52 protein-coding genes and 1 rRNA gene (1 of these 53 only partly in view) are annotated in these 57,084 nt (G+C 53.7%); 33 read left to right on the top strand and 20 right to left on the bottom strand.

The window, feature by feature from the left end; genetic code table 11:
• The 4 genes from ACPXSQ_RS22355 to ACPXSQ_RS22340 all read right to left on the bottom strand — a co-directional run.
• Window positions 1-249 carry the start of a metallo-dependent hydrolase gene (locus ACPXSQ_RS22355; RefSeq protein WP_019106125.1) on the bottom strand. 915 nt of this gene lie to the left of the window's left edge, so the window shows 249 of its 1,164 coding nt (coding positions 1-249); its start codon is at window positions 247-249; its stop codon lies beyond the left edge, outside the window.
• A gap of 13 nt (window positions 250-262) precedes the next feature.
• Window positions 263-1,657, bottom strand: a complete 1,395-nt coding sequence (locus ACPXSQ_RS22350) for a DASS family sodium-coupled anion symporter (protein WP_024471346.1) — start codon at window positions 1,655-1,657, stop codon at window positions 263-265.
• A 75-nt stretch (window positions 1,658-1,732) separates the two neighbouring features.
• Window positions 1,733-2,431: an RraA family protein gene (locus ACPXSQ_RS22345; RefSeq protein ID WP_014605219.1), complete on the bottom strand. Its 699-nt coding sequence runs from the start codon at window positions 2,429-2,431 to the stop codon at window positions 1,733-1,735.
• A gap of 1 nt (window position 2,432) precedes the next feature.
• A complete protein-coding gene (locus tag ACPXSQ_RS22340) occupies window positions 2,433-3,392 on the bottom strand; it encodes a hydroxyacid dehydrogenase (RefSeq protein WP_014594384.1) in 960 nt (319 codons plus the stop codon).
• A gap of 821 nt (window positions 3,393-4,213) precedes the next feature.
• On the opposite strand from ACPXSQ_RS22340, the gene ompC reads away from it, so the two are divergent.
• Entirely contained in the window at window positions 4,214-5,317 is a 1,104-nt protein-coding gene (gene ompC / locus ACPXSQ_RS22335; protein ID WP_013026835.1) for a porin OmpC, read from the top strand.
• 85 nt (window positions 5,318-5,402) lie between these two features.
• Window positions 5,403-5,831 carry a GFA family protein gene (locus tag ACPXSQ_RS22330; RefSeq protein WP_426144410.1) on the top strand — a complete coding sequence of 143 codons (429 nt, stop codon included), beginning with the start codon at window positions 5,403-5,405 and terminating at the stop codon, window positions 5,829-5,831.
• Window positions 5,832-5,998: 167 nt separating this feature from the next.
• Here ACPXSQ_RS22330 and ACPXSQ_RS22325 read toward each other — a convergent pair whose 3' ends face one another.
• Window positions 5,999-9,100 carry a multidrug efflux RND transporter permease subunit gene (locus tag ACPXSQ_RS22325; RefSeq protein WP_426144409.1) on the bottom strand — a complete coding sequence of 1,034 codons (3,102 nt, stop codon included), beginning with the start codon at window positions 9,098-9,100 and terminating at the stop codon, window positions 5,999-6,001.
• Between the two features lie 147 nt (window positions 9,101-9,247).
• Entirely contained in the window at window positions 9,248-9,535 is a 288-nt protein-coding gene (locus ACPXSQ_RS22320) for a hypothetical protein (RefSeq protein ID WP_019106128.1), read from the bottom strand.
• Between the two features lie 248 nt (window positions 9,536-9,783).
• On the opposite strand from ACPXSQ_RS22320, the gene ACPXSQ_RS22315 reads away from it, so the two are divergent.
• From ACPXSQ_RS22315 to ACPXSQ_RS22305, 3 genes are all read left to right on the top strand, one after another.
• Entirely contained in the window at window positions 9,784-10,323 is a 540-nt protein-coding gene (locus tag ACPXSQ_RS22315) for a GNAT family N-acetyltransferase (protein ID WP_426144408.1), read from the top strand.
• Between the two features lie 200 nt (window positions 10,324-10,523).
• Window positions 10,524-11,222, top strand: a complete 699-nt coding sequence (locus ACPXSQ_RS22310) for a response regulator (protein WP_014594389.1) — start codon at window positions 10,524-10,526, stop codon at window positions 11,220-11,222.
• Window positions 11,219-12,286 carry an ATP-binding protein gene (locus tag ACPXSQ_RS22305; RefSeq protein WP_112900690.1) on the top strand — a complete coding sequence of 356 codons (1,068 nt, stop codon included), beginning with the start codon at window positions 11,219-11,221 and terminating at the stop codon, window positions 12,284-12,286. The genes ACPXSQ_RS22310 and ACPXSQ_RS22305 overlap by 4 nt, the downstream gene beginning before the upstream one ends.
• Here ACPXSQ_RS22305 and ACPXSQ_RS22300 read toward each other — a convergent pair.
• Window positions 12,283-13,227: an ATP-grasp fold amidoligase family protein gene (locus ACPXSQ_RS22300; protein WP_013026842.1), complete on the bottom strand. Its 945-nt coding sequence runs from the start codon at window positions 13,225-13,227 to the stop codon at window positions 12,283-12,285. The genes ACPXSQ_RS22305 and ACPXSQ_RS22300 overlap by 4 nt on opposite strands.
• Before the next feature lie 55 nt (window positions 13,228-13,282).
• Between ACPXSQ_RS22300 and ACPXSQ_RS22295 the strand changes: the two genes are divergently transcribed.
• From ACPXSQ_RS22295 to ACPXSQ_RS22280, 4 genes are all read left to right on the top strand, one after another.
• A complete protein-coding gene (locus ACPXSQ_RS22295; RefSeq protein WP_426144407.1) occupies window positions 13,283-13,504 on the top strand; it encodes a hypothetical protein in 222 nt (73 codons plus the stop codon).
• A gap of 300 nt (window positions 13,505-13,804) precedes the next feature.
• On the top strand, window positions 13,805-14,803 hold the full coding sequence (locus ACPXSQ_RS22290; RefSeq protein ID WP_013026843.1) for an ABC transporter substrate-binding protein: 999 nt from the start codon (window positions 13,805-13,807) through the stop codon (window positions 14,801-14,803).
• Entirely contained in the window at window positions 14,803-15,840 is a 1,038-nt protein-coding gene (locus tag ACPXSQ_RS22285) for a FecCD family ABC transporter permease (protein WP_013026844.1), read from the top strand. Before ACPXSQ_RS22290 ends, ACPXSQ_RS22285 begins: the two co-directional genes overlap by 1 nt.
• Complete coding sequence (locus ACPXSQ_RS22280; protein ID WP_013026845.1) at window positions 15,840-16,601, top strand: ABC transporter ATP-binding protein; 762 nt, start codon at window positions 15,840-15,842, stop codon at window positions 16,599-16,601. The genes ACPXSQ_RS22285 and ACPXSQ_RS22280 overlap by 1 nt, the downstream gene beginning before the upstream one ends.
• Window positions 16,602-17,007: 406 nt before the next feature.
• Here the strand turns inward: ACPXSQ_RS22280 and ACPXSQ_RS22275 are convergent, their stop codons facing one another.
• The 4 genes from ACPXSQ_RS22275 to mgtA all read right to left on the bottom strand — a co-directional run bounded on the left by ACPXSQ_RS22275 (window position 17,008) and on the right by mgtA (window position 21,975).
• Window positions 17,008-17,349, bottom strand: a complete 342-nt coding sequence (locus ACPXSQ_RS22275; RefSeq protein ID WP_227022906.1) for a FaeA/PapI family transcriptional regulator — start codon at window positions 17,347-17,349, stop codon at window positions 17,008-17,010.
• A gap of 205 nt (window positions 17,350-17,554) precedes the next feature.
• On the bottom strand, window positions 17,555-18,028 hold the full coding sequence (locus tag ACPXSQ_RS22270) for a hypothetical protein (RefSeq protein WP_089517116.1): 474 nt from the start codon (window positions 18,026-18,028) through the stop codon (window positions 17,555-17,557).
• Window positions 18,015-18,800, bottom strand: a complete 786-nt coding sequence (locus ACPXSQ_RS22265) for a winged helix-turn-helix domain-containing protein (RefSeq protein WP_015699664.1) — start codon at window positions 18,798-18,800, stop codon at window positions 18,015-18,017. Before ACPXSQ_RS22265 ends, ACPXSQ_RS22270 begins: the two co-directional genes overlap by 14 nt.
• 472 nt (window positions 18,801-19,272) lie before the next feature.
• Complete coding sequence (gene mgtA, locus ACPXSQ_RS22260; protein WP_426144406.1) at window positions 19,273-21,975, bottom strand: magnesium-translocating P-type ATPase; 2,703 nt, start codon at window positions 21,973-21,975, stop codon at window positions 19,273-19,275.
• A 648-nt stretch (window positions 21,976-22,623) separates the two neighbouring features.
• Between mgtA and ACPXSQ_RS22255 the strand changes: the two genes are divergently transcribed.
• From ACPXSQ_RS22255 to speG, 6 genes are read left to right on the top strand one after another with little or no spacing between them, the layout of a single operon-like run.
• Complete coding sequence (locus ACPXSQ_RS22255; protein WP_426144405.1) at window positions 22,624-24,198, top strand: ABC transporter substrate-binding protein; 1,575 nt, start codon at window positions 22,624-22,626, stop codon at window positions 24,196-24,198.
• Window positions 24,198-25,250, top strand: coding sequence for an ABC transporter permease (locus ACPXSQ_RS22250; protein WP_013026851.1), 1,053 nt, complete (start codon window positions 24,198-24,200; stop codon window positions 25,248-25,250). The genes ACPXSQ_RS22255 and ACPXSQ_RS22250 overlap by 1 nt, the downstream gene beginning before the upstream one ends.
• Window positions 25,247-26,104 carry an ABC transporter permease gene (locus tag ACPXSQ_RS22245; protein WP_013026852.1) on the top strand — a complete coding sequence of 286 codons (858 nt, stop codon included), beginning with the start codon at window positions 25,247-25,249 and terminating at the stop codon, window positions 26,102-26,104. The genes ACPXSQ_RS22250 and ACPXSQ_RS22245 overlap by 4 nt, the downstream gene beginning before the upstream one ends.
• Window positions 26,094-26,924, top strand: a complete 831-nt coding sequence (locus ACPXSQ_RS22240; protein ID WP_022623562.1) for an ABC transporter ATP-binding protein — start codon at window positions 26,094-26,096, stop codon at window positions 26,922-26,924. The genes ACPXSQ_RS22245 and ACPXSQ_RS22240 overlap by 11 nt, the downstream gene beginning before the upstream one ends.
• Window positions 26,917-27,600 carry an ABC transporter ATP-binding protein gene (locus ACPXSQ_RS22235; RefSeq protein WP_426144404.1) on the top strand — a complete coding sequence of 228 codons (684 nt, stop codon included), beginning with the start codon at window positions 26,917-26,919 and terminating at the stop codon, window positions 27,598-27,600. Before ACPXSQ_RS22240 ends, ACPXSQ_RS22235 begins: the two co-directional genes overlap by 8 nt.
• Before the next feature lie 13 nt (window positions 27,601-27,613).
• On the top strand, window positions 27,614-28,159 hold the full coding sequence (gene speG / locus ACPXSQ_RS22230; protein WP_029570534.1) for a spermidine N1-acetyltransferase: 546 nt from the start codon (window positions 27,614-27,616) through the stop codon (window positions 28,157-28,159).
• Here the strand turns inward: speG and ACPXSQ_RS22225 are convergent, their stop codons facing one another.
• The 4 genes from ACPXSQ_RS22225 to ACPXSQ_RS22210 all read right to left on the bottom strand — a co-directional run bounded on the left by ACPXSQ_RS22225 (window position 28,160) and on the right by ACPXSQ_RS22210 (window position 31,479).
• The gene (locus tag ACPXSQ_RS22225) at window positions 28,160-28,579 is read right to left on the bottom strand and encodes a hypothetical protein (RefSeq protein WP_015699658.1); all 420 of its coding nucleotides are present in this window, start codon (window positions 28,577-28,579) and stop codon (window positions 28,160-28,162) included.
• A 96-nt stretch (window positions 28,580-28,675) separates the two neighbouring features.
• Entirely contained in the window at window positions 28,676-29,611 is a 936-nt protein-coding gene (gene mmuM / locus ACPXSQ_RS22220; RefSeq protein WP_015699657.1) for a homocysteine S-methyltransferase, read from the bottom strand.
• Window positions 29,601-31,007: an S-methylmethionine permease gene (gene mmuP / locus ACPXSQ_RS22215; RefSeq protein ID WP_014605203.1), complete on the bottom strand. Its 1,407-nt coding sequence runs from the start codon at window positions 31,005-31,007 to the stop codon at window positions 29,601-29,603. Before mmuP ends, mmuM begins: the two co-directional genes overlap by 11 nt.
• A 136-nt stretch (window positions 31,008-31,143) precedes the next feature.
• Complete coding sequence (locus ACPXSQ_RS22210) at window positions 31,144-31,479, bottom strand: DUF2002 family protein (protein ID WP_014605202.1); 336 nt, start codon at window positions 31,477-31,479, stop codon at window positions 31,144-31,146.
• 151 nt (window positions 31,480-31,630) lie between these two features.
• On the opposite strand from ACPXSQ_RS22210, the gene ACPXSQ_RS22205 reads away from it, so the two are divergent.
• From ACPXSQ_RS22205 to emrB, 12 genes are all read left to right on the top strand, one after another.
• Entirely contained in the window at window positions 31,631-31,948 is a 318-nt protein-coding gene (locus ACPXSQ_RS22205; protein ID WP_014605201.1) for a DUF883 family protein, read from the top strand.
• A 292-nt stretch (window positions 31,949-32,240) separates the two neighbouring features.
• Window positions 32,241-32,483 carry a redoxin NrdH gene (locus tag ACPXSQ_RS22200; RefSeq protein ID WP_014605200.1) on the top strand — a complete coding sequence of 81 codons (243 nt, stop codon included), beginning with the start codon at window positions 32,241-32,243 and terminating at the stop codon, window positions 32,481-32,483.
• Between the two features lie 4 nt (window positions 32,484-32,487).
• On the top strand, window positions 32,488-32,901 hold the full coding sequence (nrdI, locus tag ACPXSQ_RS22195; RefSeq protein ID WP_013026862.1) for a class Ib ribonucleoside-diphosphate reductase assembly flavoprotein NrdI: 414 nt from the start codon (window positions 32,488-32,490) through the stop codon (window positions 32,899-32,901).
• The gene (gene nrdE, locus ACPXSQ_RS22190; RefSeq protein ID WP_081098031.1) at window positions 32,871-35,009 is read left to right on the top strand and encodes a class 1b ribonucleoside-diphosphate reductase subunit alpha; all 2,139 of its coding nucleotides are present in this window, start codon (window positions 32,871-32,873) and stop codon (window positions 35,007-35,009) included. The genes nrdI and nrdE overlap by 31 nt, the downstream gene beginning before the upstream one ends.
• Before the next feature lie 9 nt (window positions 35,010-35,018).
• Window positions 35,019-35,978 (top strand): class 1b ribonucleoside-diphosphate reductase subunit beta, encoded by a 960-nt coding sequence (gene nrdF, locus ACPXSQ_RS22185; RefSeq protein ID WP_013026864.1) that lies wholly within the window; start codon window positions 35,019-35,021, stop codon window positions 35,976-35,978.
• Window positions 35,979-36,346: 368 nt separating this feature from the next.
• Window positions 36,347-37,546, top strand: a complete 1,200-nt coding sequence (proV, locus tag ACPXSQ_RS22180) for a glycine betaine/L-proline ABC transporter ATP-binding protein ProV (RefSeq protein ID WP_019106308.1) — start codon at window positions 36,347-36,349, stop codon at window positions 37,544-37,546.
• Window positions 37,539-38,690: a glycine betaine/L-proline ABC transporter permease ProW gene (gene proW, locus ACPXSQ_RS22175; RefSeq protein WP_426144403.1), complete on the top strand. Its 1,152-nt coding sequence runs from the start codon at window positions 37,539-37,541 to the stop codon at window positions 38,688-38,690. Before proV ends, proW begins: the two co-directional genes overlap by 8 nt.
• 59 nt (window positions 38,691-38,749) lie before the next feature.
• The gene (gene proX, locus ACPXSQ_RS22170) at window positions 38,750-39,748 is read left to right on the top strand and encodes a glycine betaine/L-proline ABC transporter substrate-binding protein ProX (protein ID WP_426144401.1); all 999 of its coding nucleotides are present in this window, start codon (window positions 38,750-38,752) and stop codon (window positions 39,746-39,748) included.
• 145 nt (window positions 39,749-39,893) lie between these two features.
• Window positions 39,894-41,093, top strand: a complete 1,200-nt coding sequence (locus tag ACPXSQ_RS22165) for an MFS transporter (protein WP_426144400.1) — start codon at window positions 39,894-39,896, stop codon at window positions 41,091-41,093.
• 270 nt (window positions 41,094-41,363) lie between these two features.
• Complete coding sequence (gene mprA, locus ACPXSQ_RS22160) at window positions 41,364-41,894, top strand: transcriptional repressor MprA (RefSeq protein WP_014594402.1); 531 nt, start codon at window positions 41,364-41,366, stop codon at window positions 41,892-41,894.
• Between the two features lie 148 nt (window positions 41,895-42,042).
• Entirely contained in the window at window positions 42,043-43,215 is a 1,173-nt protein-coding gene (emrA, locus tag ACPXSQ_RS22155) for a multidrug efflux MFS transporter periplasmic adaptor subunit EmrA (RefSeq protein ID WP_013026870.1), read from the top strand.
• Between the two features lie 16 nt (window positions 43,216-43,231).
• Window positions 43,232-44,767 carry a multidrug efflux MFS transporter permease subunit EmrB gene (gene emrB / locus ACPXSQ_RS22150; RefSeq protein WP_013026871.1) on the top strand — a complete coding sequence of 512 codons (1,536 nt, stop codon included), beginning with the start codon at window positions 43,232-43,234 and terminating at the stop codon, window positions 44,765-44,767.
• Between the two features lie 51 nt (window positions 44,768-44,818).
• Here the strand turns inward: emrB and ACPXSQ_RS22145 are convergent, their stop codons facing one another.
• Entirely contained in the window at window positions 44,819-45,871 is a 1,053-nt protein-coding gene (locus tag ACPXSQ_RS22145) for an NAD(P)-dependent alcohol dehydrogenase (protein ID WP_015699651.1), read from the bottom strand.
• Window positions 45,872-45,983: 112 nt separating this feature from the next.
• Here ACPXSQ_RS22145 and ACPXSQ_RS22140 point away from each other — a divergent pair, with 112 nt between their 5' ends.
• Entirely contained in the window at window positions 45,984-46,391 is a 408-nt protein-coding gene (locus tag ACPXSQ_RS22140) for a winged helix-turn-helix transcriptional regulator (protein ID WP_024471363.1), read from the top strand.
• An 83-nt stretch (window positions 46,392-46,474) separates the two neighbouring features.
• Here the strand turns inward: ACPXSQ_RS22140 and ACPXSQ_RS22135 are convergent, their stop codons facing one another.
• On the bottom strand, window positions 46,475-47,593 hold the full coding sequence (locus ACPXSQ_RS22135; RefSeq protein ID WP_426144399.1) for a tRNA/rRNA methyltransferase: 1,119 nt from the start codon (window positions 47,591-47,593) through the stop codon (window positions 46,475-46,477).
• Window positions 47,594-47,752: 159 nt separating this feature from the next.
• On the opposite strand from ACPXSQ_RS22135, the gene trxC reads away from it, so the two are divergent.
• From trxC to pssA, 4 genes are all read left to right on the top strand, one after another.
• On the top strand, window positions 47,753-48,172 hold the full coding sequence (trxC, locus tag ACPXSQ_RS22130) for a thioredoxin TrxC (protein ID WP_013026875.1): 420 nt from the start codon (window positions 47,753-47,755) through the stop codon (window positions 48,170-48,172).
• Window positions 48,173-48,254: 82 nt separating this feature from the next.
• Window positions 48,255-48,935 (top strand): tRNA-uridine aminocarboxypropyltransferase, encoded by a 681-nt coding sequence (locus tag ACPXSQ_RS22125; RefSeq protein WP_426144398.1) that lies wholly within the window; start codon window positions 48,255-48,257, stop codon window positions 48,933-48,935.
• 108 nt (window positions 48,936-49,043) lie between these two features.
• Entirely contained in the window at window positions 49,044-51,719 is a 2,676-nt protein-coding gene (locus tag ACPXSQ_RS22120) for a bifunctional acetate--CoA ligase family protein/GNAT family N-acetyltransferase (RefSeq protein WP_044042294.1), read from the top strand.
• Between the two features lie 99 nt (window positions 51,720-51,818).
• Window positions 51,819-53,174 carry a CDP-diacylglycerol--serine O-phosphatidyltransferase gene (gene pssA, locus ACPXSQ_RS22115; RefSeq protein ID WP_042678092.1) on the top strand — a complete coding sequence of 452 codons (1,356 nt, stop codon included), beginning with the start codon at window positions 51,819-51,821 and terminating at the stop codon, window positions 53,172-53,174.
• Window positions 53,175-53,218: 44 nt separating this feature from the next.
• On the opposite strand, the gene ACPXSQ_RS22110 is transcribed toward pssA, so the two are convergent.
• Both ACPXSQ_RS22110 and ACPXSQ_RS22105 read right to left on the bottom strand, forming a co-directional pair.
• A complete protein-coding gene (locus tag ACPXSQ_RS22110) occupies window positions 53,219-54,514 on the bottom strand; it encodes an MFS family transporter (protein WP_426144397.1) in 1,296 nt (431 codons plus the stop codon).
• 236 nt (window positions 54,515-54,750) lie between these two features.
• Window positions 54,751-55,818: a zinc-dependent alcohol dehydrogenase family protein gene (locus ACPXSQ_RS22105; RefSeq protein WP_426144396.1), complete on the bottom strand. Its 1,068-nt coding sequence runs from the start codon at window positions 55,816-55,818 to the stop codon at window positions 54,751-54,753.
• Window positions 55,819-55,924: 106 nt separating this feature from the next.
• Between ACPXSQ_RS22105 and ACPXSQ_RS22100 the strand changes: the two genes are divergently transcribed.
• Window positions 55,925-56,386, top strand: coding sequence for an Lrp/AsnC family transcriptional regulator (locus ACPXSQ_RS22100; RefSeq protein WP_014605185.1), 462 nt, complete (start codon window positions 55,925-55,927; stop codon window positions 56,384-56,386).
• 598 nt (window positions 56,387-56,984) lie between these two features.
• On the opposite strand, the gene rrf is transcribed toward ACPXSQ_RS22100, so the two are convergent.
• Window positions 56,985-57,084 (bottom strand): 5S ribosomal RNA (gene rrf / locus ACPXSQ_RS22095); the annotation flags it as partial.

Genomic DNA, 57,084 nt, shown 5'->3' with positions numbered 1-57,084 from the left:
GTTGGGTAAACAAACCACATCCGGGTTAACGCCTATCGCCGTCCCGCCGTGGAAAACATGCGCATGAAAGTCGATCAATCCGGGGAGAACAAGGCAACCCGCTGCATCAATCACCGTTTCCGCCTCGGTGCTGTCAACGTTTTCAAGGTCAACAATACGGTTGCCGATGATGCCAATATCCCGCCTGAGGTAATCTTGTTTGTCACTGTCCACCGTCAGGCCATTTCTGATAAGCAAATCCAGTTTCATCTTTATCCTCCGGTTAAATACCTATCAATTTCCAGTAAGGGAGACCAATCAGGAAATAAACGATGACGTTAATCAGCACCATCATGGTGCCCAACAGCCAGAAGGTTTTTTGCGGCACGTAGCCACTGGAGAAGGTAAATACGCCAGCGCCGTTACCGTAATGCGTCAGAAGTGCGCCGTAACCCGCCGAGAATGCCAGAGATAAGGCAACATACATTGGTTCTGCCTGGGTGGTCATACCGAGGGTGAACAGCACGGGATAGAAGGAGACAACAAATGCGCTGTTGGACACAAAGAAGTAACGCACAGCAAGACTGATAAAGATCAGCACGCCGATTGCGCTAAATTCGCTGAGATGAGACAGGTCAAGGTAGTTTTTAATGACGCCGACCAGGAAGACGTAGAATCCCCCTTTTGACAGCGCAACGGCGCATCCGTAAAACGCACCGTACCAGACAAATGTCTGCCAGGCCGCTTTCTCGCTGACGACATGTTCCCAACTAAGGACTTTAAATAACAACAGACAGGCGAGAAAGGCAAATCCGACCGGGATAAAAGGAATACCGGTAATTGATCCCGTCATCCATCCCAAAACGCCCATGATGAAGAAGGCGATCAGCAGCCTCTCTTCACGTTTGACCGGCCCCAGTTCACGCAGCCCCTGCTCAGCAATCTCATTAACGTTATCGATCTTTTTCAGTTCTGGCGCATAGACTTTGTAAAGGAGCCATGGACACAGCAGCAGGATAAATCCGGCAGGAATGATGGCAGCCTTAAACCAGGTCATCCAGTCCAGATTAACCTTCATGATTTCGTTAGCCAGTGAAACAGTAATGGCGTTGGTTGCCATACCGGTTAAAAACAGGCTCGACGTCCCCATCGACACCACATACATCAGGATAGTGAGATAGGCGCCGATCCGGCGGCTACCCTCGTCTGGTTTCGAGCCCAGTGCCTCAGCTATATTTCTGAAAATGGGATAAACGATACCGCCAGAACGCGACATATTCGATCCGGTTGCCGGGGCCAGCACCGTATCCGTTACCATCATCAGATAACCCAGCGTCAGCGTATTTTTACCGTAGCGTTTTAACAGAACGTAAGCGATACGCTTACCGAGCCCGGTAATGACAAATGCCTTACATATAATAAAGGCACTGATAATAAACCAGACCATTGAGGTGCCGTAACCCGCGAAAAGAATATGCGGATCGATGAAGATCGATGCGATGCCCAAAATGATCAGCATAATAATCGCATCAGTGAAAGGCCGAAATACCAGTCCGCACAGCATCGCCAGATAAATGCCGACCATATGCCAGGTCGTGGCGGAAATCTCTTCAGGATTCGGTATTATCCAAAATAAAACCGGAAAGAATACGATCGGGAAAAGTTTTAAATAGAACATATTTTATTACCTTTGCTTTATCACCACGGAAGCATGGCTTCCGTGGCTTGAGCTAATCGATGTTAGCCAGGCAGACTAACGAAATACGTCGTCAATGAACTCAACGCGCTTCTCGTCCAGTGTTTTTCTGACCCAGGCACGGTTGGCGGTTCCGTTTTTGGCCGCCTCGACTTTGCTCGCGTCAAATTTTGAATAGGCTTTTGCTTTTTCAAGCAAGGCTTCCGCATCACCCAAGGGAACAACAATCACGCCATCCGCATCACCGACAATGAGATCGCCGGGCGATACCGCAACCCCGCCAACGGCAATCGGCGTATTGACCTCGCCGGGGCCTTCTTTAAACGGGCCAGCCGGGTTTGACCCCGTGGCAAACAGAGGAAAGTCCAGTACCGATAAGGCATCAATATCGCGGATGGGCCCATCCAGAACGATACCGGCGATTTTCTTGCAGTGATGGGCGTAAGCCACCATGATTTCGCCCATCAACGCCCGAGAACGGTCGCCTTCGTTGGATACCACGATGACGTCGTTTTCCGTGGCCATATCCAGTGCTGCGTGAAGCATCAGGTTGTCGCCAGCCCGGGCTTTAACGGTAATGGCATAACCCGCCATGACCGGTTTTTGTGGTGAAGAAATACGCTGAATACCGTTGCCCAGTACGGCAATACGATTCATGGTGTCCGCAATATTCGCAGCGGGCAGTTGCGCGTACGCTTTGAGTAATTCAGGGTTGCCTTCAGGACGTTTTAAATAAATACGATTGCCAATAGTCATCTTATTCTCCAAAGCCAGGAACGGGCCAGGTGGGTTTTTTACCAGACAAAACCTCATCGATACCGATTGCGGTATGCAGTGAAGCTCTGTCAGTGGCTTCTTTTGTAGCGGCACCAATATGCGGACCAATCACGACATTACTGAGTGAGAAAACAGGATCGTTCGGGTCGAAGGGTTCTTTCTTTAAGACGTCCAGACCGGCACCGGCGATAAGATGGTTAGCGAGCGCGTGATAAAGCGCTTTTTCATCCACAAGCTTGCCGCGTGCGGTATTAATGAAATATGCAGTGGGCTTCATCATGGCAAATTGCTTTTCGCCGACGAAATCCTGGGTTTCCGAGGTGGTTGGACAATGGAGAGAGACAAAGTCACTTTCCTGAAAAATGCGGTCAAAGTCCTCGGTACGCTCCACGCCTTCTGGCATTTCCGCCTGGGTTTTATAGGGATCGTAAGCAATGACTTTCATGTTGAAACCGTGCAGCGCTTTGAGTGCGACGCGCGAGCCAATATTACCGACGCCCACTAAGCCAAGCGTTTTGCCATCCAGTTCGACCTTTGGCGTGCGCAATTTAGCCCAGTAGTAATCCTCCAGCATTTTCTCTTCAACCAGCCTGAAGTTACGCGAGCAGTGCAACATGTAGAAAATAGCCAGTTCTGCTACGGACATGCTGTTAGCAACGGGCGCGTTCAGAACAACAACGCCATGACGTTTGGCCGACTCAAGGTCAACAGTGTCGTAGCCCGCGCCGTGCCGGGCGACGACTTTCAGTTTCTTTGCTGCCTCAAAAACGCGGTCAGACATTTTTGATAGCCGCACAATAATGCCGTCGCAGTCAGGAATATCACGAATAATGTCGTCTTCTTCCATACCTGAACCAGTAATCAGCTCATAACCGCGACTTTCTAAATAAGCGCGCCCTTCTGCCATTATTTCCTGAGGGAGCAAAATTTTATATGCCATGTAAACTTCTCCTGTGTTGAATACGCAGAATGTATTGCAGCGTGCGTGCCAACACCGAAAGAATAACAATCAAAAAATATAATCATTTGATTTTATGATATTTCATAGCCTCAATGTCCCAGACATGTGGTCGCATAAGAGTGATGATTATCACGCATAAAAAACGGGAGCTTTTCAAAAAGAAAAGAGAGATTGATTAACCATTTCATTCTGAAAGTGAAGATGTGAGGCAGTTAACGGTGAATGGATGTTGAGAAACTCAACAGTTTTGCTGAGGACGTAGATCCGGGAAGATAAACACGGTTAACAAATACTTGTGATAAACATATCCACTTTTTCAAACACCTCGTTCTTATTAAACACTATTTTAACAAAGCGCAAATAAACGCTGTACATTATTAATCCGTCTCTCAGGGTAAGATCTCACCTTCAGTGTCAATAAATGCAAAACCTTTAATTACGTAAAAACACTTCCCTCATCTTTATTCTTTTATTAATGAAGTTATAAAAACCAGAGAATGCCAGAAAAACAATTAACAAAAAAGTCATAATAAGAACAAAACAAATAACCCATAAAAAACAACGGAATATTAAAAGAATAGCAACAACGACAATATAAAAACAATAATATCAAGACAAACAAAAAACACATCAGACCTTCTATTTAGACGCAGATCATACAAACACAAATAAATCGAAATGGCAGGAAACTTATCATTGAATTCATACCGGATTGTCATTTAAAAATAGTGAGCCATTTAAGCGCGCCTCATCCATCAGTGGCTCTGGTTAATATAAAATAAAACTACAGGATTTCTCTCATGAAACTTAAATTAGTTGCAGTGGCAGTAACTACATTGTTAGCAGCAGGTGTAACAAATGCTGCAGAAATCTATAACAAAGACGGTAATAAATTAGATCTTTACGGTAAAATGCAGGGATTGCACTATTTCAGCAGTGATAAAGGTGAGCGTGGTGATAATTCATATGCTCGCCTCGGTGTAAAAGGGGAAACGCAGATCACCGACCAACTGACCGGGTTCGGTCAGTGGGAATACAACATGCAGGCGAACCGCGATGAAAAATCTGAGAGCCAGTCATGGACGCGCTTAGGCTTCGCGGGGCTCAAATACGGTGACTATGGTTCGTTTAACTACGGCCGTAACTACGGCGTGGTTTACGATGTTACCTCCTGGACCGACGTGTTGCCGGAGTTTGGCGGCGACACCTATGGCTCCGATAATTTTATGCAACAACGTGCCAATGGCCTGGCGACCTACCGTAATACCGACTTCTTTGGCCTGGTATCCGGACTTAACTTTGCCTTACAGTATCAAGGCAGAAACGGCGGTGCTGATGGTGAAGGCAACAGTGTGACGAATAATAACCGTAATGCTGCGAAGCAAAACGGCGACGGCTACGGTGCAGCAGTGACCTATGCCTCTCCTCTGGGCATCAATGCCGGTGTGGCCTATTCTCATTCCAAACGCACACTGGACCAGAACGGTCTGGCATTGGGTGAGGGTGATAATGCCGAAACGTATTCAGCCGCGCTGAAATACGATGCCAATGCCGTTTATCTGGCGGCACAATATACCCAAACCTACAATGCCACACGCGTTGGTAATGGCAACCCAGGTTTCGCCAACAAAGCACAGAATTTCGAAGTCGTTGCGCAGTATCAGTTCGACTTTGGTCTGCGCCCCAGCATCGCGTATCTGCAATCAAAAGGGAAAGATCTTGAAGGCTTTGGCGACCGGGATTTAGTGAAATATGTTGATTTAGGTGCGGCCTATTACTTCAACAAAAATATGTCAGCCATCATCGATTATAAAATCAACCTGCTGGATGAAACCGACTTCACTCAGGCAGCGGGCATTTCAACTGACAATATTCTGGCCGTCGGCCTGGTTTATCAATTCTAATTCCGACGCACTCGTGTTAAGCCAGCTCTCAGAGCTGGCTTTTTTATCACCCGCATATTTACCGCTCTGGGGTACAAGGATGGTTTTGACAACATTTATCGGGCGTTGCCTTTGTGGTGAGTGTCAGTTCGCCGTCGAGATCGATGAACTGAACGTGCATGCCTGTCATTGCACGTTGTGTCAAAAATGGTCAGGCGGGATTGCCATGTACATGGAAGCGGCCAATGCGCCAGCATTACTCAGGCAGTCAGCCTCGCCCTCATGTTTCACCTCGTCCTTACAGGGTAAACGCCATTTTTGCCCCGGCTGTGGTTCTCCAATGTGGTTGTTGTTGACTGACAGCCAACGGTATTTTATTCCCTGGACACAGCTTGACCTGACTGAAGATGTGCAGCGCCGTCTGGTGCTGGCCGCTGAAATCTACACCGAGACTCAGCCTGCCTTCTGGCGCCTTACAGGGCAATATGCCCGCTTTAGTGGCAAAGCGTTCGAAGCCAGAATGCCGCACCACTAATCGGTTTCCTCAGCCATCCCTCATGCACTGACGCCAGCGGCGCAGTCACGTCACGTCACGTCACAGCAGTAAAGATCATCACGCCATCTTAACGACCTAATACGCTATCTGACCCGACAAGCGGACGAATGGCTATGTTGCCCTCGCCCGGCCTGATTCAGAGGCGCTTAGCGCTGCTTCGGTTTTAGTTTTTCGACCGCCTTCATCACTGAAAAATAGAACAGGGGTACAAAGAATATGGCCAGCAGCGTGCCGCTGATCATGCCACCAAATACGCCACTGCCGATCGCCTGCTGCGTTCTGGCACTTGCTCCGCTAGCCAGCATCAAAGGTACCACGCCCAGGGTAAAGGCCAGCGACGTCATCAGGATCGGGCGTAAACGCATCCGCGAGGCTTCCAGCGTTGCCTCAACCAGCCCTTTGCCGCCTTCGTGCATCTGTTTAGCAAATTCGACAATCAGAATGGCATTTTTTGCCGACAGTCCAATAATCGTAATCATGCCAACTTTGAAGAATACGTCGTTCTGCATATCCATCAGGCTGACGGCAATGACCGCGCCCAGCAGGCCAAGCGGCACGACCAGCATAACGGAGACCGGCACTGACCAGCTTTCATAAAGCGCCGCCAGCACCAGGAACACCACCAGCATGGACAGCACCATCAGCATAGGCGCTTCAGAGGCCGATTGCTGCTCCTGTAACGAGCCACCGGTCCACTCTATTGCAAAGCCTTCTGGCAGCTGTTTCGCCAGCCGGCTCATCTCGTTCAGCGCATCGCCACTTGAATAGCCGTGTGCGGGATTGCCGGTTATCTTGATTGACTGATAACCCTGATAACGAACCAGCTGCAACGGGGAGGTTTCCCACTCCGCATGAACAAATTCAGCGAGCGGTGCCATTCCGCCGGACGCATTGCGCACGTATAACCTGAGAATATCCTCGGGTTGCATACGATATTTCGCATCGGCCTGAATGATGACCTGCTGCATACGATCGCTGTTGGGAAAATCATTGACGTAAAGCGAACCTATCGCGCCGGAAAGCGTCTGGCTGATCTCATCAAAAGCCACGCCCATCGCAAAGGCTTTTTGTCGATCGATATTAAGCCGGATCATCTGCCCATCGGGTAAGCCGTCAACGTACACATCCCGGACGACAGAACTTTTCGCCGCAAGCGCCAGCAACTGCTCTTCCGCCTTTTTCAGCGCCGCATAGCCTTTACCGCCGCGATCCTGCAGGCGCAACGTAAAGCCCGATGAGTTCCCCAGCTCGTCAATAGCCGGGGGGATCAGATTAAAGGTTTCCGCTTCAGGATTCGCTGACATCACTTTCTGCGCGCGCGCGGCTTCAGAAAAGGCGGTGGCCCCCTGACGATCTTCCCATCCTTTTAAGGTGGTGAAAGCCATGGCGGAGTTAGGCCCGGAACCCGCAAAGCTGAACCCCATTATCGCGATAGTTGACTGCATCGCCGGGCTTGAAAGCACCTGCTGTTCAAAAGCTTTTACCACGTTCAGCGTGCGTTCGCTGGTCGCGTCCGAGGGGAGCTGAATGGAGGTCATAAAGTAGCCCTGATCCTCCTCCGGCAGAAACGAAGACGGCAGGTTTTTTATCGCCAGGAAGAACAGCAGGCACAGCGCCGCATAAACCGCTAACGCACCGCCTACCCGTTTTAATAAACAGCTTACGCCCTGGCCGTAAAGGTAAGTCATTGCTGCAAACTTATGGTTGAACCAGCCAAAGAAGCCCTTTTTCTGATGAGCATGCCGATCAACAGGTTTTAACAGCGTGGCACACAGCGCCGGCGTCAGGCTGAGCGCCAGGAAGGCGGAGATCAGGATAGAAACCGCCATTGAGAGCGTAAACTGCCGGTATATCGCCCCAACGGAACCACTGGCCATCGCCATCGGGATAAAGACCGCGCTCAGCACCAGCGTAATCCCGATGACCGCACCGGTAATCTCCTTCATCGCCTTTTGCGTTGCCGCTTTCGGGCCCAGCCCCTCTTCCGTCATGATTCGTTCGACGTTTTCCACCACCACTATCGCATCGTCAACGATGATTCCAATCGCCAGCACCATACCGAACATGGTTAATACGTTGACCGAGAATCCCGCCAGCAGCATCACGGTAAAGGTGCCCAGCAGCGCAATCGGCGCAACAATCGCCGGGATAAAGGTATAGCGAACATTCTGTAAGAACAGATACATCACAAGGAAGACCAGTATCATGGCTTCGATAAAGGTATGAATGACCTTCTCAATCGAGATCTTCACGAAGGGCGTCGTATCAAACGGAATGCTGTAAGCCATTCCCTCTGGCATAGCCTGACGCAGCTCGTTCAGACGGAGTTTGATCCGCTCTGCGGTTTTAACCGCATTGGCGCCTGGCGAAAGCTGAATCGCTGCCGCGGTAGAGACGCGTCCGTTTTCACGGGTGGCAAAACTGTAGGTTTGCGATCCGAGCTCAACCCGCGCCACGTCGCTCAGCACCACGCGAGATCCATCCGGATTGGCGCGCAGGGTAATACTAGCGAATTCCTGGGGTGAACCAAGCTGGCCTTTGACCAGTAGCGGATAGCTGACCTGCTGGCCAGCAACCGCCGGTGCGTCACCGGTCCGTCCGGGCGCGATCTGGGTATTTTCCGTGTTGATTGCCCGACTGATATCGCTGACGGTCAGGCGATACTGGCTAAGCTTGACCGGATCGACCCAGACCCGCATCGCTTTCTCTGCGCCAAACAGCTGCACGCGGCCCACGCCTTCAATACGACGAAGCTCTTCCGTGATATTGCGTGAAAAGTAGTCGCTCAGATCGGCTTCAGTGAGTTTGCCATCTTTAGACGTAAGCCCGACGATCATCAAAAAGTTAGCGCCCGAGGCCTCAACGCTCAGGCCATTCTGCCGCACGGCCTGGGGCAGGCGCGGCTCAATCACTTTGATACGGTTTTGCACATCAACCTGAGCCAGCTCAGGATCGGTGCCGGGCGCAAAAGTCACCGTAATGGATGCCATACCGCTGGTATCGCTGGACGATTCGTAATACAGCACGTGCTTTGCCGATGAAAGCTCACGCTCAATCAGCGCCACCACGCTGTTGTTCATGGTTTCCGGCGTTGATCCCGGATATGAGGCGGTGATGCTGATCGTCGGCGGTGCCACCGAGGGATAAAGCGCTACGGGTAATTTTGGAATGGAGAGCAGGCCAAACAAAATAATAAAAACGGCAATAACCCAGGCAAATACCGGTCGATTAATAAAAAACTGAGGCATGATTTACCCTGACTGAATATAAAAAAGATGAGGGCAGAAAACCGTCACCTGTTACGCTGTAAGCCACACACGTGTGCGTGCTTTTTAGAGTGAGACGCCAGTCTGTCAATTCATCGTGGTGGTAACTGGCTTGTTTGCTGTGTGCATTTACGCCTCCTTTAGTCGGCGCAGCGCGGCCTTATACAGGAGCCGGGTCACGCGCCCGCCCCGGCAGGCCAGCGCATTGGTGGTGACCGCCTCCCAGAACGGCGTCTGGGCGGTTCGCTCATGGCGATTAATCTTTTTCACAGGCCGATACATCGTCGCGATCACGCTTCTCCCCTTAACGCTTAACGCTTGCTGTAGCGGTGTGACGCCGGAAGGATGCAAACCGGTGGTGAACAGCAGCAAAAATAAAAAGCAAAAACCGGACCTCACTAAATTACGCGGCGTCATCACGAATACTCTCAAATAATGCGCATTATTCCGGAGTGTACCCGCCTGACAATGACCTATTATGTAAAGTTTATGGAGAGAGTATGGATAGGTAAAAATAAAAAAACATCGCACACAGCGCAATATATTCGATAGACAATTTAAAAGCGCAGGACATAATATATGCTGAACTTTGACAGGGACAGAGATTATCAGGACACAAAATTACAAGGTATTCTCCTTTATTTTATCCCGGGAAAGGGTTTGAGATGAAAATAGCTGAAAGTGAAAGCGTCTTCATCAGGCGTTTTTTGCAACAGGATGCTCAGGGCCTGTTAAATTATTTATCCGCGCCTTATCCGGCCTGCTTTTTCGATGAGAAACTGGCCGATCTTGAGGCCGCCGTCAAGGAGGCGCGGAAAAGGAGCATTGACGCCACGCAGTTTGCCCTGTGTCTGCAACAGACAGGCGACTTAATCGGTCATCTTTTTGCCTGTGATGACGAAGAACCGGATGCCCGTACCCGGAACGTGGGATGGTATCTGAATCCTGCCTATCAAGGCCATGGCTATGCTCAGGAAGCCGCAATCTGCCTGTTTAATTATTTATTTCGGATAAAAAATGTCAGGCGGATTTATGCCTATGTCGCCGATGACAACGCGGGTTCGCAGCGATTATGTCAGCGTTTGGGGATGCGGCTGGAAGGATGCTTTAAAGAGCATGTGTCATTCACGGATCACAATGGCATCGCCATTTATGAAAATACGCAGGTTTACGCCATCCTGCAAAGAGAGTGGTGCATCAGCTAACAGGCGTTCCATGCTTTCTGTCGCCGCGTGATGTTGCTTTTCTTTTGGCTAAGGTCTGATTGTGGGTTTCATGCTGTGCGCAGTGCTTTTGCTGGTCTGCCTGTCATGACAGGCGTAATGTTCCTGATGAAAGGACGCGCTTCTCTTCCGGCTGTGCTGCCCCATCATCCGCAACAGGTGTTTTTAATTTTGAGGGCGTTATGAGCAACGACAATCTAATCCTTGTGGCAGAGGATGACTTTGAAATCTCTGATATATTAATGAGTTATATCAAACGCGCCGGAATGAAAGCGGTACATGCGGCAGAGGGGGAAAGCGCTCTGGCCTTAATTAAAACCTTACAGCCTGACCTGGTGCTGCTGGATATCCAGTTGCCGCTAATCGATGGCTGGAATGTGCTTTCAACGTTGCGTAAAGAAAGCAACACGCCGGTGATCATGGTGACCGCGCTGGATCAGGATATTGATAAGCTGATGGGGCTTCGCCTGGGTGCCGATGACTATATCGTTAAACCCTTCAATCCTTCGGAAGTGGTCGCCCGTATTGAGGCCGTGCTGCGCAGAGCAAAAAATCAGGCTGTCCCTCAATCCCTGATCAGAACCCGCTTTATGACCATCTACACCGATGAGTTCTGTGTGGAGATCCACAGCGGTGGGCAGACGTTTACGCCGGTACTGACCACCACAGAATTCAAGCTTCTGACGCACATGGCAAAATATCCCCGTAAGGTCTTCAGCCGTGAAGAGCTGCTCAATGCCTGCCTGCCCGAAAGCGACACGCTCGACAGAACCGTAGACAGCCACATGAGTAAGTTGCGTAAAAAATTTGAAGGCTGTGGCTTAAACGGCGTACCGGAAAGCATTCGTGGGATAGGCTATCGGCTGGGTGAACAGAAGTGAATAAAGATAAAGCGCTCAGTCGGCAAATTCTTCTGTTTATGCTGTCCCTGACGTTCACCATCATTATTGTGGCCGTGGTCGGTTCCTATCTGTTTTACAGCTTCATTATTGAAAACTTCCCCGGCGGTTTGTCCGCCAGCAACAGTGAAAGCATGACGGTCTTTGACTGGGTCTGGATCGCTATCAGCTCGATAATCAGCTTCCTGATTGCCTTACTGTTTGCTTTCAAACTCTCCGCCAAGATACTGAATCCCCTGAGTTCCGTTGCCACCAGTTTGCGCCGGATTTCTCAGGGCGATTTGAGCGCCCGCGCCGCAAACAGTCAGAGCAGCCTGGGGGAGGTGAATACGTTAGTCAGGGACTTTAACGAAATGGCGGAAAAGCTGCAGACGCTGGACAACCAAAGAAAGTCCTGGAATGCGGCGATCGCCCATGAACTCAGAACGCCGGTCACGATTTTACGCGGCAGGCTGCAGGGGCTGGTTGAAGAGGTGTTTGAACCCAATCCGCCGCTGTTCAAAAGCCTGCTGCGGCAGACAGAAGGATTATCACGGCTTATCGACGATTTGCGCGTCGTGGGAGCGGCAGAAGGCGGATCCTTTACGCTGGATGTGAAAGCCGTGGCAATGCGCGATGTGCTGGAAAACGTTGGCGCATCGTTTGGTCACCCGTTTCAGGAGCAGGGATTTAACCTCATCATTGAGCAAAATAATGCCGTTACGCGGTGTGATCCGCTGCGCATTATCCAGTGCCTGACCATTTTATTTGATAACGCGCTTAATTACGCCACGCCGGGCATCGTCAGGGTCCGAAGCGGACATCGGGACAACCTGTTTTTTATTGAGGTGGAAGATACGGGGCCGGGCGTGCCTGACGATTTCCAGCGTCATATGTTTGAGCCGTTTCAACGCGGCGCCGCAGGTCGTGCGATAAACCCGGCGGGATGCGGGCTGGGTTTATCCGTTGCGAAGGCGATTATGCAGGCTCATGGGGGCGATATTCGTTACCGCACATCATCCCAGGGCGGCTCCCTTTTTTTACTACGCTGGCCTGACGCTGACTAGCGCAAATCCACCTCTGGGCTTGAAGGCAGGCGGAAGGTTTTATGGTACGCCTGCTGTTGCCACATCGCGCCAAGTATCGCGTCCCATTCCTGGGGAATGATTTTCAGCTTACCGCGCTGTGGCGTAAGCGTGATCTCGCTGAAGTACAGGCTGTCGTCCTTCAGCATTAAATCGACCCGGCAATAGTCGATATCTTTTGCCAGCGCCTGCGCAGCAGAGAGGGCGCGATAAAACAGCGCCGGTTCCGGTATAAAAGCAGGATGATGGGGATAGGCTATCTGGAAGGGCTGCAGTTCCCATTTTCTGTTGTACACATTCACGTACTCCCTGCCCTGTTCATCAGTAAAGTCGGCTTCGATAATGCTCGCATTGCCGTCGAAGCAGTGAATTCGCAACATTTCGGGCGTAGTGCTTCTGTCCCTTCCCTCAAACAGTTCAATATATTCTTCACACAGAATGGTGGGCGTAATGTCTTTGTATTGCCACTCTCGCGTGCAGTAATACATGTTCTTTTTCAGGGCTAAATCCAGCGTTAATAAAGCAGACTGACTATCGAACGCCGTTTTGTCTTTGCAGATTATCGTGCTGCCACTGTCGTGATTGCACTTTAAAACGAAGGTATCGGGCAACGCGGCAAAATCAATCTCTTTGGTGCTTTTATAGGTCTTAATTAAGGGCGCGACCGTGACTTCATCCGTGCGGCTGGCAACGTAGTGACGGACAGCGAGCTTGTCTGCCAGCAGCGTATAAAGCGGCTTCCTGTCATAGAGCAGCCTGTAGCACATTTTTTCATTCAACGTGACAGGATGAATCAGATCCGGCTCTCTGTTTAACAACGGGCGCAGTCGTTGCGTATGGAAAAGTACGTCGCTAATTAAAAAACACCTGATGATTTTGAGCTTATATTCAACATATTTAGCGATATAGTTCAGCGTCTTCATCTTATCCTCCCCGAAAGTGGCAGGATGATAAGCAGAATAGATTGCTGGAGTTTGTGTGAATGATGGAGCAGAGATGGAGCCGCCAGCCCTAGCCGAAAACGTCGCTGGCGCTGCCGACGCTCCACGCCGGGGCAACGCAGACGCATTACCGCGTAACGCGCCCGCAACCCAGTCAGTCAGTCAGTCAGTCAGTCAGTCAGTCAGTCAGTCAGTCAGTCAGTCAGTCAGTCAGTCAGTCAGTCAGTCAGTCAGTCAGTCAGTCAGTCAGGAACGCTAAACCGCGCATTGCCGTACTTCACCCTCTTCTCATGGTTAATATTATTTCATCTATCATTACATTAACTATTACGCCTCTAATTGTAATGAAGGGTTTACTCATCTGTTTTAGCTCAGTGTTATTTATTTTAATAATGACCAGGCTGGCACGTTGATTTCTTTCACTCAAGTAATTTTTATACATTTCAGCTAAAAGCCAACTCATATAATAATGATTTCTATTTACATTTTAGGTCTGATAAAATCCGCCGCGCCAGAATGTTAAAAGCACGCAGTCTCATTTATTAATGGACAGATACTAATGAAAAAAATGCTTAGCCTGTTAAGTTTTATTTTCCTGACAACGAGTTCCGCCTGGGCAACCACCTATCCTCTGACGATTGAAAACTGTGGTCAGAAAGAAACATTCACCAAGGCACCTGAACGCGTGGTGGCGCTTGGGCAGAATACCGCTGAAATTCTGCTGCTACTGGGACTGCAGGACAAAATGGTGGCCAGCGCATTCTGGCCGACCAAAGTCTTACCGCAGTTAGCGGAACAAAATGCCAAAGTGCCGGTACTGACCGTCGAGATCCCAACGCTGGAATCCATTCTGGCGAAGAACCCCGATTTTGTTGCGGCACAGATCCAGCTGCTGATGGGGCCGAACAGCAAGGTCGCCAAACGCGAAGACTTTGAGTCAGTGGGCATCAACACCTATCTGTCTCCGGGCATGTGTGCCACAAAACAGAACACCGGCGATATCTACGGTAGCCGTGCCACGCTGTGGAATATGTCCTACGTTTATCAAGAGATCGCCGATTTTGCCAAAATCTTTAACGTAGAAGATCGCGGCCAGCAGGTGATCAACGACTTTAAAGCACGCGAAAGCGCCCTGAGAAAAGCCTTCCCGAAAGGTAAGAAAGATCTCTCCTTCCTGTTTTGGTTCTCCAGCTCCTCGCCCTCTGCCGACGCTTACGTCGGCGGTAAGAACGGCGCATCCGGTTTTATTGCCAATGTGTTAGGCGGCCATAATGCGATCACCACTGAAACTGAATGGCCCACCGTGAGCTGGGAAAGCATTATTGCCACCAATCCGGATGTGATCGTTGTAACCAGCCTTGACCGTAATCGCTGGAAACTGGATAACGCCGAAGAAAAGATTAAGTTCCTGAAAAGCGATCCGGCGGTCAGCCAGCTGGATGCGGTGAAGAAAGGCCATATCGTGGTGATGGACGGTCAGGCAATGAACCCGACGATTCGTACCCTTTACGGGGCAGAACAGGTTGGCGAACAGTTACGTAAGATGGGCCTGAATTAATGCGTGAAGGGGTTGTTCAGGCACGACGTGGCATGGGTTTTATTGCTGTCGCAATCATCGCCATCGTCGTGCTGTTTATGGTTATCGCGCTCGGCGTCAGCGTAGGCGAATTATCGATACCGTTGAAATCCGTGGTGTACACCGTGACCAATAAACTGGGTATGACGGATGTGCCCGTGAACCGTATTCACGAAAGCGTTATCTGGGACTTTCGTTTAAGCCGTGCGCTGGTTGCGGCGCTGAGCGGTGCCGGTCTGGCCATTTGCGGTGCTGTACTGCAAAGCCTGTTGAAAAATGCCCTTGCCGAACCTTACGTACTGGGCGTTTCTGCCGGCGCATCGACGGGTGCGGTATTGATCGTGGTCTCGGGCGTCGGGGCCGGTGCGATTTCCCTGTCGCTGGGCGCCTTTACCGGCGCCTTTGCCGCCTTTGCCTTTGTTGCACTACTCACCAATGGCGCACGCGGTGGCACAGAGCGTACCATTCTGGCGGGCGTGGCAGCGTCGCAGCTTTTCAATGCGATTACCGCCTATACCATCAGTACTTCAGCCAATGCCCAACAGGCGCGTGACGTGATGTTCTGGTTGTTGGGTAGCTTTAGCGGCGTGCGCTGGCCTGAGTTTCAGCTGGTTTTGGTGATAGTGGTCATCGGTTTAGCGGTCTGCCTGTACTATTCCCGCGCGCTGGACGCATTTACCTTTGGTGACGACGCCGCCGCCTCGCTGGGGATTCCGGTCGGCGTGGTGCGTCTGGTGCTGTTCACGGCAACCGCCCTGATGACCGCCACGATTGTCAGTATGGCTGGCTCGATCGGTTTTGTCGGCCTGGTCGTTCCCCACGTGATGCGCTTCTTTTTCGGCCCGCTACACAGCCGCTTACTGATTGCCTGTGCCATCGCCGGCGCGATTCTGATGGTCCTGGCGGATATTGCTTCACGTATGTTGATTGCGCCGCAGAGCCTGCCGGTTGGCGTCGTGACCGCGCTGGTTGGCGTGCCTTTCTTTGCAATTATTATTTATCGCTCCAGGACGCAATAATGAGCATCAGCGCGGAAAATCTTACCTGGCGGGTAGGAAAAAAAGTCATCGTTAACGATGTATCCCTGGCGGTCTCGTCGGGCGAAACCGTGGGCTTACTGGGGCCGAACGGCTCCGGTAAATCGTCGCTGCTGCGCCTGCTGGCCGGTCTGCGTAAGCAACACACGGGCAAAGTGATGCTGGATGGCAAGGATCTGTCCCTGATTGCCAGAAAGCAGCTTGCCCGCCGTGTGGCTTTTGTTGAGCAACATGCGTTAACCAGCGCCAATATGACCGTACGTGACGTTGTAAAGCTTGGAAGGATTCCGCATCACTCCCCTTTTTCCAGCTGGACACATCACGATGATGAGATAGTGGAAGCCGCGCTGACGCGGGTGGATATGTGCTCACGCTGCGATCAGGGCTGGCAGAGCCTGTCCGGCGGTGAACGCCAGCGCGTACACATCGCCAGAGCATTAGCCCAGGCGCCCAATGAAATTCTGCTTGATGAGCCCACTAACCACCTGGATATTCACCATCAGCTCCAGTTGATGAAGCTCATTAGCGAGCTTCCGGTCACCAGCATTGTCGCCATTCACGATCTGAATCATGCGGCGCTGTTTTGTGACCGGCTGATTGTGATGCTGGAGGGCGAACTGATTGCGCAGGGAACGCCTGATGAGATACTCACAGAGTCGCTTCTGTGGGACGTGTTCAAGGTCAGGACGAAAATCGAGACGTCGCCCGTCCATGGCAAGAAGCATATTCATTACTATGCCTGATTCAGTGCTGCGTTAAATGTTTAACGCGATGTCATCGTTTCCGCTGCGCCCGGCCAGCCGTTTGTGATCGCCTGTTCTGCCTGCCGGTTTGTGTTTACTCTCAGCTTTTATTCGGTCGTGCCCCTTCAGGCCTCTTTCTGTGCAAGGACGGGCTGCTTGTCGGGCTGCCAGACTGGTAGCGTGCTACGGCGCGCTTGAGACGAGGGCGTTTTTGCCGTGCTGGCCGAAATCTCATCATGGGCAGCCAGCTTGCTGCTGCGCTGCTCCCCTTTCCCCAGGCCATACTAAGCTGGCGCTTTTTCCTTTCATGCACGCCGTTGCCATGCTGATAATGTGTTGTCCCTTAAAAAAAGCGTAGCGTTCAGGGCTGGGCCTGTTATCACGACAGAAATAAGATAATTAAAATTCAGAGGATGAACCACTTGCAGGATTTACGCCCGGGTTCTTTTTTTAATAAACCACTGTTTTCCAGTTTCAATAACCAGTTTCGCGCAGCATAAATAGACATATCGCATTCATCCGCGACATCACGAGTCATGATGCCTTCCGCCTGGCGCTTTATCAGGCACATCATCACATCTTTCATTTTTGGTTTTTTTTCCGTTTCCTGAAGCTGATTCCATTTCGCCTCACACTGAATTTTATAAGCTAAATTTTTCATCGCTGGCTCCCCGTAAGGTAAAAATCCGACTTCATTTTCGAAATCAAACGCTTGTATAAGCGCGTATCGGCGACGGCTCTCTGCCACAACCGACCGCAATCTTAACCGACGATGCAATTTAACAATTACCGCCCTCAGGCAACCACAAACACTTATCCACACTTATTTTTAGATTTAATATTCTGAATTTATAAACAAATACAAAATAATAAACCAGACGAAGACAGCGGTGAGGCAAGAAGAATGAGGACAGGCGAGCGGCAGGCAAGCTCGTGCCCGTCCGGTCAATCCGTTAGCGGGTGTGACAGACAATCAGTGGCAATACACGGCTACCGATAAGTACGGCATCGTTCATACCGGTTATTTTGCTGATATAAAGATAGGAGAAGTTGGTATTCAATACGCTGTCAGGAACATTATCCCGCAGACCCGGATGAAGGGTGAAATGATTGAGTTTATACAGAGACTGAATATAAGGTGAATAGTGGAATTCGGCATTACGCCTTAATACGTAATCCTTGCCATTTTTATGTACGATGCCATCAACGGAGACCATTGCGTCGCCAGAATAACGCAGCGTCAGCACAAAACTGGCGTCCAGATGAAAGTCAGTGGCGGCATCGCGCTGCTGTAAATTAGCCGCGCAGGTAAATTCAAACATGTCACTGTGCGATCGCACGTAATAAAAGCTGGCATAAATGACCACGCCCGCCAGGGCAATGATGAGGCACAGCAATAAGGCGAGGCGTCGTTTAGGGTTTATCATTATCTGGCCTCCATCCCAGCTCGGTATAATTTGAGCACGCTATTTTTTCGTCTTTCGTTCTCACGCAGTAGGAGACATAGACGTTGCCGCTGTGTCCTGCCGTGACATTTCTGTCCACATAAAACATATACCGACCGCCCTTCTGACACGCCATTCCGCTGTCTGCAATCAGCTTGTGCCACACGCGTTCAGCAGGAAAGGTCGATTCACCGGGGTGAACGGGAAGATAAAAGACGTCACAGCCGTCCAGCCGGGCGACGCTGACGGGCGTGATGCTTTTCTCTTTCAGAAGCAGCGGAAGAAGAAGCACGCCGAGTAACAGTAAGATAAAACCGCCAGACAGCCAGTAGGCGCGCGGGCTGCGTCGCGTAACGGATGTGGAAGTGGAAGTGGACGCCGGTTCGCCCCCGGGATTTGGGGGCTGGAGGGCCGATTTTTGGATGCGAATGGCGGGATTGAAAACGAAGCCCACCTTGTACACCGTGGTAATCGCCTCCTGCTCTATGCCCAGTGAAGACAGCCCGCGTCGAATGGCGGAAACGTAGGCATTGAGGCTGTTGGAAGAAGGCGTTGCGCCCGTCTCTTGCCAGAAGTTATCCAGGATCTGCTCGCGGGCCAGCACGACGCCGGCGCTTTTCAGGAACATTTCCAGTAAATGGTTGCAGGCAGGCGATAGCGGCACGCTGGTCTCGCTGGAATCCACCAGGCATAGCAGGCCCTGAGCCGGTATAAACCGCACCAAATCGTCAATCACATACTCCGTTTGTTGCATCCTGTTCTCCGGCAACAAACTGCGTGTTTAGTCAATAAGCAACACATGCGTGGCAATAAACCCTTATCGGCATGGGACAAAAGCGCAATGGCTCGCGAAGGCACACAAACGGTGAATGCGGAATTCGCTACGGCAGGACCAGGCCCTCGTCGAGGCGATCGCAGGTTCAGGTGGTTAACAACCTGCACCCGCGGCAGTGAACGCGGCCTGCCCCATACCGGCTCACCTCAAGATCCCCCGACGCTGGCGCGGTGAATAATGTGCAAATTGTATCAGAGAAATCTGGCGGGAGAGAGGGAATGACCAGTAGCTTGCTTACATTTATGGCATCACTTTCGACGGATTGATCCAAAACAAAGTGTGCGATCGGCAGCAATGCGGGGAGAGTACGGCGGGCGGTGGATGCCTTGCCAACGCGGTTTCGGCATCCACCTGTCGTTTATGACGTTATCGGTTTATTCCTGCAGGCAGATTAATACCAGCGGCCGAAACGTTTGATATAAAACATTTTCATTCCCTGCGCGACCAGGCAGTAGCTGAATAGCGTCAGCACCAGCCAGGGGAAATAGTGCCATGGCAGGGGCACTAACCCGACCATTGCGCCAAGCGACGAGAACGGCAGCAGAATACCGGCGGCGGAAATACCCAGCGTGGTCAGCAGCACTGGTAACCGGGCACAGCTCTGAACAAAGGGGATTTTCTGCGTCCGTAACATGTGCACCACCAGCGTCTGGGACAGTAAACCTTCAACAAACCAGCCGGACTGGAACAGCGACTGCGCACCGGCGTGATTGGCACCAAACACATACCACATCAGCGCAAAGGTTGTGACATCGAAAATGGAAGACGTTGGCCCCATCCACAGCATAAAACGTTTGATGTTACCCGCATCCCATTTACGCGGTTTGCGCAGAAACTCGCGATCCATTTTATCCCAGGGCAACGCCAACTGAGAGACGTCATACATCAGGTTCTGAATCAGCAGCTGTACAGAGAGCATGGGCAGAAAAGGAATAAACGCACTCGCTATCAGCACGGAAAACACGTTGCCGAAATTCGAACTGGCCGTCATGTTCAGGTACTTGATGATATTGCCAAAGGTCTCACGCCCTTTCAGTATGCCTTCGCCCAGTACCGCTAAGTCTTTTTCCAGCAAAATAATGTCGGACGACTCTTTGGCGATATCCGTCGCGCTGTCGACCGAAATGCCGACATCCGCCTCGCGCAGCGCGGGTGCATCATTAATGCCATCGCCAAGAAAGCCAACGGTATGTCCATTCTGTTGCAGCAGTTTAAGCACGCGTGACTTCTGCTGAGGCGTAAGTTTGGTGAAGATCATGCAGCGCTCGACGTCGCGGCGCAGCTCGTCGTCACTCATGGCCTCGATTTCATTACCGGTCAGCATGGCTTCTGAAGCCAGCCCGATTTCCTGACAGACGCGCATCGTCACAAGGGGATTATCGCCGGTCAGCACTTTTACGCGAATTCCGCTGTCTTTCAGTGCCTGTATCGCCTTGCCCGCGCTCTCTTTAGGCGGATCAAGGAATGTCAGCAGGCCTTCAATCGTTAATTCGCACTCATCTTCACGGCTGAGCGGCACCGATATCCCGTGCTCACGCGTGGCCACCAGCAACACACGAAAACCCTGCTGGTTATAATGCCGTGTCAGCGCGATCAGCTCTGCGCGCTTTTGCTCGCACAGTGGAAGAGTGGTATCGCCCTGACGTAGCGTGGTCGCCGCCGCCAGCATTTCTTCTACAGCGCCTTTGCAGATGAGCAACGGGCGGTGGCTTTGCAAATCCTCCACGATGACCGAGACACGACGACGAACGAAGTCGAAAGGAAGCTCATCCACTTTCTGAAACTGGCTGCACTGCGCTTTAGACAGCGTTTGCTCACCAAACTTCAGCACGGCGCGATCCATCAAATTTTTCGCACCGCTCTGGCTGCTGCTGTTAAGCCATGCCAGCAGCAGGACGCGGGCATCCTCTTCATCGTTAGCGTTGAGATGCGCCGACAGCAAAATATTGTCCTGTGTCAGCGTGCCGGTTTTATCAGTACAGAGCACATCCATTGCTCCCAGGTTCTGGATGGCGTTCAGGCGTTTAACAATCACTTTGCGACGGGACATCGCAATGGCGCCTTTTGCCAGATTGGCGCTGACAATCATGGGCAGCATTTCCGGTGTCAGGCCCACCGCAACGGCCAGCGCGAACAGCATGGCATCCATCCAGTCGCCCTTGGTAAAACCATTCAGCAGTAAGACAATCGGCACCATCACCAACATAAAACGGATGAGGAGTCTGGAAACGCTGTTCACGCCGCGGTCAAACGATGTCTGTGGACGGCGGCCGGACAGAGAGGCCGCCAGCGAACCAAACCAGGTCTCGCTGCCGGTGGCGACCACTAACGCTCTGGCCGTGCCGCTGGCAACATTGGTCCCCATCAGGCAGCTGTTTTTCAGCTCAAGCACGCTGCGACCGGGTTGCTCTTCAATCTCCACGCCTGCGCTGAGATCGTTTTTTTCTACCGGCAGGGATTCCCCGGTCAGGATCGCCTGACTGATGAACAGATCGCGTGAGGTCAGCAGGCGCACATCGGCAGGCACCAGATCGCCCGCGCTCAGTAAAATGACATCCCCCGGCACCAGTTCGCGCATATCGATATCGTAGCGCCGGGAGATTGCACAGCCCTCTTCCCGACGCAGCACGGTCACCTGAGTGCGCACCAGAGATTTCAGCGCCTGAGCGGCACGATTGGTGCGAAACTCCTGCCAGAAACGCAGCAGCCCGCTCAGCGTCACCATGGTAAGAATAATCGTCACGCCCGAGAGATCGGTTTCCTGACCAGCCCGCAACGGCAGCCAGTAATCCGTTATAAAGCTCACCAGTGCCAGAACCATCAGCACATAAATAAACGGATTATTGAATGCCGTAATCAGCTGGATAAACGCAGAGGGCGCCTTCTCATGCATGACTTCATTACGACCATAGTCATTGAGCCGCGCGCTGGCTTCCGCATGGGTCAGCCCCTCAAAGCTGCTGTGCAGATTCGTCAGCGTCACATCGGTGCGATAACGTGCTTCACGTTCAATGGCATAAGGGGTGTTTGATTTTTTTGCTGCACGATGCGCATGGTAAGCCATCGCGGCTTGTTCGAGTTTCATGTCGCTCATGTCGACATCTCCCTGATTTAAAGCAACAGATATCCTGCATGCCAAATAATGCATGCCTGGTTTTCCGGTGATTACCGGTTTATTGAATCAGCCCGTCTCTTAGAAAAAGTTATTTTTCCCACCCTGCGGCCGTAATATCAGGCCGACAGATGTCGGGCCTTGCGAAATAAACGCAAAGCAAAAGAAAGCTGAAAGTGAAAGGGTGCGCAGCCCGCAGCTACGCCTGTCGAGGCGGAGGAAAAAGTGCCAGAATATACATCAACATAGCGCGCTCTCGCGGTGACTACAGCGTTAATTTCAAGGAGAGCAATCGTGATCTAAAGAAGGGATTGCTGCCCGCCGTGTGGCAAGCAGCGAAATGCAGTTAGCTTGCCGGAGTTAAATCGCGTTTAGGGTGACTGTCCAATGTATGACTCCTGCAAATATTTTCACGTAGTATAAACGCCGGGCCCTTCGGGTAAAGGAAAATAACCGTTCAATCGCCATCTCGTTTATTAACCGTTTCTGTTTCGCACAGCCATTTTGTTTGCGTCTTATAACCGGGCTGCATTTGTTATAACTTTTTTGCATATCATTAGCCGATAATGGACTATTCTTTGCATGAGCCCTTTCGTACACTCGCGTTACTTTCTCAGGCAAGGATTTTCCATGAAAAAAATAATTCCATCACTACTGGCCTTGTCACTGGCCACCGCCTTTAGCGTCAATGCTGCCACACCAAAAGATACGTTAGTCGTGGTGCAGTCGACCGATGATGCCGACAGCTTCGATCCGGCGAAGGGATTTGAACTCACCAGCGTACAGGCGTTCACCAATATTTATCAGCGGCTGGTCCAGTCCGACCCGCAGAACCCAATTGATTTAAAACCCACGCTGGCAACGTCCTGGCAGCCAGGCAGTGACAATCGCAGCCTGACATTTGCGTTGCGTAAAGACGCTAAATTCTCCAACGGCAATCCACTGCGTCCGGAAGATGTGATCTTCTCGCTGGGTCGCGTCGTGAAACTGAATCTGGATCCCTCCTTTATTCTTACCCAGCTCGGCTGGAATAAAGATAATGTGGATAGCTTCCTGAAAAAGGTCGATGACGACCATGTGCAAATCAGCTGGACGGCCGACGTCAGCCCGGCCTATGTGCTGAGCCTGCTGTCAGCACCGGTGTCCTCCATCGTCGATGAAAAAACCGTTAGCGCGCACGCCGAAAAAGGCGATTTGGGGAACGGCTGGCTGGCCACGCACTCCGCCGGTAGCGGCCCGTATCAGATTCGCAAGGTCGTGATGCACCAGGCCGTGATCCTGACCGCCAATCCGACCTCTCCAGCCGGGGCGCCAAAGATCAAAAATATTCTGATCAAGAACGTGCCGGAACCCGCGGCCCGCCGTCTGCTGCTTGAGCAAGGTGATGCAGACATCGCCCGTAACCTGGGGGCCGATCAGATCGCCTCGCTGCAGGGCAAAAGCGGTGTGAAAACCGAAGCCATTCCGATGGCCTCGCTGTATTACATTCAGTTCAACATCGGCAACAAAAACAACGCCGCCTTAAAAAATCCGGCCTTCTGGGAAGCCGCGCGCTACCTGTTTGACTACAAGGGCATTGCCGGACAGCTGCTGAAAGGCCAGTTCGATGTGCACCAGACGTTTCTGCCGAAAGGTTTTCTGGGTGCATTAAACGACAACCCCTACAGTTACGATCCTGAAAAAGCCAAAACGATTCTGAAAAAGGCCGGCCTGACTAACGTCAGCTTCACCCTGTCTACCAGCAATCAGCCTCCCTACCTGGATATCGCTCAGGCCCTGCAGGGCAGCTTTGCCAAGGGCGGCGTGAAAGTGGAAGTGTTACCGGGACTGAGCTCTGAAGTCTCGACCCGCGTCAAAGCGCATAATTACGAAGGTACGATCAACGCCTGGGGCGCAGACTACTTTGATCCGAACACCAACGCCGCGTCATTTGCCTATAACCCGGAAGATGGCAGCAAGACGATTGCTTACCGTTCCGACTGGCACATTCCGGAGCTGAACAAACAGGTGCTGGCGGCAACGGCTGAAAGCGATCCGAAAAAACGCGTTGAGCTTTATCAGGCCATGCAGCGTGAAGTGCTGAAAAGCTCGCCTTATGTGATTGGCCTGCAGGCGAAAAACCTTATCGCCCTGCGCGATAACCTCAAGGGCTATGTTCAGGGCATTAACCCGGACATGGTTTACTACTCGCAGGTAACGAAGTAATGGCACAGTCTGCCTCTTCTGCCGGGCCCGCCCGGCATGTCTGGCGGCGCGTTGGCCGCCTTTCATCAGGCTTGCTGTCGCTGGCGATCACCCTGCTGGGTTTGCTGGCGTTCACTTTTATGCTGTCGCATCTGTCCCCTATCGATCCGGTACAGCAAATCGCTGGCGATCATGCCAGCGAAGCGACCTATGCACAGGTGCGTCACGATCTGGGATTAGATCAGCCGGTACTGATGCAGTTCTGGCACTACATTGAACACCTGCTGCGCGGCGATCTCGGCGTATCCCGCCTGACCAACCAGCCGGTGAGCAGCGACCTGCTTCAGACGTTTCCGGCCACTATCGAGCTGGCGACCTGCGCGATGATTTTTGCCGTCATCTTTGGCGTTTCACTGGCACTGATTGCCGCGTGGAAACCCGGCAGCTGGATTGATAACGTCGCCCGCTTTATCTCCCTGCTGGGCTACTCTGTGCCGGTTTTCTGGCTGGGCCTGCTGGGCCTGTTGCTGTTTTATGCGGTTCTACACTGGTCTGCCGGACCTGGGCGGCTGGATGATATCTGGGCCTATACGCTGGAGCCGAAAACCGGCTTCGTGCTGATTGACAGCTGGCTGTCGGGTGACCGGGAAATATTCTGGAATGCGGTGGCGCACTTATGGTTACCGGTGGTGATCCTGGGCCTGCTGGCGATGGCAGGCATCACCCGCCTGCTGCGCGCGGCGCTGCTGGAAGAGAGCAGCAAAGAGTATGTGGTGCTGGCACGAGCCAAAGGCGCGGGACGGGGGCGCATTCTGTTGCGCCATATTTTCCCTAACGTGCTCGGCACCCTGATTACCGTGATTGCGCTCTCTTACGCGACCTTGCTGGAAGGCTCGGTCCTGACGGAAACCGTATTTGCCTGGCCCGGCGTGGGGCGCTACATGACCAATGCGCTTTTCTCTGGCGATGTGCCGGCGATTTTAGGCGCCACCTTACTGATCGGCGGCTGCTTTATCCTGATTAACGCGCTGGCGGATGCCCTCACCTGGTTAACCGACCCGAGAACACGATGACGCAACAACTCACTGAACTTGAAACGGTGCGACCCCGTCGCCGCCGTCGCCGCATCACCTCGTTAACCATTGGATTGACGCTGGTGACGATTGTGATTCTGATGGCAGTGCTGGCCCCGCTTATTGCCCCCTACGATCCGAATCTGCAAACCATCGCCAGCCGTTTGCTGCCCCCTTCGGCTGCACACTGGTTCGGCACCGATGGATTTGGTCGCGATTTACTCTCCCGGGTGATTTATGGCGCGCGCCCTACGCTGCTGCTGGTCTCGCTGATCCTGGTTCTGACCATTCCGGTTGGCCTGTTGGTGGGGATAACCGCGGGTTACGCAGGCGGCTGGACCGAGCGCGTATTAATGCGCATTACGGATATTTTTCTGTCGCTGCCCAACCTGGTGATTGCGCTGGCGCTGGTCGCAATGATGGGACCGGGACTGATGAACGGCGCGTTGGCTCTGGCGCTGACCAGTTGGCCTCCGTTTGCCCGCCAGGCACGAGCCGAAACCCTGGCGCTGCGCCGCAGCGACTATCTGGCGGCGGCCCGAATGCAGGGGATTACCGGTTTTCGCCTGATGTTCGGCCATATTCTGCCGCTGTGCCTGCCCACCGCGGTGGTGCGCGCCGCACTCAGCCTGGGTGGGATTATTCTGGCGGCCGCCGGACTGGGCTTCCTTGGCATGGGCGTGCAACCGCCGACCGCCGAGTGGGGTTCAATGGTGGCAGAAGGCAGTAAGGTCATATTTGACCAGTGGTGGGTCGCTGCTGCACCCGGCGCGGCCATTCTGTTTGCCAGCCTGGCCTTTAACCTGACAGGCGATGGCCTGCGTGACCGACTGGATACCCGACATGCAAAATAACATTCTGGTAGAGTCGCTCAGCATCCGCAGCGACGACGCGACGCTGGTCGATAACATTAGCTTTTCTATCGGGCGTGAGCGCGTGGCGCTGGTCGGCGAATCCGGCTCCGGCAAATCCCTTACTGCACGAACCCTGATGGGACTGCTGTCTCCGTCACTGCATCTGCAGGCTACCCAGCTCCAGGTCGCCGGTGAAAATGCCCTGACCCTGAACGAACGCAGCTGGAGTAAGCTTCGTGGCGATCGCGTGGCCATGGTGATGCAGGATCCCAAGTATGCGCTGAACCCGGCGCGGACGATCGGCTGGCAGGTTGAAGAACCGCTGATTCTGCATCGCCGCCTGAGTCGGGCGGAACGAAAAGAAAAAGTCTGCGATATGCTGGACGCGGTGGGCTTGCCCGATCCGCGAGCCCTGATGCAGTTCTATCCGCATCAGCTTTCGGGCGGTATGGGCCAGCGCGTGATGCTGGCGATCGCCCTGATTACCGATCCGGCTTTTTTGATTGCGGATGAGCCGACCTCCGCGCTGGATCACGCCATGCGCGATCAGGTGCTGTCGCTGATCCGCCAACTGGTTGAGTCACGCAACATGGGCCTGCTGCTGATTAGCCACGACCTGCAACAGGTCTCGGAACACTGCGAGCGGGTTATGGTGATGTACAAAGGCCGGGTGCTGGATACGCTACCGGCCGCCGATCTGCCTCAGGCCACGCATCCCTACACCCGCACGCTGTGGTCATGCCGTCCCAGTAAAGCAACACATGGACAACCGCTGCCGGTTCTGGACCGCGCGGCGCTGGAGGCCAACCACAATGATTAATTTGCATAACCTCAGTGTGTCACACAAACAGGGTTACGATCTCCGCACGGTGGTGCACGACGTGAATCTACAGGTGAACGCCAGTGAGTGCTTTGGCCTGGTCGGCCCGTCCGGCTGTGGTAAATCGTCGCTGCTGTGGGTTATGGCTGGACTGAATCCCCACTGGCAGGGCGAGATGGAGCTGGCCGGGCATCCGGTGCAGCCTGGCAAAACCTTTACCGGCGCGCTGCGCCAGGACGTGCAAATGGTGTTTCAAGACCCTTATGCTTCCCTGCATCCGCGCCACCGTTTACGCCGCACGCTGGCTGAGCCGCTCAGGCTGCTTAAGCAGGATAACATTGACGATCGTATTGATGACAGATTTCGCCATGTCGGGCTGGACCCGTCGTTAGCCGATCGTTATCCTCATCAGTTGTCCGGCGGCCAGCGTCAGCGCGTGGCGATTGTTCGCGCTCTGTTGCTGCAGCCCAAAATACTGCTGCTGGATGAGCCGACATCAGCACTGGATATGTCAATACAGGCTGAAATCCTCAATCTGCTTAACGATCTCAAGCGTCAGGATGGCCTGACCATGGTTCTGGTGAGTCACGATCCTGACGTGATTGACCATATGTGTGACCGTGCCGTACGCATGGCGCAGGGGCGGATCGTTGAGCACATTGCCGCTCCAGCCTAAGTAAGGAAAGATAATGACCATCAGACTCCGCCCGCTGGAAAGAGAAGATCTGCACTTTGTGCACCAGCTTGATAACAATGCCAGCGTCATGCGCTACTGGTTCGAAGAGCCGTATGAGGCTTTTGTTGAGCTGTCCGATCTCTACGACAAACACATTCACGATCAGACCGAGCGACGTTTCGTGGTGGAACATGAGGGGCAAAAAGTGGGAATGGTGGAACTGGTCGAAATTAACCATGTCCATCGCCGTGCTGAGTTTCAGATCATCATCGATCCGACCCATCAGGGCAAAGGCCTGGCAACCCAGGCCGCCCGCCTGGCGATGGATTACGGTTTCTCAGTCCTCAACCTGTACAAGCTGTACCTGATTGTCGATCAGGAAAATGAGAAAGCGATCCATATCTACAGCAAACTCGGTTTTGAGATCGAAGGCGTGCTAAAACACGAATTCTTTATCAATGGCGAGTACCGCAATACGATCCGTATGTGCATTTTCCAGCATCAGTATCTGGAACGGCATAAAACCCAGGGCAGCATGGTCAAACCCACTGCCCAGTAATCAGCCGCGCGCGCCGACCGGATTCATGTAAGGGCTGGGATGCTCTGGCTCGAGGTTGTACATGCCGCCATAGAACGGATCCACCAGTAACCAACCGGGTAAACCCAGCAGGGGAATATTTCCCAGCAGATACCAGAGGTTGGCGCGGGCCTCAATTGGCACCGTTACTGGCACATAGCCCGGACTTTCCAGCATCAGCAGATAGTGTTTTTTGCCAAAGTAGCGGTGGTTGGATTTCTCCAGGACGACGGTTTTCGGCGTGTATCCTTCCGCAACCGGGCGGCCGTTTTCATCCTGCACGGTAAAACGCGCGCCCGGCGGCTGTGAATCGATCAGAACCGATTGAGTTTCAGTGCCAACAATGGTGGCGCAGCCGCTCAGAAGCATCGCGGCGGCAAGCGCCAGAATGTGCTGTTTCATGGAAGGATCCGATAAAAGTCAGGAAGCACAGTGTAAACCGCCCTTCCCACCTTTTCATCTGTCTCAATCGGGCTATCATCGCCCGATTCTGCCGCTTTATTGCGGTTGACAATGCCGGGCAATAGCCGCGATGTCTTTGGGGGAGGTGCGGCAGCAGCCGCCAATGAGCCGGGCTCCGGCCTGCTGCCACTCGCTAAACTTGTCATGCAAGGTGCAGCCAGAGGGCGCAGAGTGCCAGGTTTTGCTGCTGGCGTCGTACTGCTCGCCCGAGTTGGGATAGACCACCAGCGGTTTGTCCGTCAGGCGCTGGAGCTGCTGCAGGGCCGGCGTAACGCTTTCCAGCGCAATACAGTTGATTCCTAATGCCACCACCTGCGGTTGCGCATTGAGGTAAGCCGCCACCTCACGCAGCGGCGTACCGTCGCTGATGTGTTCGGCATCACGCAGCGTGAACGAGAACCAGGCGCGGCTGTCAGGGAATTCGCCTAACAGGGCAACCAGCGCCTGGGCTTCTGCAAAGGAGGGCAGCGTTTCGCAGGCCAGTACATCCACGCCCGCCGTCAGTAATGCGTTGATCCGTGGGCGATGGAACGCCATCATTTCAGTCTCTGGCAGCGCATAATCCCCCCGGTATTCCGATCCATCGGCCAGAAACGCGCCGTAAGGTCCGACCGATCCCGCCACCAGCAGGATCTTTGCTTCGGCCTGCGTCGCCAGATAATCTGCGCGGGCACGTTTAGCCAGTTCGACGCTTTGCGCGATCAGCGCCAGAGACTGCGTTTCGTTGAGGCCCCGCGCCGCAAAGCCCTGCGGCGTTGCCTGATAGCTGGCAGTAATGGCGCAGCGCGCGCCGGCAGCAAAATAGTCGTAGTGCACCTGGTAAATCAGCTCAGGGTTCTCCACCAGCACTTTAGCGGACCATAACGCATCCGCCAGATCGCAACCACGTGCCTCAAGCTCGGTCGCCAGCGCGCCGTCAAGAATCAGCGGTGCAGACTGTTGTAATGCGCGCGAAACAGGATTATGCGACATCCCTGGCCTCCTTAGCCTGTGTTTTTTTGTGCGTGACATGGTAAGCGCCATAGCAAAACAGCACAAACGGAATTCCGCACCACAGGGCAATACGCTGCGAGGGATCGAAAGCCAGCCCCACACAGGCCAGCAGGCAAAGCAGGAAGCCCAGGATGGGAGTGAGCGGATACAGCGGCGCGCGATAAACCAGTTCCTGCAGCGATTTACCCTGTTGCACATGACGACGACGAAAAACGTAGTGCGACGCGCAGATGCTCAACCACACGGCCACCACGGCAAAGCCAGAGATAGCAGACAGCGCCACAAATACGGTATCCGGCGCGACCACGCTGGAGAACAGCGCCAACAGGCCGCCGATCATACTGACCGTTATCGCCAGCAGCGGTACCCCGCGTTTGTTGACCCGGGCGAAGGCGCGCGGCAGCGTGTTCTCATTGGCCAGCGACCACAGCATGCGGCCTGAGGCATACAGACCCGAGTTCGCCGCAGACAGGATGGCCGTGAGTATCACAAAGTTAATGATATCTGCCGCCCAGGGAATGCCGATCTTCTCAAATACCAGCACAAAGGGACTTTTAACGATGCCGGCCTGGTCCATTGGAATTAAGGCGGCCAGCACGAAAACGGTGCCGACAAAGAACAGGATCAGGCGCGCGACGGTAGTGCGAATGGCCAGCGGCACGACTTTTTGCGGGTTTTCGGTTTCGCCTGCGGCAATGCCAATTAGCTCGGTGCCGGAAAAGGCAAAGTTCACCGCGACCATCGTCATCAGAATCGGTAATACACCATTAGGTAGCCAGCCGTGTGCGGTGATATTGCTCAAACCCGGCGCGGGCGTGCCGTCTTTCATCGGGATAAAGCCAAACATGGCCGCGCCGCCCAGGACGATAAAGGCGACAATCGTGATGACTTTGATGATGGAAAACCAGAATTCCCCTTCGGCAAAGAAACGGGTGGAAATCACGTTGAGCAGATAGATGGCGATGCAGAAGACCAGGCACCATAGCCAGACCGGCACATGTGGAAACCAGTACTGCATGCAGAACCCTGCCGCCGTCAGGCTGGAGCCCAACGCGACGGTCCAGGTCAGCCAGTACAGCCAGGCGACGGTATAGCCCGTGGCCGGGCTCAGATAGCGAGCGGCATAGACGTGAAATGCCCCCGTTTCAGGCATGGCGACCGACAGCTCACCCAGGCAGGCCATCACAAGCCATACCACCAGCGCACCAATCAGATAAGCCAGCAGCGTGCCTGCGGCCCCGGTGGTGGAAATAATGTAGCCGGTATTAAAAAACAGGCCGGTACCGATGACGCCGCCCAGCGATAGCATCACCAGGTGGCGAACTTTCATGGTTCGCTTAAATTGATCCTGCGAAGAAGTCGTCTGCTCGCTCATATATCCCATCCGTATGGACGTCTAAACATCTATATGCAGCAGATTTATACGCATTACGGCGCCGAAATGCAACGGGCGAAACGGTCAGGCATCGACGGGAAGGGATCGTTGCCCCGCGTTAACGGGGCGGGATGCGCTAGCCGAACACGCTCTGTATATAGCGTTCAAGCGCCATGCGGGAACTGAAACCGTGTGGAATACCATAATGTTCCTGCGAATCACCCGCCAGGTAGAGAGGGAACTGCGTGTAGTGATCACAGGTTTTCATTTCTGACGCCGGTTCGGCAAAAGGCTGACTTTTTTCTTTCAACGTTGGGTGAATGATCAGCGCCGTGCGCCCCATACGCGCTTCGCGGTTAACATAAACATAGTTGTCGCCACGACGGTAGCCATAAGCGCGTGGTGTAATCTCATCGACTTCAAAGCCTACTTTTTCCAGTACGCGCGCTACCTCATCTGGTCGTAAATACATGCTTGATCCTCTCCTCTTCAAAAGCCACGCAACCTTACATCAGCGTGGCTGCACGGGCATTCGGAATTTTCCCTAAAGGGCCATCCCGCGCCTCGTTAAGTCAAACGTGGTCTACACTGAGTATTACGTGTTAATGACAAGGGAGCCAAAAATGTTTAATCGAACGCAAAAAAACGATGACATTGATATCAATCAGGATGTGAACGAGCTGGCTGATTCACTTGAAGCGTTGCTGAAATCTTACGGCAGCGAAGCGAAGGATGAGGTTAATTCAGCCCGCAGCCAGGCGGAAGCGCTGCTGAAGCAAACCCGTGCGAAATTAAACGGTGGCGGCAATCGTGTTTCGCAGGCCGCCCGCGATGCCGGCTATCAGGTTGATGCCTATGTGCATGATAAACCCTGGTACGGTGTCGGCATCGGCGCTGCGGTCGGGATTGTGCTGGGCGCGCTGTTAGTGTCCCGCCGCTAGTCCCTGCCCTGCCGTTATCATCAGCCTCGCTCAATGAGCGGGGCTTTTTTTATGCCTGTTTTTTGCGCAACTGGCTTTACAAAATATTTTTTCGCGTGGCAGGGCGCGTCGCCACTGGCTTGCCGCATCCGGGGCCATTAACCCCATATATAGTACGCTTGACCGCAATTAACGCTACATCTAGTATTCATTTCATTGTCACACCACAAGATGTTTGCAAGGACGAAGCCTGATTCATGGAAAAAAACTTCGTTATCCGCAGCGGCACCGCAATGAAAGAGGAATACGAATCATGCGCATTATTATTTACACTAAAAACAACTGTGTCCAGTGTAATGCCACGAAAAATGCACTGGATCGTCAGGGCATCGACTACCACCTCATCAACCTGGATACGCAACCGGAGGCCATCGATAACCTCAAGGCCTTGGGTTACCGCCAGGTACCGGTCGTCATGACGCGTGACGATCACTGGAGTGGGTTCCGCCCTGACAAGATAGCTGGCCTGTCTCAGTCCGTGGCGATGGGCGGATAGCCGCATGTTTCCACTGGTCTATTTTTCCAGCCAGTCGGAAAACACCCATCGGTTTATTCTCCGTCTGGGCCTGCCCGCGTGCCGCATACCGATTGACGCGAAGCAACAGCTGCACATTGACCAGCCCTATATTCTGGTCGTGCCCAGCTATGGCGGCGGCAGCCACCGCGGAGCGGTGCCCAGACAGGTTATTCAGTTTCTCAATGATGACGCCAACCGCAACGGCTTACGCGGCGTTATCGCCGCCGGTAACCGCAATTTTGGCGAAGGTTACTGCCTGGCAGGCGACATCATTGCTAAGAAATGTCAGGTTCCCTATCTGTATCGGTTTGAACTGATGGGAACCCCCGACGATATCGCCAATGTGAAAGCGGGAGTAACCCAATTTTGGCAACGACAGATACCCTCAACGACGTAGCGCTGGATTACCATGCGCTGAACGCCATGCTGAACCTGTATGACGCTGACGGCCGTATCCAGTTTGACAAGGATCAGCAGGCCGCACGTCAGTTTGTTATTCAGCACGTGCAGCCCAACACCCAGCACTTTGCCAGCATCGCCGAGCGCCTGCGCTATCTGGTCGCCGAAGGCTACTACGAAGCTTCCGTACTTAATCAGTATGATTTTAACTTTGTCTGCGGGCTGCACGACGAAGCCGATGCATGGGGCTTTGCGTTCAAGACCTTTTTGGGTGCGTGGAAGTACTACACCAGCTACACCCTGAAAAGTTTTGATGGCAAGCGTTACCTGGAAACCTTCGAGCAGCGTGCCTGTATGGTGGCGCTGACGCTGGCGCAGGGCGATGAACCCCTGGCGCGCTCGGTGCTGGAAGCCATCCTGAGTGGGCGTTTTCAGCCCGCCACGCCGACGTTTCTGAACAGCGGCAAGCAACAGCGCGGCGAACTGGTTTCCTGCTTCCTGCTGCGCATTGAAGACAACATGGAGTCGATTGGCCGGGCCGTGAACTCTGCGCTCCAGCTGTCTAAACGCGGCGGCGGCGTGGCGTTTCTGCTGTCGAACCTGCGTGAGTCCGGCGCGCCGATCAAGCGCATTGAAAACCAGTCTTCCGGCGTTATTCCGGTGATGAAAATGCTGGAGGATGCGTTTTCTTATGCTAACCAGCTCGGCGCGCGTCAGGGAGCCGGCGCAGTCTGGCTGAATGCTCACCATCCGGATATTTTGCGCTTCCTGGATACCAAGCGCGAAAACGCAGATGAAAAAATCCGCATTAAAACGCTGTCGCTGGGCGTGGTCATTCCGGATATCACCTTCCAGCTTGCCAAAGAGAATCAGCCGATGGCGCTGTTCTCGCCCTACGATGTTGAAAGAATCTACGGTCAGGCGTTTGGCGATATCAGCATCAGCGAGAAATACGCGGAGATGCTGGCGGACGACAGAATCCGTAAAACCTATATTCAGCCGCGCGATTTCTTTCAGACGCTGGCGGAAATCCAGTTCGAATCAGGCTATCCCTACATCATGTATGAGGACAGCGTAAACCGGGATAACCCGATTGCCGGTCGCATCAATATGAGCAACCTCTGCTCAGAGATTTTGCAGGTGAACAGCGCCAGCGAATTCAACGAGGATCTCAGCTACCGCCGCATGGGCAAAGATATCTCTTGTAACCTTGGCTCGCTGAATATTGCCCATGCGATGGATTCTGGCGATCTGGCCCACACGGTGGAAACGGCAATTCGGGCGCTGACTGCGGTGTCAGATATGAGTGACATTGGCTCGGTTCCCTCCGTTGCGGAAGGCAATCGCCGCTCGCATGCTATCGGTCTGGGTCAGATGAACCTGCATGGTTACCTGGCCCGTGAAGGCATTGCTTACGGATCACCCGAGGCGCTGGATTTCACCAATCTCTATTTTTACTGTGTGACTTATTATGCCCTGCGTGCCTCGAATCAGCTGGCAAAAGAGCGCCAGCAGACTTTCGACGGTTTTAGCGCCTCAACCTATGCCACCGGCGCGTATTTTGACAAATATCTGCAAAGCGACTGGCAGCCGCGAACCGCCCGCATCGCCGCCCTGTTTGCCGATGCGGGCATCAGCTTGCCCTGTCACAACGACTGGCTGGCACTGCGTGAATCGGTGATGGCCTCGGGGCTGTATAATCAAAACCTGCAGGCGATACCGCCTACCGGATCGATCTCCTATATCAACCACGCCACGTCCAGTATTCATCCGATTGTGTCGCGAATAGAGATCCGCAAAGAGGGCAAAACCGGTCGCGTTTACTATCCGGCTCCCTTCATGACCAACGACAATCTGGAACTCTATCAGGACGCTTACCAGATTGGGCCGGAAGCCATTATTGATACCTACGCAGAGGCGACCCGACATGTGGATCAGGGCCTGTCATTAACCCTGTTTTTCCGGGATGACGTGACCACGCGCGACATTAATAAAGCGCAGATTTACGCCTGGAAGAAAGGGATTAAAACGCTTTACTACATTCGACTGCGCCAGATGGCCCTGCAAGGCACTGAAATTCAGGGCTGCGTCTCCTGCGCACTGTGAGAACCGATTATGCAACTCAGACAAATTCATGCCATTAACTGGAACCGTATTCAGGATGAGAAAGATCTTGAAGTCTGGAACCGTCTGACCAGCAACTTCTGGTTGCCGGAAAAAGTCCCTTTGTCCAACGATCTGCCGGCCTGGCAGACGCTGGATAAACAGCATCAGCAGTTGACCATCCGCGTATTCACCGGCCTGACGCTGCTGGACACCATCCAGAACGTGCTGGGTGCGCCGGGCTTAATGCCCGATGCGCTGACGCCGCATGAGGAGGCCGTCTTGTCGAATATCAGCTTTATGGAGGCGGTACATGCCCGCTCATACAGCTCGATTTTTTCGACGTTGTGTCATACCAGCGATGTGGATGCCGCTTATCAGTGGAGCGAAGAGAATCAGGCGCTGCAAAATAAAGCCGAGATCATTCTTACTCATTACCGCGCTGACGATCCGTTAAAGAAAAAAATCGCCAGCGTCTTTCTGGAGTCGTTCCTGTTCTATTCAGGATTCTGGCTGCCGATGTACTGGTCAAGCCGTGGCAAACTGACCAATACCGCCGATCTGATTCGGCTCATCATCCGCGATGAGGCCGTTCACGGCTACTATATTGGCTACAAGTACCAAAAAGCCCTTGAGCAGGTTGATGAAGGCCGCCGCGAAGCATTGCAGCAGTTCGCCATCGATCTGCTGCTGGCGCTGTATGAAAACGAGGTTGTTTATACAGAAGCGCTCTATGGCGATGTCGGCTGGGCGGAAGAAGTAAAAACCTTCCTACACTACAACGCCAACAAGGCCTTGATGAATCTTGGCTATGAAGCGCTGTTCCCGGCAGAATTAACTCAGGTTAACCCGGCAATTCTGTCGGCGTTATCCCCAAACGCGGATGAAAATCACGACTTCTTTTCGGGTTCGGGCTCCTCATACGTAATGGGCAAAGCGGTCGAAACCGAAGACGAAGACTGGAGTTTCTAAGGTTGTCTGTGCCGTCATAACAGGTCACAGGCGGTCATGATTACTGGCGCTGATTAATAAGCTGTTATTTCCCTTAAATCAGCGTCATTATTTCTTATTCATTCCCTCCCTTCCGCTCGTCATTCTGCCAATATCTCAGCACTGCACGGTCTAATTACTGTCGTTTTTCAAAATAAATCATAAAAAATTCATCTCCCCGCATCCCTTGTGATGACTGGAAATTATCGCGATAAGGCGTGATTTCAAGCCATGAATATTTCACACCAGGGTTGACAGATAATCTGAGTATGTCAGGTTATAGCCTGCTTAAATTGAACCAGGGTACGTCATTTTACATTAAAATAATTTAATCAGGGCATTAATTACGGATGACAATAAAATTAGAAGTAAAAAATCTTTATAAGGTATTTGGTGATAATCCACAGAGGGCATTTAAATATATTGATAAGGGCTGTGGTAAAGAGGAAATCCTCGAAAAAACAGGCTTATCGCTCGGTGTCAAAAATGCCAGTCTGGCCATTGAAGAAGGCGAGATCTTCGTCATCATGGGGTTATCCGGTTCAGGGAAATCCACCATGGTTCGCCTTCTCAATCGTCTGATAGAGCCGACGCGCGGCCAGGTGATTATTGACGGTGTCGATATTGCAAAAATATCGGACAGCGAACTGCGTGAGGTTCGCCGAAATAAGATCAGCATGGTATTTCAGTCATTCGCCTTAATGCCGCATCTTGACGTTGTAAATAATGCCGCTTTTGGCATGGAATTAGCCGGCATCCCCTTAGCAGAACGTCAGGAAAAAGCCCTTGAGGCATTACGTCAGGTTGGGCTGGAGAATTACGCCCACGCCTATCCTGATGAGCTATCAGGCGGCATGCGTCAGCGTGTAGGTCTGGCACGCGCTTTAGCCATTAATCCCGATATTTTATTAATGGATGAAGCCTTTTCTGCACTCGATCCCTTAATTCGTACCGAAATGCAGGATGAGCTGGTGAAATTACAGGCCAGACATCAGCGCACTATCGTATTTATTTCACACGACCTGGACGAAGCCATGCGCATTGGCGATCGTATTGCCATTATGCAAAATGGTGAAGTCATTCAGGTCGGCTCACCCGATGAAATCCTGAATAATCCCGCCAATGATTATGTCCGCACGTTCTTCCGCGGCGTCGATATCAGTCACGTCTTTAGCGCTAACGATATTGCACGCCGAAATGCTGGCGCGCTCATTCGCAAAGCGACCGGATTAGGCCCGCGCTCGGCCATACAACTGCTGCAGGAAGAAGATCGTGATTACGGCTACGTGCTGGAGAAACAGAAATTCATCGGCGTAGTGTCAACCGATTCTCTCAAGGCGGCCCTGGCGGCAGGGCAAGGGCTGGAAAGCGCCCTGCTCGACGCGCCAGCGGCGGTTCCTGCCACGACCTCGTTAAACGAACTGCTCTCACACGTGGCGCAGGCTCCCTGTGCCGTTCCGGTGGTGGGAGAAGAAAATCAATACGTCGGTGTGATATCGAAAAGCACGCTGCTACGTGCTTTAGATCGTGAAGGAGCCAGCAATGAGTAAAGACACAGCAACCCCATGGGGTAACCCCACGACCACCGATACGCAGAGCGCCCCGGCGAGCGATCCCTGGTCGGGTGCCGCAGATCAGGGCGGTGCCGCCGACAGCGGTCATCATGCCGCCACCGGCGGTGCAGATGCGTGGGGCACGCCAGATGGCAGTGCCGCGACAGGCTCCAGCAGCAGCACAGACTGGTTGAACAACGCGCCTGCACCCCAGGCGGACCATTTCACTATTATGGATCCGTTCCATAAAACCTGGATTCCGCTGGATCACTGGGTCACCGAAGGGATCGACTGGGTCGTGAATCATTTCCGTCCGGTCTTTCAAAGCATTCGCGTACCGGTGGATTATATCCTCAGCGCGTTTCAACAGCTGCTGCTGGGCATGCCCGCGCCGGTGGCTATCGCGCTGTTTGCGTTAATCGCCTGGCAAATCGCCAGCCCGGCAATGGGCATTGCCACACTGATTTCGCTGATCGCTATCGGCGCGATTGGTGCCTGGTCTCAGGCGATGATTACGCTGGCGCTGGTGCTCACCGCCCTGCTGTTTTGCATCATCATTGGCCTGCCTATGGGGATCTGGCTGGCGCGCAGTGAACGTGCGGCACGTATTGTGCGTCCGCTGCTGGACGCCATGCAGACCACACCGGCCTTCGTTTACCTGGTGCCGATTGTCATGCTGTTTGGTATCGGGAATGTCCCGGGCGTCGTCGTCACCATCATTTTTGCCCTGCCGCCCATTGTCAGGCTGACCATCCTGGGAATTAAACAGGTTCCTGCCGACCTGATCGAAGCCAGTGAGTCCTTTGGCGCCAGTCCGCGCCAGCTGCTGTTTAAGGTTCAGCTGCCGCTGGCCATGCCCACCATCATGGCGGGTGTGAATCAGACGCTGATGCTCGCCCTGTCGATGGTGGTGATTGCCTCCATGATTGCCGTGGGTGGACTGGGCCAGATGGTGCTGCGCGGCATTGGTCGTCTGGACATGGGCCTGGCCTCCGTGGGCGGCGTCGGCATCGTGATTCTGGCCATTATCCTTGACCGCCTGACGCAGTCGGTGGCGCGTGACAAACGCAGCCGTGGCCGTCGCCACTGGTATCACACCGGCCCTATTGGCCTGCTGACACGTCCTTTCCGTCAATCCTGAATCTTGAGCGCGGCAGTCAACTGCCGCCGTTATCGCGACAATAAAAACGAGGAATAATCATGCGCAAGACGCTCCCTGCTGCCGTTGCCATTCTGGCCACTTTCTCTGCTTCTCACGCTTTCGCGGCCGATCTGCCGGGTAAAGGCATCACGGTGAAACCGGTACAAAGTACGATTGCCGAAGAGACTTTTCAGACGCTGCTCGTGAGCCGGGGCCTGGAGATGCTGGGCTATACCGTTGAGAAACCGAGCGAAGTGGATTACAACGTCGCCTATACCACCATCGCCTCGGGTGATGCGACCTTCCTGGCAACCAACTGGCGGCCACTGCATGACGATATGTATAAAGCCGCAGGCGGGAGCCAGGCATTTTATCGCGAGGGAACCTATGTTTCCGGCGCGGCTCAGGGCTATCTCATCGACAAAAAAACGGCTGAAAAGTATCACATCACCAATATCGCCCAGTTGAAAGATCCCAAGATTGCCAGGCTTTTCGACAGCAATGGCGATGGCAAAGCGGATATGACCGGCTGTACGCCTGGCTGGGGCTGCGAGGCGGTCATTAACCACCAAAACACAGCTTATGGCCTGAGCAACACCGTCACCGCCAACATGGGCAACTATTCGGCGATGATCGCGGATACTCTGGCGCGCTTTAAACAGGGAAAACCTGTCCTTTACTACACCTGGACGCCTTACTGGCTGAGTGATGTGCTTAAACCGGGCCGCGACGTGGTCTGGCTGCAGGTGCCATTCTCTTCATTGCCGGGCGAACAGAAAGGCGTGGATACCAAACTGGCTAACGGCGCGAACTATGGCTTCCCGGTCAACACGATGCACATAGTGGCCAACAAAGCCTGGGCGGAAAAAAATCCCGCCGCCGCGAAACTGTTTGCTGAGATGACACTGCCGATTGGTGATATCAATGCGGAAAATGCCGCCATGCACACAGGGCAAAATTCTGAAGAGGATATCAATCGCCACGTAGACGGTTGGATCAAGAGCCATCAGGCCCAGTTTGATAAGTGGATTAACGACGCGCGCGCCGCGACTCAGTAAGGCTCGGCAGGCAGACGAAGGGCGGACACCTGTCTGCCCTTTTCCGTTATGACTGATTAACAGGCGCATGACATAAACATAGCTCTCAAATAATTTTTTAGGTTATTATTAACGCCACTTTATTAATATTTACCTCTGCCTCCCTATGACAACATCTCGCCCTGGTTTAACGTCTGCACTGGTGGCACTGATGTCCGTTGCCACTGGCCTCTGTGTTGCCAGCAATTATTATATTCAGCCACTGCTTCATACCATTGCCCAACACTTTAACCTGTCGGTGGCGCTCGCGGGGTTCATTGTGACCAGCGCACAGCTTGGCTATGCCTGTGGGCTGCTGTTGCTGGTCCCGCTTGGCGATATGCTGGAACGGCGCGGCCTGATAGTGGGCATGATGGTGCTGGCGGCGGCGGGCATGGTGATCATTGCTCTCTCTTCCTCATTTCCCTTTCTGCTGTTAGGCACGGTGATCACCGGACTCTTTTCGGTGGCGGCCCAGATTCTGGTGCCGCTGGCCGCGACGCTGGCAGAGCCGGAAAAGCGGGGCAAAGTTACCGGCACGGTCATGAGCGGCTTGCTGCTGGGCATCCTGCTGGCGCGAACCGTTGCGGGCGGGCTGGCGCAGTTAGGTGGCTGGCAAACCGTATACTGGGTCGCCAGCGTATTTATGCTGCTGATGGCGATTGCGCTATGGCGCACGCTGCCGCGCATCACACCTTCTGTTTCATTGAATTATCCGCAATTGCTGATTTCCCTATTTCGGCTGTATGCCGCCGATCCTGTACTGCGCACCCGTTCCGTTACCGGCTGTCTTACCTTTGCGAATTTCAGCATCCTGTGGACATCAATGGCATTTCTGCTCTCTGCCACGCCTTACGGTTTCTCGGAAGGAGAAATCGGGTTACTGGGACTGGTCGGCGCCGCCGGGGCACTGGCAGCCAGGAAAGCTGGCTCGCTGGCGGACAGAGGTCATGCCAAACTCACTACCAGCGCAGGCTTGCTGCTGATGTTGCTGTCCTGGGCGGCCATTGCCTGGGGCGCGCAGCAGCTTGTGGCGCTGATTGTCGGCATCTTAGTGCTGGATCTGGCGGTTCAGGCCGTGCACATCACCAATCAAAGCGTGATATACGCACGCCAGCCTGAGGCACGAAATCGACTGAATGCCGGTTATATGACCAGCTACTTTATTGGCGGTGCGCTAGGCTCATTGCTGTCGGCCAATGCCTACCATTTCGCGGGCTGGTATGGCGTCTGCGCGGCCGGTGCGACACTGACTTGCCTGAATTTACTAATCTGGTGGCGGAATCATCGCCAGGAACAAACGAATAGCCAGAATAGTGTGATTTAGCCTGTTCAGCGGAGTGTGAGTTTGCTATCGTTGGCTCAAAGTTATTCACGCCAGTTATTTTTTCTTTTGCAATCATTTGATGTCGTACCGTTTCACTGTACGACCAACGCGTATGAAATCGATGCGCAAAACCTTTACCCTGGGGTCAAGGACAGATCTTGAACTACCACAGTGCGACAGCCTGAGGATGACCTGTTAAGGCCAGAATACTCAGCAATGACGCTGCCACCGTGGTGATTATAAAAGTTGAAATTAGTGAGGTTTTTTCTAATGGAAAGTTCGTTTACGCCCATTGAGCAAATGTTAAATATCCGTGCCAATCGTCACACGGATTTCCCCTTCCAGGAAATTCTCCTGACGCGCCTTTGCATGCATATGCAGGGTAAATTGCTGGACAATCGCAACAAAATGCTTAAAGAACAGGGTATTAATGAAACCCTGTTTATGGCGTTACTGACGCTGGATGCGCAGGAAGACCAGAGCATTCAGCCTTCTGAGCTGAGCACCGCCCTGGGTTCCTCACGGACTAATGCCACGCGCATTGCCGATGAGCTGGAAAAACGGGGCTGGATTGAACGTCGTGAAAGCGCGCAGGATCGCCGCTGCCTGCATCTGCATCTGACCGACAAAGGCAATGCATTTCTGCAGCAGGTGCTGCCGCCTCAACATCAGAGCCTGCAATACCTGTGGTCTTCACTGACCGGTGATGAGAAGTCACAGTTGGAAAACATCACCCGCAAGCTGCTTACCCGTCTGGATAAGATGGAAGAAGATAAACTAACTGCTTCCCTGTCGCGGTAATAGCAAGATCTGCGACACAATCACCTGACGAAATCGTTATTTTAACCCTCTTTTATCCGGCCAGCGCTTAGTCGCTGGCTTTTTTGGCTCGGGCGATGGTGAAAACGGAGTTTAACCCGCCGATTAAGTGGAAAACGTGGAGAAATAAATGAGTGCATCAGAGGCGCAAAGCCCGCATCAGCCAGTAAATAACAAGAAGAAAAAGCGCAAAGGCGCGCTGCTATTACTGGCGCTGGTCGTCGTACTGCTTGGCATTGCGTGGGGCGTTTACTGGTACCTGGTGCTACGCCACTATCAGGAAACGGACGATGCTTACGTTGCCGGTAACCAGGTGCAGGTGATGGCCCAGGTCTCAGGCAGCGTCAATAAAGTCTGGTTTGATGATACCGATTTTGTCAAAAAAGGGGATGTGCTGGTATCGCTGGATAAAACCGACGCACAGCAGGCGTTTGAAAAAGCCCAGACCGGGCTGGCGACCAGCGTGCGCCAGGTACATCAGGAGATGATCAACGCGAAACAGTATCAGGCCACCATTGCGCTCCGTCAGACCGCGTTAGATCAGGCGCAGGCCGACCTGAAACGCCGCGAGCCGCTGGGCGCCTCTAACCTGATTGGGCGTGAAGAGCTGCAACATGCACGCGATGCCGTGGCTTCAGCGAAAGCGGAGCTGGATGTGGCGGTTCAGCAGTATAACGCGAACCAGGCGATGATCCTGAATACCTCTCTGGAAAACCAGCCTGCCGTGAAGCAGAGTGCGGCACAGCTGCGTGATGCCTGGCTGGCACTGCAACGTACTGACATTCGCAGCCCAATGGATGGCTATGTCTCGCGCCGCAGCGTGCAGGTTGGCTCGCAAATCAATACCAGTACGCCGCTGATGGCGGTAGTGCCTGCAACCGACTTGTGGGTAGACGCTAACTTCAAAGAGACCCAACTGGCTGGCGTGCGTATCGGCCAACCGGCAACCGTTGTGGCGGACATCTACGGTGACGATGTGGTTTACCACGGTAAAGTTGTCGGTCTGGACATGGGAACCGGAAGCGCGTTCTCCCTGCTGCCGGCGCAAAACGCCACCGGTAACTGGATCAAAGTGGTTCAACGTCTGCCGGTCCGTATTGAGTTGAATCAGGACGAAGTGGCTAAACATCCTCTGCGTATCGGGCTGTCAACATTGGTAGAAATTGATACCGATAATAAAGACGGCAGCGCACTGGCTACCAGCGTTCGTCAGCAGGCTGCCTACAGCAGCAACGCCCTGGCCATTGACCTTGCACCGGTTGATAAGCTGATTACCGATATCGTCCACGCGAACGCCGGATGATCACCCGGAGGCTGTAATGGCACAAGCACCGCTTAAAGGGATGCCGCTGGTCTTAATGACCATTGCGCTCTCCCTGGCGACGTTCATGCAGGTTCTGGATTCCACCATTGCGAACGTTGCTATACCGACCATTGCGGGTAATCTGGGGGCCTCAAACTCCCAGGGGACCTGGGTCATCACGTCTTTCGGGGTGGCAAACGCCATCTCGATTCCGATAACGGGTTGGCTGGCCAAACGCATCGGTGAAGTCAAACTCTTTACCTGGTCGACCATCCTGTTTGCGCTGGCTTCCTGGGCCTGCGGCATGTCCGAAAGCCTGGAAATGCTGATTTTCTTCAGGATAATTCAGGGGATCGTTGCAGGTCCGTTGATCCCGCTGTCGCAAAGCCTGCTGCTGAATAATTATCCGCCCGCAAAACGCAGTATCGCCCTGTCACTCTGGGCGATGACGGTGATTGTGGCCCCCATATGTGGCCCCATTCTCGGCGGCTGGATCAGTGATAACTATCACTGGGGCTGGATCTTCTTTATCAACGTGCCGATTGGTGTTGTGGTCATCATGCTCACGCTGCAAACCCTGCGTGGTCGTGAAACCGCTACCCAGATCCGCCCCATTGATACCGTTGGCCTGGTGCTGCTGGTTGTCGGGGTTGGCTCGTTGCAGGTGATGCTGGATCGCGGTAAAGAGCTGGACTGGTTTAGCTCAACAGAAATTATTGTGCTGACGATTGTCGCGGTGCTGGCGCTGGTGATGCTGTTGATTTGGGAGCTGACAGACGATCACCCGATAGTCGATCTGTCGCTGTTTAAATCGCGCAACTTCACCATAGGCTGCTTATCCATTAGCCTGGCCTACATGCTCTATTTTGGATCGATCGTTCTCTTGCCGCAGTTGCTGCAGGAGGTCTACGGTTATACCGCGACCTGGGCAGGGCTGGCCTCAGCGCCGGTCGGGATTATCCCGGTTATCCTGTCGCCCATCATTGGTCGGTTCTCCCATAAGCTTGATATGCGGAAACTGGTCACCTTCAGTTTCATCATGTATGCCATTTGTTTCTACTGGCGCGCTTACACGTTTGAACCGGGCATGGACTTTGGCGCGTCGGCCTGGCCGCAGTTTATTCAGGGCTTCGCGGTCGCCTGCTTCTTTATGCCACTTACCACAATTACGCTGTCGGGTTTGACACCCGACCGGATGGCGGCGGCGTCCAGTTTATCGAACTTTGTGCGTACGCTGGCGGGTTCGATAGGGACGTCGATCACCACCACGATGTGGACGGATCGTGAGGCAATGCACCACAGTAATCTCAGCGAATCGGTGACGCCTTATAACGTTAATGCGCAGCAGATGTACAGTCAGCTTGAGGGGATGGGCATGACGCATCAGCAGGCCTCAGCGTACATCGCTCAGCAGATCACCAATCAGGGATTGATCATTTCCGCCAACGAGATTTTTTGGGCGTCGGCGGGCGTCTTTCTGGTGCTGTTGGTGCTGATCTGGTTTGCCCGTCCGCCCTTTACCGCCGGTGGCGGTGGTGGTGGCGCGCACTAGACGAACACGATGGGGTTCTGGCGTGGAAGTCACGCCCGCCAGAACCCGTTTTTACGCCCAGCGCGTCGCTTTCATATCCATCACGAACCGGTATTTCACGTCACCTTTTAGCATTCGCGTAAAGGCTTCTTCGACCTGCTCTCCACGAATCATCTCAATGTCTGCGGTGATGTTGTTGTCGCCGCAGAAATCCAGCATCTCCTGGGTTTCTTTAATGCTGCCGATGGACGAGCCGCTGATGCTTAAACGACGGAACACCATTGGCGTCACGTTCGGTGAAGCGTGCGGACTGTCGGGAATGCCCACCAGCACCAGGCGGCCATTGGTTTTGAGCGTCGCCAGATAAGGGTCAAGATCGTGCGGGGCCGCCACGCAGTCAACGATAAGATCCAGCGCGTTCTGGCTGGCCTGCATAGCCTGAGCATCGCGTGATACCACCACATGACGGGCACCGAGACGGCGGGCATCCGCGGCTTTGTCAGCCGACGTGGTGAAAAGCGTCACCTCAGCTCCCAGCGCACTCGCCAGCTTCACCGCCATGTGGCCTAACCCACCCAGACCAATCACGCCAACCTTATCGCCCGTTTTCACGTTAAAATGGCGCAGCGGTGACCAGACAGTGACGCCTGCGCACAGCAACGGCGCAACACCGGCCAACGGCAGGTGCTGTGGCACCGAAACCACGAAGTCCTGATCGACCACCACGTGCTCAGCATAGCCGCCTCGGGTAGATTCACCGGTGTATTTATCCGTACCGTTATAGGTCGCAGTGAAACCGGCTTCACAATATTGTTCTTCCTGCTGCTGACAGAAATGACAGGTGCGGCAGGAATCAACCATCACGCCCACGCCAACAATATCACCCGGCGTAAATCGGGTGGCAGCGCTACCGGTTTCGCTCACCCGTCCAACGATTTCGTGTCCTGGCACCAAGGGATAATGGCTTACCGCCCATTCGTTGCGTGCCATATGCAAATCTGAGTGGCAAACGCCACAGTAAAGGATTTCTATCCGGACATCCTGCGGTTGAAGCGGACGCAGCGCGATCTGGCCGGCAGTAAGGGGCTGGGTCGCATCGTGCGCGATCAGTGCATTAATTTTCATGGTGCCTCTCATAGTGACTGGCTTTTGATAACGGAGGGCGGCAAACTCTACTTAAATAGTACCATTATTGATAGTAGTTACCATTTGGTGACCATAAAGGAGGGAGAAGACGATGCCTGCCTGGGTTGAGGGTAAACTGGTTTTTTATGTGGATTCACCGCCGCGCCGACTCATGGATCTTTTTTCTGCCAAGTGGAATCCGATGGTGCTGCATGCGCTGTATCACTGGCCGGGAGGCCGCGCACGCACGGGCGAGTTGCAGCGAAGTTTGCAAGGGATATCAAAAAAGATGTTGTTTCAGACGCTGAAGGAGCTGGAGCAGCGCGGATTGATCACCCGCCATGTTTACGACGTGATCCCACCCAAAGTCGACTATGCGTTAACGGCGCTGGGCCAGACCTTCGCGGAACCGGTAGAGCAGCTGTATCAATGGGGGCTGGATAATCAACGGGCGCTTGATGAGATGGACGAACATGTTGATCAGGCTACGTCCGACGTCGGGCACGGTAAGGCGGGGTAACAGGCTGGCGGAGCATCTTTCACGCCCCGCCGGGAACACTGAACCTGTATGGCACGTTTCACGGCGCCATACATCAGCTGACATCAGGCGTTCTGACGCCACCATTCGGCCAGCAGAACGCCGGTAGCGACGGAGACGTTCAGACTTTCCACGTTGCCGGTGCCGCCAATCGACAGGCTCATATCGCCTTGCTGGAACGTGCTGTCAGACAAGCCTTCACGCTCCTGACCCAGCACCAGTACCATTTTGGCCGGTAGCACCGCGTCAGACAGGGATGTGCCCTGATGGCTCGAGGTCGTCACGATGGTGTAACCCGCTTTGCGGAAGGCTTCGAGTCCTTCATTAAAGGTTGCGCCGCTGATAGCCTGAACGTGTTCAGCGCCGCCTTCCGCCGTGCGAACCGCTGCACCGGATTCCAGCAGCGAGGCATCGTTAACCAGCAGACCTTTCACACCAAAGTGCGCGCAGCTGCGCATGATCGCGCCAAGGTTATGGGGATTGCTGACATCTTCAAGCGCCAGTACACAGTCTTTGCTTTCGGCCTTGTTAAGCCATTCAGCTACGTCCATGCCCATGCGTTTCTTGATCAGGAAGCAGACGCCGCCGTGGTGTTCAGTACCGGAAGCTTTGGTGATCTCTGCGTCATCGACCACGTGGTAGGCTTTGCGGTTAGCCGCCAGCCAGCGCAGCGCATCGCGAAAACGTGGCGTCACGCTTTGCACAAACCAGGCGCGAACGATGCATTCAGGACGGCTCTGGAACAGCGCCTGACAGGCGTTTTCACCGTAAACGCGGGTTTCTTCCAGACGCTGGCGACGAATCTGCTCAACGTCAACCACGCCTTTACCGCTGATCCCTGGGTTTTCCGGTTTGTTGTCTTCCACGACCGCCGCGCGGGAGACGGTGCGCCATGGGGAATCACTGCTGCCGTAAGCATCACGATTGTCGCTGCCGCGATCGTTGCGGCGCGGTGCGCTGTCACTGCGGCGTGGCGCGCTATCGCTGCGACGGCCTGTGCCGCGTCCGCCTTCTTCACTACGCTCAGTGCGCGGGCCGGATGAACGACGATTGTCTTCACGGCGAGCAGCAGGACGGCCACCTTTGCCTGTACGAGGATTCGGCGCGCGCGCGCTTTGCTCATCTTCGCCACGCACATACATGACTTTGACCTTACCACTTTTGCCTTTAAATTCGTCGTTCATTTCTTCCTCCTGCATTGAGAGCGCGAAGATTACCTGATGTGACTGCGCTTAGCTATCAACTATTGTACCTATAGAGCAATCCACATTGAGACGATCTTACCACCCTTTCATAATGGACAATATTGAGCAAAGTGCTCTAGTTCATTATCAGAGGTTTATATGAATACGGTATGCACGTCTTGTCAGGCAACCAATCGCGTTCCCGAAGAACGGCTTGCCGATGGTGCCAAATGTGGTCGTTGCGGCGAAAGCCTGTTTTCTGGCGAGGTCATCAACGCCACCGCCGCCACGCTGGACAGCTATCTGCAGGACGATCTGCCGGTTGTGGTGGACTTTTGGGCGCCATGGTGCGGCCCCTGCGTTAATTTTGCCCCGGTGTTTAAAGACGTCGCACAGGAGCGCAGCGGCAAGGTGCGCTTCATTAAAGTGAATACGGAGGCCGAGCCGGCGCTGAGCAGTCGCTTCCGCATTCGCAGCATTCCCACCATTATGGTCTTTAAGAAAGGTGAGATGGTGGACATGCTAAACGGTGCCATGCCGAAAGCGCCCTTCAACGAGTGGCTCGACGAATCCCTGTAAGCGCAAAAGGCCAGCCCGTGCTGGCCTTTTCCCTTTGTCCGACGCTTCGATTACACTACGCTTTTTCCTGTCCTGAATAATCATGTCTGAAAATGCCGTTTTGCGTTTACGTGCCCAACGTCTGGCCCGCGCCACACGTCCCTTTCTGGCGCGTGGAAACCGTGTGCTTCGTTGCCAGGGATGCCTGTTGCCGGAAAAACACTGTCTGTGCGCCAGCATTCGTGTGCAGTCTGCCCGCAGTCGCTTTTGTCTGGTGATGTTTGATACCGAACCGATGAAGCCAAGTAATACGGGCCGGTTGATCGCCGACGTCTTGCCAGATACCCAGGCCTTTGGCTGGTCACGCACCGAGCCCGATCCTTTACTGCTGCAGGCCGTGGCCAGTGAGGCTTATCAGCCCCTGGTGGTTTTCCCTGCATCTTACGCCGATGAAGGTCGCCAGATTGTGCATTCGCCGCCGCTGTCAGGTAAACCGCCGCTGTTTATCATGCTGGATGGTACCTGGAATGAAGCCCGCAAGATGTTTCGTAAAAGCCCCTGGCTTGACCGCTTTCCGGTGATCTCGCTCAACGTCACCGCGCCGTCCCGCTACAGGCTGCGCGAAGCGCATGGCGAAGGTCAGCACTGCACCGCAGAGATTGCCGCGGCGCTGCTGCACCAGGCCGGCGACCGTGCGGCTGGCGAGGCATTGACCCTGCACTTTGAGCAGTTCCGTCAGGCCTATCTTGCCGGTAAGCCGCATCATCCCGACCAGAAGAAGTAACACTCGCCCTGGCAGGCCGCTTGTCATTATTCAGGCTGGGATCTGCCCGACGGTAAAAAAGCCCAAAAGCGTTTACACTCCCCTAAATGCCGACGAATGGAGAAGGTGATGAGTCAACGTGGACTGGAAGCGCTGTTAAGACCAAAATCAATTGCGGTAATCGGCGCCTCGGTCAAGCCGGGACGGGCAGGCTATTTTATGATGCGTAATCTGCTGGCGGGCGGCTTTAGCGGCCCGGTGTTGCCGGTGACGCCAAAATATAAAGCCGTTAGCGGCGTGCTGGCCTGGCCTGATATTCACAGTTTGCCCTTCGCCCCCGACCTGGCGGTGATCTGTACCCATCACAAAAGAAATCTGGGGCTGTTACAAGAGCTCGGCGAGAAAGGCTGTAAAGCCTGCATCATCCTCTCCGCCCCCGCCAGTCAGCTCGCCGAGTTAAAAGCCTGCGCCAGCCGCTGGCAGATCCGATTGTTAGGCCCAAACAGTCTGGGATTGCTGGCCCCGTGGCAGGGGCTTAACGCCAGCTTTTCTCCTGTTCCCATCGCCAAAGGCCGTATTGCGTTCATATCGCAGTCATCAGCCGTCTCCAACACCATTCTTGACTGGGCGCAGCAACGTAACCTGGGTTTTTCATGGTTTATCGCCTTAGGCGACAGCCTGGATACCGACGTGGACGATCTGCTGGATTTTCTGGCCCGTGACGGCAAAACCAGCGCGATTCTGCTTTATCTTGAACACCTTAGCGATGCCCGCCGGTTTGTGTCGGCCTCCCGTAGCGCATCCCGTAACAAACCTATTTTGATTATCAAAAGCGGCCGCAGTCGCCAGGCACAGGCGCTGCTTGGTACGCACAGCGGTCTCGATGCCGCCTGGGATGCGGCGATCCAGCGTGCGGGCTTGTTACGGGTGCAGGATACGCACGAGCTGTTCACCGCAGTTGAGTCCCTGAGCCATATGCGTCCACCACGCGGGCACCGGCTGATGATTATCAGCAATGGCGCGGCTCCCGCCGCGCTGGCGTTAGATGAACTCTATGCCCGCAACGGTAAGCTCGCCACGCTGGGCGAGCAAACGATAGAGCAGCTTAGTGCCGTTCTGCCGGAAGGCGTCGGGCACGGCAATCCGGTCGATTTAAAGGACGATGCAACGCCGGAACGCTATCTGGCCTGCCTGGCCGTCCTGCTCGACAGCCATGATTTAGATGCCCTGATGATTATTCATGCCCCCAGCGCTGTTGCCCCGGCGACCGAAACCGCAGAGAAAATCATTCAGCTTATTCATCAGCATCCGCGCGGAAAACAGCTCACGCTGTTGACCAACTGGTGCGGCGAATTCTCCTCTCAGGCAGCGCGCCGTGCTTTTACTCAGGCCGGCATTCCCACCTGGCGAACGCCGGAGGGCACCGTCACCGCCTTTATGCATCAGGTTGAATACCGGCGTAACCAGAAATTGTTGCGGGAAACCCCCGCCCTGCCAGTAAACCTGACCCAGGACAGCGCTCAGGCCCACCAGTTGCTGTCTCAGGCGCTGGATAAGGGCATCCTGTCGCTGGATACGCACGAAGTGCAGCCCGTTCTTAAAGCTTACGGCCTCGCGACGTTACCCACCTGGATAGCAAAAGACAGTGAGGACGCCGTCACGATTGCTGAACAAACCGGCTATCCGGTCGCGCTGAAGCTCCGTTCGCCCGATGTGGCGCATAAGTCCGAAGTGCAGGGCGTCATGCTCTACCTGCGTAACGCCGCCGAAGTTAAACGCGCGGCGGACGCGATTATTGACCGGGTCAGGCAGACGCTGCCGCATGCGCGTATTGAAGGACTGGTGGTGCAGAGCATGGCGAACCGGGCTGGTGCCCAGGAGCTGCGGATTGTGGTGGAGCAGGATGCGCTGTTTGGCCCCATCATCATGCTGGGTGAAGGCGGCGTAGAGTGGCAGGCAGAGAAACAGGCGGCGGTTGCTTTGCCGCCGCTGAATATGACCCTGGCGCGCTATCTGGTGATCCAGGCAATAAAAAGCGGCAAGGTCCGCAGCCGAAGTGCCTTGATTCCGCTTGATGTAGCTGGCCTGAGCCAACTGCTGGTTCAAGTCTCTAACCTGGTGGTAGATTGCCCGGAAATACAACGGCTGGATATTCATCCGCTGCTGGCGGCAGGTAGCGATTTCACCTTACTGGACGTTACGCTGACGCTTGCGCCTTTTGACGGTGATAACGAAACGCGTCTGGCCATCCGACCCTATCCTCAGCACCTGGAAGAACAGGTCGAGTTGAAGGACGGTCAGCACTGCTTATTCCGCCCTATCCTGCCGGAAGATGAACCGCTGCTGCGTGACTTTATCAGCCAGGTGACGAAAGAAGATCTCTACTACCGCTACTTTAGCGAAATTAATGAATTCACCCATGACGATTTGGCCAATATGACGCAGATTGACTACGACCGGGAAATGGCGATTGTCGCCGTTCGGCAGCATCAGGGGCAGCCAGAAATCATCGGTGTGACCCGCGCGATTTCGGATGCCGACAACGTTGATGCCGAGTTTTCGGTACTGGTGCGCTCCGATCTTAAAGGGCTGGGGATGGGAAGACGTTTACTGGAAAAAATGATCCGTTACACCCGCGCGCATGGCTTGCAACAACTGAATGGCATTACCATGCCCGGCAACCGCGGCATGGTGACGCTGGCGAAAAAACTCAACTTTGACGTGGATGTCCAAATGGACGATGGCATCGTCAGTCTTAAGCTTTTGTTACAGGATAATGTCAGTTTGCCGTGTAGAGAAAAGTAAAAATCGCCCAGTTCGTCGTGGTTGATGTTATTATTTAGCGTTATGACCCTGATTTGGTGGCAAAAGGCCATACAATGAACCGAGAAGAAGTGCACTGTGATGTTGTCTAAATTTAAACGCAATAAACACCAACAACACCTCGCACAGCTGCCTAAACTGTCACAATCTGTTGCGGATGTGTCGACGCTTTATTCGCCCGCCGAATTTCGTGAGACGCTTTTGGAAAAGATTGCGTCAGCGCAATCGCGCATTTGTATCGTCGCACTCTATCTGGAAAATGACGATGCGGGCCGCGCCGTCATGAATGCACTGTATGCTGCGAAACTCGCTCGCCCACAGCTCGACATCAGTATTTTAGTCGACTGGCACCGTGCCCAACGTGGCCGCATTGGTGCTGCACGAGGCGTGACCAATGCCGACTGGTATTGTGAGATGGCCCAACAGCATCCCGACCACGTCATTCCTGTCTACGGCATTCCGGTTAATACTCGCGAGGCACTCGGAGTACTGCATCTGAAAGGCTTCATCATTGATGATACGCTGCTCTACAGCGGGGCCAGCCTGAATGACGTTTACCTGCATCAGCACGATAAATACCGCTACGATCGCTACCAGCTCATTCGTAATCCCGCGCTGGCCGATACCATGTTTGAATGGATCAACCACCATTTAAAAGACGCCGAGGCCGTCAATCGCCTGGACTATGCTGAGCGTCCTTCCAGTCCGGAAATTAAAAATGAAACGCGTCAGTTTCGTCAGGACCTGCGCGGGTTCAACTATCAGTTTGAAGGCAACGCCGGCAACGATGAACTCACCGTGACGCCACTGGTCGGCCTGGGCAAGCGTAGCCTGCTGAACAAGACCATTTTCCATTTGATGCCCTGCGCTGAAAAGAAGCTCACCATCTGCACGCCTTATTTCAACCTGCCTGCGCTGCTGGTGCGCAATATCATTGGCCTGCTACGTCAGGGGCGTGACGTTGAGATCATCGTGGGTGATAAAACAGCGAATGACTTCTATATCGCACCCGATCAGCCATTTAAGATCATCGGTGCACTGCCCTACCTCTACGAAATTAACCTGCGTCGCTTTTTAAGCCGACTGCAGTACTACGTTAGCAACGGGCAGCTGACCGTACGTTTATGGAAAGACGGTGAAAACAGCTATCACCTGAAAGGAATGTGGGTTGACGATGAGTGGCAGCTCATCACAGGCAACAATCTTAATCCCCGCGCCTGGCGGCTGGATCTCGAGAATGCGGTACTGATCCACGATCCGCATCAGCAGTTGGCCGATCAGCGACAGCATGAGCTGATGCTGATCCGTCAACATACCACGGTCGTTGGACACTTTCGTGAGCTGGAGAGCATCGCTGACTACCCGGCGAAAGTGCGTAAGCTGATTCGCCGTCTACGCCGTATTCGTATTGACCGCCTCATCAGCCGCATACTGTAAACCCTCAGAATGCCGCAGCCTGCCTGCGGCACTCCTTTCCTCTGCTACAGCTTAATTCCTTTCCCATGCCGGTGGAGCAGCAGCGAAACCAGAAACGCCAGCGCGCCCATCGCAGACACGTACCAGAAGAAGGTGGTTTCCATCCCTTTGTGCTTCATCAGTAACGCCACGTACTCTGCAGACCCACCGAAGATCGCATTCGCCACCGCATAAGACAGCCCGACGCCCAGGGCTCGCACCTGCGGCGGAAACATCTCAGCTTTCAGAATCCCACTGATCGAGGTGTAAAAGCTGGTAATAAGCAGTGCCAGCATAATCAGAACAAATGCCATGCCCGGACTCTGTACGTTTTGCAGCAGAGTAAGGATGGGTACGGTACAGATTGCTGCACCGGCACCGAAAATCATCATGGACGTGCGTCGGCCTATTTTATCCGACAAACCGCCAATAACGGGCTGCAGCAGCATATAGACGAAGAGCACACCGGTCATCAATGCACTGGCGGTTTTCGCATCCATACCAGAGGTATTTACCAGATACTTTTGCATGTAGGTTGTAAAGGTGTAAAAGCTCAACGAACCGCCCGCCGTAAAGCCCAGCACCATCAGGAAGGGTTTGGTGTGATTACGTAACAGGCCAATGACGCTACCGGCATCCCGATGCTCACGGCTCTGTTTATCGGAGGTTTCGTCCAGAGAGCGGCGCAGCCATAACGCCACCACGGCCAGCGCAGCGCCTAAAAAGAACGGGATGCGCCAGCCCCATGTGCGTAGCTCCTGGTCGGTTAAGATGAACTGCAGCACCACCACCGTCAGCACAGCGGCTAACTGCCCACCAATTAAGGTGACGTATTGAAAGGAGGCATAAAAGCCTTTGCGCCCTTCCAGGGCCACTTCACTCATATAGGTTGCACTTGTGCCGTACTCCCCGCCCACCGACAGCCCCTGGAACATACGAGCCAGTAACAGCAGGGCTGGCGCGGCTATCCCAATGCTGTTGTAACCCGGCAGACAGGCGATAACCAGCGATCCGAAACACATCATACAGATAGAAATCAGCATGGATTTTTTACGCCCGTGGCGGTCACCAATATAGCCAAATAACCATCCGCCAATCGGCCTCATTAAAAAGCCTGCGGCAAACACGCCTGCCGTCTGGAGCAACTGGGTTGTCGTATCCCCTTGCGGAAAGAAGATATGGGCAAAGTAGAGTGAGAAAAACGAGTACACATAAAAGTCGAACCATTCGACGAGATTACCTGAGGATGCACCTACTATGGCCCAGATACGTTTTTTTCTGTCGAGCAACTGCGATTGTGGATTTTTGATCACATCTGACATGCTATGCCTCGGCTCCATGCTGATAAGCAGCGTTAAAGCGTTGAGTAAAGCATGGACGGGAATAAAACGGAAAGAGGTGTTGGTTCTGGATGACAAAATGTGACTTATGTTGTTAATTTGCTGTAACAACTGAAAGTGTCAGACCACCGCGCCAGCCCGCTACGAATATCAAAAACGACCGACCTTTCTCTACAACATGTGTACGAGCAGTGCAGACAGGCCGGTGTTTTAGTGCATCAGAACGTCGTGACTACCGTGACGCCCGGTGATTCAAACTTATCCATATTGATTAACGCTTCTATGGATTGCTTGAGGCTGATGGTGCGGCCAATGAGCTTTTCAGGACAGAGTTTACCGGTGGCAATCATGTTCATCATGTCGCCGTAACGATGAGCCTGCATGCCGTGACTGCCAATAATCTCCAGTTCGTTAGCAATAACGCTGGCCATTGGAATGGGCGGTGCACTGTGTTCGCCCGCCATCAGGCCTATCTGGATGTGCCTGCCTCTTTTTCTTAAGGAATGAATGGAGTTCACGCAGGTCACAGTATGACCCAGCGCATCCAGTGACACATGTGCTCCGCCTTGGGTGATTTCTCTAATGGCTTCCGCCACATTGTGCACGCGAGCGCCATTTACTACGGCAACTGCACCCAAATCACGGGCCAGCTGCAGCTTTTCATCCGAAATATCCACCGCCACCACGTTTGCCCCGAGCGCATTCGCGATCATGATGGCGGAAAGTCCCACACCGCCACAGCCGTGCACGGTAAGCCACTGTCCTGCCGACGTTCTTCCCTGATCGACCACTGCCCTGAACGAGGTAATAAAACGGCACCCGAGACTGGCTGCGGTAGTGAAGTTCAGCGTGTCCGGCAGTGCGATAAGGTTTAAGTCGGCCTGCTGTATCGCTACGTATTCGGCGAACGATCCCCAGTGCGTGAAGCCAGGCTGGAACTGATGGTCACAGACCTGCTGATTACCGGTATGACATTCGTGACAAAAGCCGCACCCCGATACGAAGGGTACCGTGACATTATCGCCTGGCCGCCATTTAGTCACCGCGTTGCCAACGGCTTCAATTGTGCCTGCGAATTCGTGTCCCGGCACATGAGGCAGAGGAATATCGGGATCGTGCCCGACCCAGCCGTGCCAGTCACTTCGGCAAACACCGGTGGCTTTGACCCGAATCACCACGCCATGCGGCTCGGGAGTAGGGTCCGGGACCGTTTGCAGCATCGGCGGCGACAGAAATGACTCGTATATCACTGCTTTCATCAGTAAACCCTCATCGTAGGCGTTCATAAAATTATACCTTTCGATTCGGAAATTACTTTTCATCTGTTGCAGGCGGATAATTATTTATGAAATTATCCTTCATCAAACATGCAATGGTTGAGTGGATATTTCAGTGAGTCTTCTTGATAAGAAAGATCTGGCGCTGCTGCGTTATCTGCAGCAGGACGGCAGGGTATCGAGTCTTAAACTTTCACAGGATTTGGATGTTAGCCCGGCTTCTGCATGGCGACGTCTGAAACGGCTTGAGGATGAGGCGTTTATTGAGGGTTATCAGGCGGTGGTTAACCGCAGAAAAGTGGGCTTTGGCGTGATGGCATTTGTCCGTCTGGTCTGTAGCCAGCACAGTGAAGCGGCAACGCGGGATTTTGAAGACAGGATTAATGCCAATCCCTATGTGCTTTCCTGCCACAACATTACCGGTGAAGCTGATTTCCTTTTACAGGTCGTGGCGCGCGACTTAGACCATTACAGTCTTTTTATCGAAAAGGAACTGCGTAAATTACCGGGGATACTGAGTATTAATTCTTCGATTTCGCTCAGAGAAGTGAAGAAAACGCATCCGCTACCGGTTTAACGGTGTCGCGATTTTGCAGGATGCAATGCAAAGTTGCTTTTCACTCGTTCTACCCTTCATAGCTGGGTAGTCGGCAAATTCCTTGTTGCCTGATTAATGCTATCGGTTAAAAAAACAGCTATTGCATTGTGCTGGATCTCAAACAGAGAAGGAATGCGGTGGATTGCGGTCAGGTACTCGCGGCTTTTGTTGACCTGCGGCTTTTGTATCGATGGCGTTTGTTGTATCACGATGATCAGGCGGTTCGTCGTCTTTGGGCAGGGGGTGCAGGTATATGACGCCGGGCGCGGCATGCCATCCGGCTTTCTCACGCGCCATTTTCCCGATCCGGCGGTTTTAATGACGCGGAAGGCACTCGCGCGGTCCCGGCCGTGCAGGACAGCCGGCCTGACGCCCCGCTTTTCACCGGTTACGCAAGTAAAAAAGCCCTGAACTTTCGTTCAGGGCTTTTTTACTTGTTTGATGCCTGGCAGTTTATGAATCACGCTGTGATTCACCCTTCGGGCCGCTGCCTCGCAGCGTTCAAAAGCGTTCGCTTTTGTCCTACTCTACTGAGTAGTGAACTGCCCGAAGTTACGTGCAGGTCGTTCAATTTGATGCCTGGCAGTTCCCTACTCTCGCATGGGGAGACCCCACACTACCATCGGCGCTACGGCGTTTCACTTCTGAGTTCGGCATGGGGTCAGGTGGGACCACCG

It is taken from the genome of Pantoea sp. EEL5, assembly GCF_049892805.1.
In the GTDB taxonomy this organism is placed as follows: domain Bacteria; phylum Pseudomonadota; class Gammaproteobacteria; order Enterobacterales; family Enterobacteriaceae; genus Pantoea; species Pantoea ananatis.
Note: the sequence above shows the minus strand (reverse complement) of the source record. Positions and strands in the feature narration are given on the sequence as shown.

What these genes read in the sequence shown, in the direction of transcription:
- ACPXSQ_RS22350 (WP_024471346.1), bottom strand. Translation starts at nt 1,657, where the DNA reads ATGTTCTATTTAAAACTTTTCCCGATCGTATTCTTTCCGGTTTTATTT.
- ACPXSQ_RS22345 (WP_014605219.1), bottom strand. Translation starts at nt 2,431, where the DNA reads ATGACTATTGGCAATCGTATTTATTTAAAACGTCCTGAAGGCAACCCT.
- ACPXSQ_RS22340 (WP_014594384.1), bottom strand. Translation starts at nt 3,392, where the DNA reads ATGGCATATAAAATTTTGCTCCCTCAGGAAATAATGGCAGAAGGGCGC.
- ompC (WP_013026835.1), top strand. Translation starts at nt 4,214, where the DNA reads ATGAAACTTAAATTAGTTGCAGTGGCAGTAACTACATTGTTAGCAGCA.
- ACPXSQ_RS22325 (WP_426144409.1), bottom strand. Translation starts at nt 9,100, where the DNA reads ATGCCTCAGTTTTTTATTAATCGACCGGTATTTGCCTGGGTTATTGCC.
- ACPXSQ_RS22320 (WP_019106128.1), bottom strand. Translation starts at nt 9,535, where the DNA reads ATGACGCCGCGTAATTTAGTGAGGTCCGGTTTTTGCTTTTTATTTTTG.
- ACPXSQ_RS22315 (WP_426144408.1), top strand. Translation starts at nt 9,784, where the DNA reads ATGAAAATAGCTGAAAGTGAAAGCGTCTTCATCAGGCGTTTTTTGCAA.
- ACPXSQ_RS22310 (WP_014594389.1), top strand. Translation starts at nt 10,524, where the DNA reads ATGAGCAACGACAATCTAATCCTTGTGGCAGAGGATGACTTTGAAATC.
- ACPXSQ_RS22300 (WP_013026842.1), bottom strand. Translation starts at nt 13,227, where the DNA reads ATGAAGACGCTGAACTATATCGCTAAATATGTTGAATATAAGCTCAAA.
- ACPXSQ_RS22290 (WP_013026843.1), top strand. Translation starts at nt 13,805, where the DNA reads ATGAAAAAAATGCTTAGCCTGTTAAGTTTTATTTTCCTGACAACGAGT.
- ACPXSQ_RS22285 (WP_013026844.1), top strand. Translation starts at nt 14,803, where the DNA reads ATGCGTGAAGGGGTTGTTCAGGCACGACGTGGCATGGGTTTTATTGCT.
- ACPXSQ_RS22280 (WP_013026845.1), top strand. Translation starts at nt 15,840, where the DNA reads ATGAGCATCAGCGCGGAAAATCTTACCTGGCGGGTAGGAAAAAAAGTC.
- ACPXSQ_RS22270 (WP_089517116.1), bottom strand. Translation starts at nt 18,028, where the DNA reads ATGATAAACCCTAAACGACGCCTCGCCTTATTGCTGTGCCTCATCATT.
- ACPXSQ_RS22265 (WP_015699664.1), bottom strand. Translation starts at nt 18,800, where the DNA reads ATGCAACAAACGGAGTATGTGATTGACGATTTGGTGCGGTTTATACCG.
- mgtA (WP_426144406.1), bottom strand. Translation starts at nt 21,975, where the DNA reads ATGAGCGACATGAAACTCGAACAAGCCGCGATGGCTTACCATGCGCAT.
- ACPXSQ_RS22255 (WP_426144405.1), top strand. Translation starts at nt 22,624, where the DNA reads ATGAAAAAAATAATTCCATCACTACTGGCCTTGTCACTGGCCACCGCC.
- ACPXSQ_RS22250 (WP_013026851.1), top strand. Translation starts at nt 24,198, where the DNA reads ATGGCACAGTCTGCCTCTTCTGCCGGGCCCGCCCGGCATGTCTGGCGG.
- ACPXSQ_RS22245 (WP_013026852.1), top strand. Translation starts at nt 25,247, where the DNA reads ATGACGCAACAACTCACTGAACTTGAAACGGTGCGACCCCGTCGCCGC.
- ACPXSQ_RS22240 (WP_022623562.1), top strand. Translation starts at nt 26,094, where the DNA reads ATGCAAAATAACATTCTGGTAGAGTCGCTCAGCATCCGCAGCGACGAC.
- ACPXSQ_RS22235 (WP_426144404.1), top strand. Translation starts at nt 26,917, where the DNA reads ATGATTAATTTGCATAACCTCAGTGTGTCACACAAACAGGGTTACGAT.
- speG (WP_029570534.1), top strand. Translation starts at nt 27,614, where the DNA reads ATGACCATCAGACTCCGCCCGCTGGAAAGAGAAGATCTGCACTTTGTG.
- ACPXSQ_RS22225 (WP_015699658.1), bottom strand. Translation starts at nt 28,579, where the DNA reads ATGAAACAGCACATTCTGGCGCTTGCCGCCGCGATGCTTCTGAGCGGC.
- mmuM (WP_015699657.1), bottom strand. Translation starts at nt 29,611, where the DNA reads ATGTCGCATAATCCTGTTTCGCGCGCATTACAACAGTCTGCACCGCTG.
- mmuP (WP_014605203.1), bottom strand. Translation starts at nt 31,007, where the DNA reads ATGAGCGAGCAGACGACTTCTTCGCAGGATCAATTTAAGCGAACCATG.
- ACPXSQ_RS22210 (WP_014605202.1), bottom strand. Translation starts at nt 31,479, where the DNA reads ATGTATTTACGACCAGATGAGGTAGCGCGCGTACTGGAAAAAGTAGGC.
- ACPXSQ_RS22205 (WP_014605201.1), top strand. Translation starts at nt 31,631, where the DNA reads ATGTTTAATCGAACGCAAAAAAACGATGACATTGATATCAATCAGGAT.
- ACPXSQ_RS22200 (WP_014605200.1), top strand. Translation starts at nt 32,241, where the DNA reads ATGCGCATTATTATTTACACTAAAAACAACTGTGTCCAGTGTAATGCC.
- nrdI (WP_013026862.1), top strand. Translation starts at nt 32,488, where the DNA reads ATGTTTCCACTGGTCTATTTTTCCAGCCAGTCGGAAAACACCCATCGG.
- nrdF (WP_013026864.1), top strand. Translation starts at nt 35,019, where the DNA reads ATGCAACTCAGACAAATTCATGCCATTAACTGGAACCGTATTCAGGAT.
- proV (WP_019106308.1), top strand. Translation starts at nt 36,347, where the DNA reads ATGACAATAAAATTAGAAGTAAAAAATCTTTATAAGGTATTTGGTGAT.
- proW (WP_426144403.1), top strand. Translation starts at nt 37,539, where the DNA reads ATGAGTAAAGACACAGCAACCCCATGGGGTAACCCCACGACCACCGAT.
- proX (WP_426144401.1), top strand. Translation starts at nt 38,750, where the DNA reads ATGCGCAAGACGCTCCCTGCTGCCGTTGCCATTCTGGCCACTTTCTCT.
- ACPXSQ_RS22165 (WP_426144400.1), top strand. Translation starts at nt 39,894, where the DNA reads ATGACAACATCTCGCCCTGGTTTAACGTCTGCACTGGTGGCACTGATG.
- mprA (WP_014594402.1), top strand. Translation starts at nt 41,364, where the DNA reads ATGGAAAGTTCGTTTACGCCCATTGAGCAAATGTTAAATATCCGTGCC.
- emrA (WP_013026870.1), top strand. Translation starts at nt 42,043, where the DNA reads ATGAGTGCATCAGAGGCGCAAAGCCCGCATCAGCCAGTAAATAACAAG.
- emrB (WP_013026871.1), top strand. Translation starts at nt 43,232, where the DNA reads ATGGCACAAGCACCGCTTAAAGGGATGCCGCTGGTCTTAATGACCATT.
- ACPXSQ_RS22145 (WP_015699651.1), bottom strand. Translation starts at nt 45,871, where the DNA reads ATGAAAATTAATGCACTGATCGCGCACGATGCGACCCAGCCCCTTACT.
- ACPXSQ_RS22140 (WP_024471363.1), top strand. Translation starts at nt 45,984, where the DNA reads ATGCCTGCCTGGGTTGAGGGTAAACTGGTTTTTTATGTGGATTCACCG.
- ACPXSQ_RS22135 (WP_426144399.1), bottom strand. Translation starts at nt 47,593, where the DNA reads ATGAACGACGAATTTAAAGGCAAAAGTGGTAAGGTCAAAGTCATGTAT.
- trxC (WP_013026875.1), top strand. Translation starts at nt 47,753, where the DNA reads ATGAATACGGTATGCACGTCTTGTCAGGCAACCAATCGCGTTCCCGAA.
- ACPXSQ_RS22125 (WP_426144398.1), top strand. Translation starts at nt 48,255, where the DNA reads ATGTCTGAAAATGCCGTTTTGCGTTTACGTGCCCAACGTCTGGCCCGC.
- ACPXSQ_RS22120 (WP_044042294.1), top strand. Translation starts at nt 49,044, where the DNA reads ATGAGTCAACGTGGACTGGAAGCGCTGTTAAGACCAAAATCAATTGCG.
- pssA (WP_042678092.1), top strand. Translation starts at nt 51,819, where the DNA reads ATGTTGTCTAAATTTAAACGCAATAAACACCAACAACACCTCGCACAG.
- ACPXSQ_RS22110 (WP_426144397.1), bottom strand. Translation starts at nt 54,514, where the DNA reads ATGTCAGATGTGATCAAAAATCCACAATCGCAGTTGCTCGACAGAAAA.
- ACPXSQ_RS22105 (WP_426144396.1), bottom strand. Translation starts at nt 55,818, where the DNA reads ATGAACGCCTACGATGAGGGTTTACTGATGAAAGCAGTGATATACGAG.